Genomic DNA, 56,264 nt, shown 5'->3' on the forward strand with positions numbered 1-56,264 from the left:
GAAGTGAAACAGGCCTGCGCCGATGGTAGTGTGGCATTGCCCATGCGAGAGTAGGTCATCGTCAGACTCCTAATACCAAAACCCCCGACAGCACCGCTGCCGGGGGTTTTTTATTGCCCGCAAAAACGTGTTTCGGGTGATATACTCCTGCGATCATGAGACAGTATTTTTGATGGAGTCGAGGAATGTCCACCAACGATCACCTGGTTGTATTTGATACCACTCTCCGGGATGGAGAGCAGAGTCCCGGCGCCACCATGAACAAGGCGGAGAAGCTCCGGATTGCGAAGGCGCTGGAGAAGCTTCGGGTGGATGTCATTGAGGCGGGCTTCGCCATCGCGAGTCAGGGGGATTTCGAGGCGGTCAAGGCCATTGCGGAGTCCATCAAGGGGTCGACGGTCTGTAGCCTTGCGCGCGCATTGGATAAAGATATCGATCGCGCCGCCGAGGCGATTCGGCCAGCTGCGAAGGGGCGAATTCATACCTTTATTGCGACCTCTCCCATTCATATGAGGCACAAGCTTCAAATGGAGCCGGATGAGGTTGTCGAGCAGGCAGTCCGCGCGGTTAAACGAGCCCGTAACCACGTAGAAGACGTCGAGTTTTCCTGTGAGGATGCCGGTCGTTCCGAGCTGGATTTTCTTTGTAGAGTCATTGAGGCGGCGATTGACGCGGGTGCGCGCACCATCAATATCCCGGATACGGTTGGCTACGCCATTCCGGAGCAGTTTGGGGAGACCATCGGGCAGTTGATGAGCCGGATCCCCAATGCCGACAAAGCTATTTTCTCCGTGCACTGTCACAACGATCTGGGGCTGGCTGTAGCGAACTCCCTTGCGGCTGTATCTCATGGTGCACGCCAGGTTGAATGTACGATAAACGGTCTGGGCGAGCGGGCCGGTAATGCCTCGCTTGAAGAGATTGTCATGGCAGTGCGCACTCGTCAGGATCTGTTCCATATCGATACCGGTATAGATACCTCGCACATCGTCCCAGCCTCCCGTTTGGTTTCCACCATCACTGGCTTCCCGGTACAGCCGAACAAGGCGATAGTGGGAGCGAATGCATTTGCCCATGAATCCGGTATTCACCAGGATGGTGTGTTGAAGCACCGCGAAACCTACGAAATCATGCGTGCGGAAGATGTCGGCTGGCACACCAACAGTCTCGTGTTGGGTAAGCATTCAGGCCGCAATGCGTTCCGCACCCGGTTGCTGGAACTAGGCATTCAGTTCGAGACGGAGACGGAACTGAATGAGGCGTTTACCCGCTTCAAGGCACTGGCTGATCTCAAGCACGAAATCTTTGATGAAGATTTGCAGGCGATTGCCAGTGATACGCGGCAAAAAGAAGACGTCGGACGATATGGATTGGTGTGCATGCGGGTGTGCTCTGAGACCGGTGTTATCCCGAAGGCCGAGCTGACGCTGACGGTCGATGGAAAAGAGCACAAGGTTGAAGCTGAAGGAAGCGGTCCTGTCGATGCCACATTCAAGGCGATCGAATCCCAGGTGGATTCCGGCTGCAATCTGCAGCTGTATTCAGTAAATAACATCACCAGTGGTACTGATGCCCAGGGCGAAGTGACCGTCCGGTTGGAACGTGGAGGCCGGATCGTCAATGGCGTGGGTTCGGATACCGACATTATTATCGCGTCCGCCAAGGCTTATATAGAGGCGCTTAACCTCATTAGCAGTGGCGGTATTCGTCAGCATCCCCAGGTATCGGATGTCTGAACCCAAAACGGTAGTGTCTGAGTAGTCGCTATGATTCGATCGGAAAACGAACGGCAGTTTTATCTTGGCATGGTCGGGGTGAGCCTCTGGTATGCCCGGGAGCCCCTGCCCGGTGCCGCGCCAAGCCCAGAGTTCGTCTTTCATGAGTCGGAGCCAGCTACCGATAGCCGGGCTGATGAGGCGCTTGCCGACCTTCCGATTCCTGCCAGGCCAGCTCAGTTAACGAAGCCAGCCGCGCCCGCTGACAAGGGGGCGGCAAAGGCTCGGGTTTCAAACCTTCAGGCATTGGTTGGTGGTAAGGAGTCCGGAGCGGAGTCCGCGCAACCGGTGCAAAAGTCTGCGTCTCCAGTCAAGGCTCCGGAGCCAGAGGTGTCGGCGCCAAAAAAACAGCCCCTGGTCGAAGACGTCGAGGCGGTGTCAGCTGCGGCGCCCCTGAAGCTGGCGTTGAAATTGTGGAAGGGCAAGCGCTTTGTCCTGATTTCTGATTTGTCGAGCGGGGCGAGTCTCAAGCTGCAGGAGGCACTGGCGGAGAACATCCTGAAAAGCATCGGGGAGCATTCCGTTGAATCGTCTGGGCCCATCAGCTGGCCGCTATTCAATAACCTTCGGGCCCCCGGTAACGCTCTTTCGGACCTTCAATCGGTACTGGAGCATGCCCTGAGTCAGATTGAGGGGCAGAAGGTCATAGTCCTAGGGGCGCTTCTGCCCGAAGCGGAAGGCGATTGGCTTCAGCGTCTCGCCGGATGTAAATCGGACGTCCAGTTTCCGCTGACGCTGGCAGAGCTTGCGTCGGATCCCAATCAGAAGCGAGCATTGTGGGAGCAACTGAAACCCTTCGCCAGTTAATATGTCAGAGCAGAAAGCTTCAGATTTCGACGTCCGCATTAAACCGATGCTGGAAGTCGATGTGCCGGATGTGCTCGAAATCGAGCGTCAGGGCCACAGTTTTCCCTGGACGGAAGCCATTTTTCGGGACAGCTTCCGTGGCAACTATCGACTGTGGACTGCGTGGGCAGAAGAGCGTCTGTTGGGATTTGCCGTTGTCGCCTACCTGTTTGATGAGGCGCACCTGCTCAATCTGTGCGTGTCTCCAAAGGTTCAGGGGCAGGGTATCGGTCGGCGGCTGCTTCGACACCTGGTGGCAGAGGCCTCCCTTGATCATATCTGGCAGATCATCCTCGAGGTCCGGGTCAGCAACGACGCGGCTTACCATCTTTATAAGAGTGAAGGGTTTCGGCAGATCGGCCGCCGGCCCGATTATTATCCGGCCGCCGAGGGACGGGAAGATGCTCGGGTAATGGCCTTTAGCCTGCGGGATTAACCTATTTCCCCGGTTCGCGTCAGTTTCTCTTAGCCCCTATAATACCCGCCTTTAATCTCATCTGATTCAGGTTGCCTTTACGCTATGTCGAAGCTCTCCCAGGAAGTGGCCAATCGCCGCACTTTCGCGATCATCTCGCACCCGGATGCCGGTAAAACGACGATTACGGAAAAGGTTCTGCTGTTCGGGCAGGCGCTCCAGAAAGCCGGGACGGTAAAGGGGAAGAAATCCGGCCAGCACGCAAAGTCTGACTGGATGGAGATGGAGAAGGAGCGTGGTATCTCGGTGACCACGTCCGTGATGCAGTTTCCCTATGGCGGAAAGCTGGTCAACCTGCTCGATACACCGGGGCACGAAGATTTCTCGGAGGATACCTATCGTACCCTCACCGCAGTGGATTCCTGCCTGATGGTCATCGACAGTGCCAAGGGTGTTGAGGAGCGAACCATCAAGCTGATGGAAGTTACCCGTCTGCGGGACACCCCGATCCTTACCTTCATGAACAAGCTGGACCGCGATACCCGCGATCCGGTGGAGTTGATGGACGAGGTTGAGGATGTTCTGAAAATTGCCTGTGCGCCGATTACCTGGCCCATCGGCATGGGGAAGAACTTCAAAGGGGTCTATCACCTGCTTCGGGATGAAGTGATTCTCTATCAGTCGGGGCAGGGGCATACCATCCAGGAGAAACGGATCATTGCTGGTCTGGACAATCCTGAGCTGGATGAAGTGATCGGTGCCTATGCTGCCGATCTGCGGGACGAGATCGAGCTGGTGAAGGGGGCATCCCATGAGTTCGACCTGGAGTCCTTCCTTGCAGGTGAGCTGACACCGGTGTTCTTCGGTACGGCGCTCGGTAACTTCGGCGTGGATCACATGCTGGATGGCCTCGTTGAGTGGGCGCCTACGCCGCAGCCCCGGGAAACGGATCAGCGCCCTGTGGAGCCGACGGAGGATGGCTTCTCTGGCTTTGTCTTCAAGATTCAGGCGAATATGGATCCGCAGCACAGGGACCGGATTGCCTTCGTGCGGATTGTGTCGGGCAAGTACGCGCAGGGCATGAAGGCGCGTCACGTGCGAATTGGTAAGGATGTTCGCTTTTCGGATGCGCTGACCTTTATGGCCGGTGATCGTGAGCATGCTGAAGAGGCCTTTGCCGGCGACATTATCGGGCTTCACAACCACGGTACGATTCAGTTGGGGGATACCTTCACCGCTGGCGAGGACATGAAGTTCACCGGCATTCCGAACTTTGCTCCGGAACTTTTCCGTCGCATTCGCCTCAAGGACCCTTTGAAGGCCAAGCAGCTTCAGAAAGGATTGATTCAGCTGTCTGAGGAGGGGGCGGTGCAGGTATTTCGTCCGCAGCGTAATAACGACCTGATTGTCGGCGCAGTCGGTGTCCTGCAGTTTGATGTGGTGGTTGCCCGCCTCAAGAGCGAATACAAGGTTGAAGCCATCTACGAGCCCATTAACGTGGCGACGGCGCGCTGGGTGACGGCTTCGGACGAGCGCACCCTGGATGAGTTTCAGCGCAAGAATAACGACTACCTGGCACTGGATGGCAGTGATCGGCTCGCCTATATCGCGCCGACCATGGTGAACCTGAATCTGGCGCAGGAGCGTTATCCGGACATCAAGTTCCACAAGACCCGGGAGCACTGACGCGCCCGGTCGGGAGAGACTGTGCAGTTTATCGACGCCCATTGCCACCTGGATTTTCCGCGCTTTGACGGTTGTCGGGAGGCAGAGCTGTCGAAGGCACGGCGCGAGGGTCTTGCCGGTCTGGTGATTCCCGGCGTCCGGCGTGGTCATTGGGGGCGAGTCAGGGATACAGCCCACGCCCAGGACGGGCTGTATTACTGCTTGGGTATTCACCCCTGGTTCGTCGCCGAGCACAGCGATGACGATCTGAGGGCGCTCGATGAGGCCCTTGGTGAGAGGCCCGATCGCTGTGTGGCGTTAGGTGAGTGTGGTCTGGACCGCCTGCACGGTGATCTTGATGCCCAGTTGCCGTGGTTCGAGGCGCAGGTTGCTATCGCTGCCCGGCGGCAGTTTCCGTTAGTGATTCATTCGGTTCGAACCCATGATGAAGTCCATGGAGTGTTGAATCGGGCCCGGTGGCGTGGTCGTGCTCTGGTGCACGGTTTTTCCGGCAGCTACCAGCAGGCCTGCAAGTTAGTTGACCAGGGGTGCTTCATTGGGGTTGGCGGGGTGATTACCCACCCCCGGGCCCGGAAAACCCGGGAGACGATGACCAGGTTGCCCGTGGATAGCCTGGTTCTTGAAACGGATGCGCCGGATATGGCGCCCGAAGGGGTAGAGCGGGGCCGGAATTCACCGGCGTACCTTGGGCGGGTGCTCGAGGCCCTGGCTGAACTTCGAGGCGAGACGGTGGCGTCGCTTGCCCCTCGTTTGCTGGATAATGTGCGCCGACTTTACGGCTGGCAACCGGGCGACGTAGGGGAATAACGAAACAAACGGGGTTAGGGTTGGCTTTCCTGGGGCGTTCGAGTATACTTCGCGCCCTGGCTTTTCAAGGCGATGTCACTGTCTCAGCCCCGAACGGTGTCACTGCCAAAGTAAGTTTAAATATCGAGCCTCCTCCGGATGTTGTGTCAAGTACCGGTGGCGGTGTTTTTAACGTTTCTTTTATAGCGTTCAAGGCGGAATCAATGAAGACTCTGAGTGCGAAACCAGAAACAGTAAAACGTGACTGGTACGTTGTAGACGCAGCCGGCAAGACGCTGGGTCGTCTTTCAACCGAAATCGCCCGTCGTCTGCGGGGCAAGCATAAGCCTGAGTATACCCCTCATGTAGACACTGGCGATTACATCGTTGTTATCAACGCAGGCCAGGTCCGGGTTACTGGGAACAAGACATCTGACAAGATGTACTACAGTCACACCGGCTTTCCGGGTGGAATCAAGTCCATCAACTTCGAGAAGCTGGTCGACAAGGCTCCCGAGCAAATCATTCAGAAGTCTGTCAAAGGCATGCTTCCGAAAGGCCCGCTCGGCCGCGCCATGTTCAAAAAGCTGAAAGTCTATGCCGGCGCTGAGCACCCTCACGCAGCCCAGCAGCCCAAAGAACTCGACATTTAACGGAAGGCGGATATGTCTGTAGCACAAAATTACGGTACTGGTCGCCGCAAGACATCCTCGGCACGGGTGTTTATCAAGCCGGGAAGCGGTAACATCTCCATCAACGGTCGCTCTATCGAAGATTTCTTCGGTCGTGAGACTCTGCGGATGATCGTTCGTCAGCCGCTGGTTCTGACGGAGTCCACAGATCGCTTTGATATCAAGATCACCGTAAAAGGTGGTGGTATCAGTGGCCAGGCTGGCGCTATTCGCCACGGCCTGACCCGCGCCCTGATGGATTATGACGAGACTCTGCGTCCGGCCCTTCGTCAGGCTGGTTACGTTACCCGTGACGCTCGTGAAGTTGAGCGTAAGAAAGTGGGTCTGCGTAAAGCACGTAAGCGTCCGCAGTACTCCAAGCGTTAATTCTGCTGGAGCAGGACCCAGAAAACCCGGTCAGTTTGACCGGGTTTTTTTTTGATCCAGGTCTGTAAATAGGCGTTTTTAGCGCAGATTGGGCGGCCTCCTCCGGAGGTGTCCGACTTGTAAGCACTTGGTAATTTCATTACCATTTGGGCGCTTATATTTTTGGGTTGTGAAGTCCTTTTTGATGCACATTGCCGGCTTTCTTGCAGGCTGTGACATCGCCTGATGGGAGAAGACCATAATGAGTAATGGCGACGTAAGCCAGGGTCGACGTCGGTTTCTGATCGGCGCTACGTCCGTGGTGGGTGGCGTCGGTGCTATTGGTGCAGCGGTTCCGTTTGTGGCGTCCTGGAATCCCAGTGCGAAAGCGGAAGCGGCAGGTGCGCCGGTAACCGTCAATGTCAGTAAGATTGAACCAGGTCAGCAGATTACCGTCGAGTGGCGCGGTAAGCCGGTGTGGATAATCCGTCGCACCGAAGAAATGCTGGCGAACATTGAAAAACTTAACGATGCGGTCAAGGATCCCCAATCCGAGGCACCGCAGCAGCCCGAGTACATTGACGGCATTTACCGGTCTTTGAAGCCGGAATTTGTGGTTCTGGTCGGGCTCTGTACTCATCTCGGTTGTGTTCCGTCCTATCGTCCGGAAGTCGCGCCTGCGGATCTGGGCGATAACTGGTTGGGCGGTCTGTTCTGTCCGTGCCATGGTTCCCGCTACGACCTGGCTGGCCGCGTCTACAGTGCGCAGCCTGCTCCTGATAACCTGGAGGTTCCGCCTTATCGCTTTGACGATGACGCGACTCTTACCATTGGTCTTGATCCGGAGGCGGCGTGATGCAAAAGCTACTTCACTGGGTGGATGAACGTCTGCCCGTCATAGACGCCTGGAACAAGCACGTTGGCAAATACTACGCGCCGAAGAACTTCAACATGTGGTACTTCTTCGGGTCGCTGGCGATGCTGGTGCTGGTGAATCAGTTGATCACGGGTATCTGGCTGACCATGAGCTATAACCCTTCCGCGGAGGGTGCGTTCGCTTCGGTCGAATACATCATGCGCGACGTCGAGTGGGGTTGGTTGCTCCGTTACCTGCATTCCACCGGTGCGTCAGCGTTCTTCGTGGTGGTCTACCTCCACATGTTCCGTGGCCTGATGTACGGCTCCTACCAGAAGCCGCGTGAGCTGATCTGGATCTTCGGTATGCTGATCTACCTGGTGCTCATGGCAGAAGCCTTCATGGGCTACCTGCTGCCTTGGGGGCAGATGTCCTACTGGGGTGCCCAGGTTATCGTTAACCTGTTCGGTGCTATTCCGGTAATCGGTGAAGATCTGTCGCTCTGGATTCGTGGTGACTACCTGGTGTCCGGTATCACCCTGAACCGATTCTTCGCGCTGCACGTGGTTGCCTTGCCAATCGTTCTGCTTGGCTTGGTGGTTCTGCACATTCTGGCGCTGCACGAAGTGGGTTCGAACAACCCGGACGGAATCGATATCAAGAAAAACAAGGATGAAAACGGCATTCCGAAAGATGGTATCCCGTTCCACCCTTACTACACCGTTCACGACCTGCTGGGCGTGGGTGTGTTCTTCTTTATCTTCTTTATCGTGGTGTTCTTCTTCCCGGAAATGGGCGGCCTGTTCCTTGAGAAACCGAACTTCGAGCCGGCTAACCCGCTGAAGACGCCAGAGCACATTGCGCCGGTTTGGTACTTCACGCCATTTTACGCCATGCTGCGTGCGGTTACGGTCGACCTGTTTGGTCTGTCCGCGAAATTTTGGGGCGTGGTTGTGATGGGTGCGGCGATTGCGATCCTGTTCGTCCTGCCTTGGCTCGACCGCAGCCCGGTTCGCTCCATGCGTTACAAGGGCGTGCTGAGCAAGATTGCATTGGCGATCTTTGTGGTCAGCTTCGTGGTGCTGGGTTACCTCGGTCTGGTTCCGGCAACAGAGGGTCGAACCATGGTCGCCCAGATCCTGACCGTGCTCTACTTCCTCTACTTCATTCTGATGCCGTTCTACACGCGCATGGAAAAAACCAAGCCAGTGCCAGAGAGGGTGACAGGATAATGAGAAAGCTGATTTTTGGTCTTTTCATAGCAGCCCTGCCAGCTCTCGGACTGGCGGCGGGCGCATCCGTTCCGCTTGATCACATCGAGACGGATCACACCAACAAGGAATCGTTGCAGCGCGGCGCAGCCCTGTTCACCAACTACTGCATGGGCTGTCATTCCATGGAATACGCTCGCTACAAGCGTGTTTCCGATGACCTTGAGATCCCCGCGGAGTTGTTCGAGGAGAACCTTATCTTCACCGGCGCCAAGATCGGTGAGCTGATGAAGAACTCCATGAACAAGGACATGGCGGCTGACTGGTTTGGCGCGCCGCCCCCCGATCTGACGCTGGAAACCCGCTTGCGTGGCGAGTCCTGGGTCTACTCCTACCTGCGTGGTTTCTACCAGGATGACAGCCGTCCCCTGGGCGTGAACAACGTGGTATATGCCAACGTTGGTATGCCTCACGTTATGGTTGATCTGCAGGGGTTGTGTGCCGTGGAGCCGAGCATTGGTGTTGACGCCAGCGTGGAGCCACTGTCCGGTAACATCAATAACGGTGATGTTTGTCCGGAGTACGCGATCGAAGGGAGCATGTCGGCGGCAGAGTTCGATCAGGCCATGTACGACCTGACCAATTTCATGTCCTACATGGCGGATCCCATCCGTGTTGAGCGTGAGCGCCTTGGGATGTTTGTCCTGATCTTTGTCGCGATCTTCTTTATCTTTGCGTACTTGCTGAACCGCGAGTACTGGAAGGACGTGCACTAAGAAATAGGGTATAATTCCCGGCTTTGTTCTCCAGCAGGCAGTATCTGTCCTGCTGGAGTTTTGCGTTTTTCGGGATGGTTTCCCGGTTTGTTTACTCGTGAGGTAATTCTATGGGCGTTGTGACCAAGAGGTCATCAATGACGTTTTTCTCTGACCCGGCCAGTCATTACAGCCACAGGGTGCGCATTGTGTTGGCCGAAAAGGGTGTAACCGTCGATATTGTCGATGTGGATCCGGACAATCCGCCCGCGGAACTGGCTGATCTGAATCCGTATAACGCCCTGCCAACCCTGGTGGATCGTGATCTGGTGCTTTACGAGCCGAATATCATGATGGAGTATCTGGACGAGCGGTTCCCGCATCCTCCGCTGCTGCCGGTTTACCCTGTTGCCCGCGCGAACAGTCGCCTGATGATTCATCGGGTCCAGAAGGACTGGTGTGGTCTGGTTGACCAGATTCTGGCTGAGCCGGGTGCCAAGGCGTCTGATGCAGCCCGCAAAGAGCTTCGGGAAAGCTTGCTGGCGGCTGCACCGCTGTTTGGCGAAATGCCGTTCTTCCTGTCCGAAGAGTTCACCATTGTTGATTGCTGTATCGCGCCGATTCTCTGGCGCCTGCCCGCGCTTGGCATCGATCTGAATGACAAGCAGGCGAAGCCGCTGCAGAAGTACATGGATACCATCTTCAGTCGTGAGAGCTTCAAGGCAAGCCTGTCCGATGTTGAAGAAGACATGCGTGGCTGATTGAACGGTTCCCGTCGGGGCCAGGAGAGAGTTCGTGGCAGACAGCAACATCACCATGACGGCCAGCAGACCGTATCTTGTTCGTGCGTTCAACGAGTGGATTCTGGATAACGACTGCACGCCTTATATTCTGGTGGATGCCAGCGTTCAGGGAGTTCAGGTACCAACCGAGCATGTGGCGAATGGCCAGATTGTACTGAACATCAGCCCGGGGGCGGTTCGCAGCCTCGTGATTGGTAACGGGGCGCTGGAGTTCAGTGCCCGCTTTGGTGGGGTTCCCATGCAGGTGTTTATCCCATTGCACGCAGTCATTGCCATCTACGCTAAGGAAAATGGCGAGGGTATGGTCTTTGGGAATGAGCCGGGATCGCCTGACCCGGATGGTACCGGTAGCAAGCCGGACTCCCGGCAGGGAGAAGAGGAGCGGCCTTCGGGGCGTCCAACCCTCAAAGTAGTGAAGTAATACCCCTCAGAAAAAGCCAGCTAAATGCTGGCTTTTTCTTTATCCGCCAAACAGTTTGGCATCGATCAGGCTGCACAGTGCGTTGATGATCACCAGCAGCAATGGTGCTGCTTCCGTCGATGGCACATCGTTAAGTGCGATTTCGTGGTCTTCCGGGTGCATCAAGGACGTGATGTCGGATTTCTCCCGGGCGCTCAGGACCACCACATTCATTTCACGATCATGGGCGGCCTGGATGGCCTGAATAAGGTTGGCCTTGTGTCCGTCGTCGGCGATGACAAATAGCAGGTCGCCAGGTTTGCCAACCGCTCGTACCTGCCGTGAAAAGGTTTCGTTAAAGCGGTTATCCCGGCAAATGGCAGAGAAGGTCGTTGCGTCCGCACCTAGGTTAATCGCTGGCAGGGCTGGGCGGTCGTGGTCAAAGCGATTGAGCAGGGCGGTGCAAAAGTACTGGGCCAGAATGTTGGACGTGCCGTTGGCGCAGGTGATGATTTTGCCATCTTGGAGCAGCGCATGGACGAAGGCGTCTGCCACCGTTTCGATCGCCGGGCCTGCACTGCTGGCGGCCATCGCGGTGTGCTCCATATGGCTTGCAAACCACTGGTTGATGAGTTGCTCGGTGTCCGTCATGGTGTTTTGTTAACCTGCCTCAATTGCATTTCTGATCCATTGTACCCGGTATTTTTTGACAGTCCCTGGACGTATGGCGATGACGTCAATGCGGCTCATGGAGTTCCAGAGCTGATGCTTGTGGAGGTAGAAGGAAACGGCCTTGAGCAGCGTTTTCTGTTTGGCGTAATTAACCGAGCTGGCCGGGTCCGTGAGACTTCCATGGCCCCTGAAGCGAACCTCGAAGAATACGAGGGTTTCGTTGTCATAGCCGATCAGGTCAATTTCGCCGCCCCGGTTTGTCACCTTTCTGCCGACTACCCGTACACCCTTCTGGGTCAGATAGCGCTCGGCCACGCCCTCGTAGTGATCCCCCAGTGTTTTGGAGCCTTCCCTGGCCATCATGTGTTAAGTCCTTGGGTGTTACTGGTCTTGTGGCATCTCTGTGCCGGCTTCCTCGTCAACCTCTGGGGTTTCGACCAGTGGTGGCTCAAGGTCTGGCAACAGGCGTGGCGCGCCATTCTGGAACTGGGCCCAGAGCTGTTGGCGCCGGATGCTGCCGTTGTCAGACATGGTGAGCACGCCGGTCTGGCCCTCCAGAGAAGAGTTCTCAACCTGGCGCAGCAGGGGGAGCCGTTTACTCAGTTGCCAGGCATCAGCCCCCATGGCAAACAGGCGACCGAGTTGTCCCCGTGTGTTGTTCAGCTGTTGTGAGGCGGTGGTCTTCAGCTGGCTGTCCTTCAGCGTCCAGGGGATGTCGGTAAACTTGACCCGGTTGAGGTCTCTGTCCCGCGCCGGATCCGGATTGCCTTCATAGATAATGGACGGGGAATACACCGGCAGCTCGCCGCCGAAGTAAAATGCAAACAGTGGTTTGAACTGTCGTGCGATGGTTGGATCCGCCACCATGATGATGGCTTCGGCATCCTGGCGGCGACGGGGTTCGAACTCCACGTCCTGGCCAATGGTTCGTTCTACTGCCACAGCGCGGTCCCGGGATACGGTGATGCCGAGAAGATCGGCTGTCACCGCTCTGAGGTTGTCGTCGCGGGAAAAACGCTGGATGTCGAGTGCAACACCGCCGTTTTCGTCCAGCCGGGTCCGGAGGGCGTTCTCGACACGGTCGCCCCATTCGCCCTGAGGAATCAGGACAAGCGTATTCCGGATGTCTTCTGCACTCAGGCGATCGGCGATCTGTCTCGCTTCATCCTCGGCGGACAGGCCGAACTGGTAGAGACCATCCGGAATGCGCGTGTCCGTGGGCAGGTAGTTAAGGCCTAGGGTTGGGATTGGCAGGGTATTCATGGTGCTCAGGCCGATCAGCGCGTCCTTTTCCAGTGGGCCGACGATCAGGTCCACTTCCTGCTGGGCAAGTTCCTGGTATACCTCGCTAAAGGGGCCGCTGGACGTGTCGACGATGCGGATATCGGTGGTGCTGCGGTCTACGGAGGCGTCCAGGTAGTAGGCCGCCAGGAAGCCGTCTCGGATGGCTTCACCAGCCGTAGCGAGTGGGCCGCTCAAAGGCAGCGCCAGTGCGATGTTTTCGGGGCGGCTTTCAACCAGTGTTGCGATCAGGCCGAGTTCGCTGGGTAATACCTGGGCTGCCGGATGGCCGGGCCAGTCATTTTGCCAGCGACGAATTGCCCGGCCCTGGTCATCCAGTTCCATGCCCGGGGATCGAAGGGCGGAAGCGAGTTCGAACCAGCCCTGTTCTTCATACCCGATCGCCATGTTGGACGCAGCCTGCAATTCCTGGTCTGGAACCTCTTTCAGGTAAAGCCACACTTGATCGTGGATGCGCTGAGGGCTGGTGGAGCTGTCGGTCTGGCCCAGAAGCACCAGGGTCGCTGCGGCCGACAAAGGGTCGCCGGCCAGTGCAAAGGTTTCAGCCTGCAAGGAGGCTGCTTTGGGAATGAGGGCGGTTTCGTAGGAGGTAATGCTCTGGGGCGTCAGATCCTGAGCCAGGGTCTGTGCCCACTGGCTATCCTCAAGAGTGGTTGCGCTTGCCATGGCGAGCAGGCGTTTCTCATTGGCCAGATCCGGGGGGAGCTGGCTGAGCTGGGCGTTCTGGAGTATGGTGCGCGCGGCCTGGTGGTCACCGGTGTCCTGGAAATCGCTTGCCGTGCGCAGCAGATAGCGCTGTGCAGTATCACGGTTCGCTTCCTGCTGGGCTAGCTCGAGGGCCTGTTCCGGGGTTTGTGCAACATGGGACTGCAGGTTCACGCTGGCGCACCCGGCGGACATGAGGGCCATGGCAAAGATGGCGGCAAGGGCTCGGTGGTGGATACGGGTTCTGGTCATGGCAAGCTCTGAATACTCCGGATAATTGGGCTTGTGGCACCGATCTAACGGTGGCAAGTTTAACAGTTCCCGTATCGATTCACATGACGTTAGTGTCATCGTGTGGCTTACAACAACAGTGAGGCGTGTGCTTTGAATTCAAGTGTTGAAGGGGCTGGTCAGCAAAGGTCGGAGGCTGGCGGCACGCTGTACATTGTTGCCACTCCCATCGGCAATCTGGATGACCTGTCGCCGCGGGCGGCGAGGGTGCTGGCATCGGTGGATGTGGTGGCGGCAGAAGATACCCGTCATAGCGGCCGTCTGCTGCAGCATCTGGGGATCCAGAAGCGTTTGATTGCCCTGCACGATCACAATGAAAAGGATCGCGCCGAATCGCTCATCGCTCTGCTTGAGGGTGGTCAGGATGTGGCGTTGATCTCCGATGCAGGAACACCGCTGATCTCTGATCCGGGGTTTGTGCTGGTGCGAATTGCACGGGAGCGAGGGTGTCGCGTGACACCGGTTCCTGGTCCTTGTGCCCTGGTTGCGGCTCTGAGCGCCGCGGGCTTGCCCACCGATCGATTTCTGTTTTCTGGCTTTTTGCCGGCGAAGCGGGCCGGGAGGCGGGCGGCGCTGGAGGGATTGGGGCGTGAATCCGCCACCCTGGTGTTCTATGAATCCCCCCACCGAATTCTGGATGCTGTTGCGGATATGGAAGCCGTATTGGGCGAAACGCGTGAGCTGGTATTGGGGCGAGAGCTGACCAAGACATTTGAAACCTTCTATGCCGGCACCATCGCAGAGGTGCGTGAGGCATTGGAGGCCGATCCTCATGGCAGCCGGGGTGAATTTGTCGTTATGGTACGCGGCTTCGAGTCGACCGGGGGCGCGGATGATTCCTCGCAGCTCGATGTGGACCGACTGCTGCAGCTTTTGTTGCCCGAGCTGCCGGTAAAAAAGGTGGCCAAGGTGGCCGCCGAGTTGGCGGGGCGCCCCAAGAACGAGATGTACCAGCGGGCGCTTGAACTCAAGGATCGTTAGCCGGGAATGAGTTTCGCTTGCAAGGCTGAGGTGGCGAGAGTATTGTCTCGCCCGAGCTCGCCAGACAGTCGCCGCCGGTTTCGCCGGGGGAGGAAAGTCCGGGCTCCGCAGGGCAAGGTGCCAGGTAACGCCTGGGCGGCGTGAGCCGACGGAAAGTGCAGCAGAAAATATACCGCCTAAGCGCCTTCGGGCGCCGGTAAGGGTGAAATGGTGCGGTAAGAGCGCACCGCGTGACTGGCAACAGGGCACGGCAAGGTAAACCCCACCTGGAGCAAGACCAAATAGGAGTCCTATGGCGTGGCCCGCGCTGGACTCGGGTAGGTTGCTTGAGACCTGTGGTGACGCAGGTCCTAGATGAATGACTGTCCACGACAGAACCCGGCTTATCGGCGAGCTCTCACTTCTTCTCTTCAAGGGTTGCTATGTGCATCTTTTGAAGACAGTTCTCATTATAGCCAAAAATTCTTAAACCTCATCCTGTATGTCCGTTTCATTCTGCAGGTGGTTGATTTTTAATATTTTCTTTCCTTAATGTCTCTCTTTTTTCTCAATCCCCCTCTGTAACTTATTGTCTTAAAGGGTTTTTTTTATGGTGTGGCGCTATTGTCGGCGCTTGCATTGTATGAGGTGTGTTCCTATAGTGTGCAAAAGTGGGAAAAAGTGGTTTCTAGTGGATTTTTGTGGGCACGGTAGCCCAAAAGACGGGACAAATGAGCAGATTTCTGGGCAGTCATGCCATCAACATGGATGCGAAGGGGCGCCTGGCGATCCCGGCAAAGGTGCGAGAAGAGCTCGCGCAGCTTTGTAATGGTCGCATTGTGGTGACTGCTAACGCCGATGAAGAGCGGTGCCTGCTTATCTATCCGGAGCCCGAGTGGGAAGAGCTGCGCCCGAAAATTGAAGCACTGCCCAACATGAACCGGGCTGCTCGTCGGCTTCAGCGCCTGCTGCTTGGTAACGCTGCACCCATGGAGTTGGACACGGCGGGGCGAATTTTGGTTCCCCCCACGTTAAGAAGTTACGCCCATCTAGAGAAAAAGCTGATGCTGATTGGTCAGGGAAAGAAGTTGGAGCTCTGGAGTGAGGAACGCTGGTTTGCCTGGCTGGATGAGTCATCCGACGACGATGAAATGCCGCCGGAAATGGAGGCGCTCAGCCTATGACGGACGATCGCACCCAGAAGGACGGGGCGGCTTTTGCTCACCGATCGGTCCTTCTGGACTCGGCGGTCGACTATCTCGTCAATGATTCGGAAGGTCTTTATGTCGATGGCACCTTCGGGCGCGGTGGACATAGCCGGCTGATTCTCGAGCGCCTGAGTGAGCGCGGCCAATTGCTCGGCATCGATAAAGACCCTGAGGCCATTCGCGCGGCGAAGCAGTTGGCGGAAGGTGATTCCCGGTTTGCATGGTTTCACGGCTCCTTTGCTGATCTTGATCAGGCACTGCTGTCCCGCGGCTGGGAGACAGTACACGGTGTGTTGATGGATCTCGGGGTGTCGTCTCCCCAGTTGGATGATGCGTCGCGCGGGTTCAGCTTTTTGCGGGACGGGCCGCTGGATATGCGGATGGACCCGACCCAGTCGCCGAGTGCCGCGCAGTGGCTGGCCGAGGCGGACGAGGCGCAGATTGCTGACGTGCTCTGGCGCTATGGGGAAGAACGGTTTTCCCGCCGGATTGCGCGGGCGGTGCTTGCCCGCCGGCAGGAGGAACCGATCGAGACCACGAGGGCGCTGGCGGAACTGGTGGCGGACGCCGTGCCGAAAAAGGAAAAACACAAACACCCGGCTACCCGCACATTCCAGGCCATTCGCATCTTTATTAATCGCGAACTGGAAGATCTGGAGCGGGGGCTGAAGCTGGCAGCGGAGCGTCTGGCTCCGGGCGGTCGTCTGGTGGTGATCAGTTTTCATTCGCTTGAGGACCGGGTCGTCAAGCGATTTATGCGGGATCTGGCCAAGGGGCCAAGGCTCCCGAAAGGCATTCCGGTGACCGCGGAGCAGGAAGCTTCCGCGTTCCGGTTGGTTGGCAAGGCCATGAAGGCCAGTGCCGGCGAAATTGAAGAAAATATTCGCGCCAGAAGTGCCGTTATGCGGGTGCTTGAGCGCGTTAACAACGATTAAGAGTCCACAGGGGATGGCTTGATGGGTGCTGTAGCCATAGAACAGCCTGTAAAGGCCGCAAGGTCGAGCAAAGTTCGGGTTCGCGACGGTGTAGCGACGGCCGTCCGTATTTCCCGGCAGGTATTCGGTGCGACCAGGGAGCGGAGTGTGCTCGTTTCCCTCGTGCTGGTGGCTGTGCTGGTGGCATCGTCCATTGGCGTGGTGGTCAGCGCCCACAAGAACCGTGAGCTCTTCAATACGTTGTCCCAGTTACAGGATGAGCGCGATCTCTACCAGCGGGAATGGAGCCAGCTGCTGTTGGAGCAAAGTGCACTGAGTGCCCATGGCAGGGTCGAACAACTTGCTGCGGAACGCTTTGGCATGGTGGTTCCGGGGCGTGAGGATATTGTGCTGGTGCCGATGGTTGCGCCGGTAAACCAAAAATAATTAGCGATAACAATAATCGTCGGGGTGATCGATTTGTCCGGTCAGGGAACAACAATGACATGGAGTCAGCGGCTGGCGTCTGGTCTGAAAGCCTGGCGTTACGGCTCCGTGCTGGGTGTTTTCCTGCTGGTGGTGGGGGTGCTCGGCTGGCGCCTGGTTGACTTGCATGTCGTTGATAACGAATTTCTCCGCAAGCAGGGTGACGTTCGAACCATCCGGGTCGAAACGATTGACGCTCATCGTGGCGTGATCACTGATCGGCACGGGGAGCCCCTGGCTGTTAGCACGCCCGTGCAGACCATCTGGGCAAACCCTTCTGAAATCGATCCGGATCAGGACCGTCTGACTCATCTCGCCCGTCTGCTTGGACTGAATGAAGCCACGTTGCGTGAGCGTCTGAAACGCTATGCCGGACGGGAATTCATTTACCTACGTCGGAAAGTACAGCCTGGACTGGCGCGACAGGTGACAGAACTCGATATCGATGGGGTGTACTCACGACAGGAATACCGTCGTTATTATCCGGCCAGCGAAGTGACCGCTCACGTCGTTGGCTTTACCGATATTGATGAACGTGGTCAGGAAGGAATGGAACTGGCCTATAACCAGTGGTTGTCTGGCGAGCCGGGCAAGAAGCGGGTGCTCAAGGATAACCGGGGACGCGTGATCAAGGATCTTACATTGATCCGTGACGCCCGCCCGGGTAACGGCCTCCAGTTAAGTATCGATCTGCGTCTCCAGTATCTGGCATACCGCGAACTCAAGGCGGTCGTGAACGCCCACAACGCGAGAGGCGGCACGCTGGTGATGCTGGATTCGGACACCGGCGAAGTGCTGGCCATGGTGAATCAGGGGGCTTACAACCCGAATGACCGAAATCAGCTGGCGGCGGAAAATCTCAGGAACAAAGCGATCACGGATTTGTTCGAACCCGGGTCGACCATGAAGCCCATTACGATGGCGGCGGCCCTGGAATCGGGCAACTATCAACCGGAAACCACCATTGATACGGCGCCGGGGTTCCGGCGCTTTGGTCGTTTTACGATCCGGGATCATCGTAATTACGGTGTGATGGATCTGACCGATATCATCGCCAAGTCCAGCAACGTGGGTATCAGCAAGATCGCCACGGACATCGGTGGTGATGCCATTCGTGATCTGTACAGCCGGCTTGGTCTCGGTCAGCCAACGGGTATTGGATTCCCCGGTGAGGCGGTGGGCGTGCTGCCGTCTCCGCCCAAATGGCGTCCGGTGGAAGAGGCGACGCTGTCCTACGGCTACGGCATGAGTGTTAATGCCTTACAGCTTGCTCAAGCGTATATGGTCATTGCTAATGGAGGCATCCGTCATCCCCTGAGTCTGATCAAGCTGGACGGCGAGCCGCAGGGCCACCGGGTGATCTCGGAAAAGGTGACTCACCAGGTTCGGAACATGCTGCGCGAAGTGGTTGAAAACGGTACCGGAAAGCGCGCGCAGCCGGGCTTCTACTCCGCTGGCGGCAAGACCGGAACCGTACACCTGGTGGGCGAGCAGGGCTACCAGGATAGCGAATACAAGGCGATTTTTGCCGGCATGGCGCCGATTGAAAATCCCAGGATTGTTGCCGTTGTGGCGGTCGATGCGCCGCAATCAGGAGAGTACTATGGTGGGGAGGTGGCCGCGCCGGTCTTCGCACGGGTTATGAGTGATGCGCTCCGCCTGTTGAACGTGAAGCCTGAGCTGGAGGTTGGGAGTCGTCAGACGGCCGGCCTGCCGGTTGGGGAGCGAGGCTAAACCTATGTGCATCACATCCCTCAGTACGCTGCTACACGATATTGTTCCGGTGCCGTCGGTCTTCGACGTCACCATTCATGGCCTGAAAACGGATAGCCGGGATGTAAAATCCGGTGATGCGTTTGTGGCTCTGGCGGGTACCACTACGCCAGCAGACCATTACGTCGGTGATGCCGTGGCTGCAGGTGCAACGGTGGTTCTTCTGGAGTCAGGACAGGCCGGTGAGTGTCGTGAGTATCACGGTGCTCTGGTCGTGCCCGTGGCTGGCCTGCGCGGATTGCTGGGCAAAATTGCCGACCGGTTCTATGAGCATCCCTCCCAGCGGCTTGCGCTGGTGGGTGTAACCGGGACCAATGGAAAAACATCTGTTACTCAATATATTGCAGGCCTTCTCAACGCTACCGGGATGCCTTGTGGCGTGATGGGGACGGTAGGGTACGGCATGCCGGACGCTCTGACGCCGTCCACCCATACTACGCCTGACGTCGTGCGAGTGAACCGGGAACTGTCGCGCATTGTCAGTGCCGGTGGCCGGGCTGCGGTCATGGAAGTGTCTTCCCATGCATTGGATCAGGGGCGGGTCGCGGATCTGGTCTTCCGGGCCGCGGTGTTCACGAACCTGACCCGGGATCACCTGGATTATCACGGCACCATGGATGCCTATGGCGAAGCCAAGGCGAAGCTGTTTTTCCGTGAAGAACTGAATTTCGCAGTGATCAATTTTGACGACCCCTTCGGACGGCAACTGTTCGAGCAGCTTCAGGGTCGTTGCGATCGGGTTCGTTACAGTTTGCACGAATCCCAGACGGAATTGTGGCTCACTGACTTTGCCCCGACGGATGACGGTTTCAAGGCAACGGTAGACGGTCAGTGGGGGGCTTTTGCTATTTCCGTGCCGCTGATGGGCAGCTTCAACGCAAGTAACCTACTGGCGGCGATGGCAACGGTCCTGAGCCTGGGGACCCCGGTTGAGCGGGTGCAGCAGGCCGTGCGGAGTCTCACTCCGCCCCCGGGGCGGCTGGAATCCTTTTTTGGCACCGATGGTGTCCGGGTCGTGGTGGATTACGCGCACACTCCCGATGCCCTGGCCAATGCACTGTCCGCGTTGCGGCCTCATGTGGCAGGTCGATTGATTTGTGTATTTGGCTGCGGCGGCGACCGGGACTCCGGCAAGCGGCCGGAAATGGCTCGTGAAGCAGAAAAAGGTGCCGACATTGTCATCGTCACGGATGACAATCCCCGAACCGAAGCCCCCTCGGACATTGTTCGGGACATACTTGGCGGCTTCAGCTCACCGGACACAGCAACGGTGATTCATGATCGGGCCGAGGCTATCGGTCATGCCGTGCAGATGGCGGGGCCGGATGATCTGGTGCTGGTCGCCGGCAAGGGCCATGAAACTTACCAGGACATAGCGGGTACCAAGCATCCGTTTAATGATGCGGAACAGGTACAGCTGGCACTGAAAGACCAGGGAGGTGCGTCATGATGCGCGCTTTCTCACTGCAAGAAGCCCGCCAATGGATGGGCGCGACCAGCTCTGCGGAAGGGCTGGAGAACAGCACGTTTACTGGTGTCTCTACGGATACCCGGTCACTGGCGCGCGGCGAGCTGTTCGTGGCGCTGCGGGGTGACAACTTTGACGGGCACCGGTTCCTGCAGAAGGCAAAAGAACTGGGTGCTGTCGCAGCCGTGGTGGACACAGAAGATGCATCCGTTGATCTGCCCCAGCTCATGGTGGCGGATACGGTGGATGCTCTGGCCAGGCTGGCGGCCGGGAATCGCGACGCCAGTGCTGCGCGACTGGTGGCGGTGACTGGCAGCAGTGGCAAGACCACCGTTCGGGAAATGACCGCAGCGATCCTGTCCCGGATGGGGCCGACCCTGGCTACCTCGGGCAACCTGAACAACCACATCGGCGTGCCGTTGACCTTGTTTGGTTTAACCCCTGAACATCGGTACGGTGCTATTGAACTGGGTGCCAGTGGTCTGGGAGAAATCGCCCATACCGTGGCTATTACCCGGCCCCAGGCAGTCATTCTGACCAACGCGGGTCAGGCGCACCTTGAGGGCTTTGGCAGTTACCAGAACATCATTCTCGCCAAGGGCGAGATCATCGATGGCGTCGAGGACGGCGGTCTGGTGGTACTGAATCGTGACGATCCGGCCTTTGACCAGTGGAAGGCCCGCGCCGGTGGGCGCCGGGTGGCCAGTGTCAGCCGCCTTGACCACCCGGAAGCCGATTATCGCAGCGTCGCGGAGGCGTTTGATGGTGAAGGTCAGCGCCTGCGGGTAACTGGCCCCGGAAACTGGCGTTGCACGGTGTACCTTGCGCTCGAGGGAGAGCACAATCTCACCAACGTGGCCCTCGCCATTGCAGCTGCCCGCGAACTGGGTGCCAATGACGATGCCATCGTTGAGGGGCTCGGAGCGCTGCAGCCAGTAAAGGGGCGCCTGCAGAGCATGCAATTGGCGCCGGGGCTGACGGTCATTGATGACAGCTACAACGCGAATCCGTCGTCTATCAAGGCAGCACTGAGTGTGCTGGCCTCAAGAGATGGGCAACGTGTTGCGGTGCTGGGTGCGATGGCAGAACTGGGCGAGGATGCCCTGGCGTTGCATCACGAAGTGGGTGAGTTCGCCCGCAAACAAAATATTGATCGGTTGCTGACCGTCGGGCCTGGCTGCGAGGGCTATGTCCAGGGATTCGGTTCAGCGGCAGAAAGTTTCCAGACCCACGACGAGGCTGTTGAGGCGATTGTTGCCAGCCAGCAGCCTCCCATGACGGTGTTGGTGAAAGGTTCTCGCAGTTCCGCCATGGATCGCGTGGTGGAGGGAATTCGGAAAAAGGTGAATAACTCATGCTGCTCTGGCTAACAGAGGTTTTGTCACAGTATTTCTCGGCCCTGACCGTGTTTCAGTATCTCACCCTGAGGGGGATACTTGGCACGCTCACGGCCCTGCTGATTTCCCTGATCATCGGTCCCTACATGATCCGGAAGCTCAGCCAGTACCAGATTGGTCAGGCGGTCAGGGACGACGGCCCGCAAACCCATTTGAGCAAGGCCGGCACCCCCACCATGGGCGGTGCGCTGATTCTGGTCGCCATTGGCATCAGTACCTTGTTGTGGGGCGACCTTAGCAACCGCTATGTTTGGGTCACCCTGCTGGTCACGCTGCTGTTCGGCGCCGTGGGCTGGGTGGATGACTACCGGAAGGTGGTTGAGCGCAACCCTCGCGGCCTGCCCGCCCGCTGGAAATATTTCTGGCAGTCGGTCATTGGTGCCGGTGCCGCTATTGCCCTGTATATGAGCGCCGCCTTGCCTCAGGAAACGTCCCTGTACGTGCCGTTCGTCAAGCAGGTATCGCTGACTCTCGGGCCGGTGGTGTTCATTTTGCTGACCTATTTCGTCATTGTCGGCAGCAGTAACGCGGTCAACCTGACCGATGGCCTGGATGGTCTGGCGATCATGCCCACGGTAATGGTGGCGGCCGCATTGGCCATCTTTGCTTATCTGTCGGGACACGCCCAGTTTGCCGATTACCTGTTGATCCCTCATTTGCCGGGTACCGGTGAGCTGATTGTATTCTGTGGCGCCATTGTTGGTGCCGGGCTGGGATTCCTGTGGTTCAACACTTATCCCGCGCAGGTGTTCATGGGCGATGTTGGTGCGCTGGCTTTGGGTGCCGCCCTCGGCGTGGTGGCGGTCATTGTCAGGCAGGAAATCGTACTGTTCATCATGGGCGGAGTGTTCGTGATGGAAACCATTTCGGTGATTCTTCAGGTGGGCTCCTACCGGCTTACCGGCCGGCGGATTTTCCGCATGGCGCCATTGCATCATCACTTTGAATTGAAAGGTTGGCCGGAACCCCGGGTGATTGTCCGTTTCTGGGTTATTACCGTTGTTCTGGTGTTGATTGGCCTTGCCAGTCTCAAGATTCGTTAAGGGTACGTAGCGATTATGAGTGTCATTGTTTCGGATCGTCGCACGCTGGTCGTAGGGCTCGGTAAAACCGGGCTTTCCTGCGTGCGCTATCTGTCCGAACAAGGCCGTGAGATTGCGGTGGCTGACAGTCGTAACGCACCACCGGGCCTGGATGAGCTCAAGGCCGGATGGCCGGATGTGGCCATTCACCTGGGGCCGTTCGATCCGGAACTTTTCCGCGGTTTCAATGAGCTTGTGGTCAGCCCCGGTATCAGTATTGCCGAGCCGGCCATCGCCGGAGCGGCTCAGGCCGGTGCCCGAATCCGTGGGGATATTGATCTGTTTGCCGAGGCGGCAGACGCGCCGATTGTGGCGATTACCGGTTCCAACGGAAAAACCACGGTGACTTCCCTGGTCGGTGACATGGCCCGGGCAGCGGGCCGAAAGGTCGAAGTTGGCGGCAACATCGGAACCCCAGCGCTGGACCTGTTGGGCAGGGGCGCGGATCTGTATGTGCTGGAGCTATCGAGCTTCCAGCTGGAAACCACCGAAGAGTTGAACGCCCTGGCCGCGACAGTACTGAATATCAGCGACGACCACATGGACCGTTATCCGGACAAAATGGCCTATTACCAGGCCAAGCAGCGGATTTTCCGGGGCTGTCGCAATGCGGTGGTCAACCTGGACGACGCGCTGAGCACGCCGATGGCGCGAGACACCCTGACGTTCATTTGCTTTGGCTTCAATCGGGTAAACCCGGAGACCTTCAGTACCCGGGATGATGATCAGGGTACCTGGATTACCTATGGTCTGGACAACTTGCTGCTCGCCAGCGAGCTGAAACTGATGGGCCGGCACAACCTGAGCAATGTGATGGCGGCGCTGGGGCTGGGCATGGCGGCGGGCCTGCCCATGGACGTCATGCTCGATGTGGCACGCAAGTTCCGTGGCCTGCCTCATCGGTGCGAGTTTGTGCGTGAGCTGGATGGTGTGGATTACATCAACGATTCCAAGGGCACCAATGTGGGGGCCTCGGTGGCGGCTATTGAAAGCCTCGTGCCCGATCAGGGCAAGATCGTGCTGATTGCCGGCGGCGATGGCAAGGGCGCTGAATTTGCACCGATGCAGGTGCCGGTTCGCCAGCATTGTCGGGCCCTGGTGCTGATTGGTCGGGATGCGGGCCTGATTGCAGAAGCGGTGGGCGACGGTGTCGATATTCAGTTCGCAGACTCGCTGGCGGACGCTGTGGTAGCGGCCAGGGAGCTTGCCAACGCGGGCGACCGGGTGGTGTTTTCCCCGGCGTGCGCCAGTTTCGACATGTTTCGTGACTATGCCGACCGCGGAGACCAGTTCCGCGCTCGGGTGGAGGCTTTGTGATGCAGGCAGGGGTAGCAATGCCAGATCACAATCAATGGTTGGGTGACATTCGTCCGCTGCCGATGCTGGTGATCAGCTCCATCGCGTTGCTGGTGCTGGGTATGGTGATGATTTCCTCTGCGTCCATGGACATGGCCACCGAGACCGTTAACAACAGCTACCACTATGTGGTCCGGCAGATACTGTTCGCTGCCATGGGCTGCGTGATGGCGCTGGTAGCGGTGAATGTTCCGATGGCCTGGTGGGAGCGCAGCGGATGGTTGCTTCTTGGTATTGGCCTGCTGGTGCTGGTACTGGTTCTGACGCCTCTGGGCCGGACGGTTAATGGCTCCACCCGCTGGATTCCTTTTGGCCTGTTCAATATCCAGGTGTCGGAAGTTGCCAAGCTGTGCCTGATTGCCTACCTCGCCGGCTATGTCGTGCGTCGTCGGGATGAGCTGCTCAATACCTGGATGGGATTCTTCAAGCCGCTCATTGTGCTGGGTGTGGCCTCCATGCTGCTGGTGATCCAGCCGGACTTCGGGGCCACCGTGGTACTGGTGACCGCGGCTGCCGGCATGATTTTCCTGAGTGGTGTCCGCCTGACCCGATTTGTGCCCCTGATCGTGGTGCTGGGTGCTCTGGGCACCCTTCTGGTGGTCACGCAGCCGTACCGTCTCAAGCGAGTGGTCAGTTACCTGGATCCGTGGAAAGACCAGTTTGACAGTGGCTACCAGCTGACCCAGTCCCTGATTGCGTTTGGTCGCGGTGACTGGGGCGGTGTTGGTTTGGGCAATTCCATTCAGAAGCTGTTTTATCTGCCGGAGGCCCACACCGACTTTATCTTCGCCATCATTGCCGAGGAGTTTGGTCTGATTGGATCATTGGCCGTCCTGGCGCTGTTCACCGTTCTGGTGGTGAGCGGATTCGTGATTGCCCGTCGGGCGGAAAAAGCCGGCATGCCGTTCGGTGCCTGTTTCGGTTATGGCCTGACGTTGCTGATCGGCCTCCAGGCCACCATCAATATTGCCGTCAGCACAGGCCTGTTGCCGACCAAGGGGCTGACACTTCCGCTCGTCAGCTACGGTGGTTCAAGCCTGATGATCGTGTGCGTGTGCATCGGTGTCCTGGCGCGGATTGAAATGGAACGGCTGGATCAAGAGCGGCAGGCCGCTGCGAAGACGGAGCCCAGAGTTCGGGGAGGTGCTGTGTATGACTGAACCTCGTCGTTTCCTGATGATGGCGGGTGGCACCGGGGGGCATGTGTTCCCGGCACTGGCAACTGCCCGGGCGCTGGAGAAAAAGGGGCACGAAGTCCACTGGCTGGGTGCCCAGGGTGGCATGGAAGAGCGGTTGATTGGTGATACCGACATCCCCCTGTCTCTCATCCACATTTCTGGCCTGCGGGGCAAGGGCAAGCTGGCCCTCTTGTTGGCACCATTCCGTCTGATGCGGGCGTTGGGTGAGGCTTTCACCATTGTTCGCCAGATCAAGCCCGACTGTGTGGTGGGCATGGGCGGTTTTGTCACTGGTCCGGGTGGGGTGGCCGCCTGGCTGACCAAGACACCGCTGGTGATCCACGAGCAGAACGCCATTGCCGGTATGACCAACCGTTTGCTGGTTCGCTTCTCGGAAACCGTGTTGGAAGCCTTTCCGGGCAGCTTTGAGGCCGGCGTGGTAACTCGCTGCACTGGTAACCCGATTCGCGAGGGGCTGTCAGCGCTGCCTGACCCGGACACGCGCCTGGCCAAGCGCGATGGGGCCCTGCGGGTGCTCGTGGTGGGGGGCAGCTTGGGTGCCCAGGTGTTTAACGAGACACTACCGGAGGCGCTTGCGCTGATGTCCGAGGCAGAACGGCCTCAGGTTCGCCATCAGTGCGGCGAGAAGAAAGTTGAACAGGCCCGTTCGGCCTATGAACGTCACGGGGTTGAGGCTAGTGTCGAGCCGTTCATCAAGGACATGGCGGAGGCTTACGAGTGGGCGGACATCGTGGTCTGCCGCTCCGGTGCACTGACCGTGTCCGAACTGTGTGCGGCAGGCGCCGGCGCCATCCTGGTGCCGTTCCCTCATGCGGTGGATGACCACCAGACCAAGAACGGGCAGCAAATGGTAAACGCCGGTGCGGCGATTCTGATCCCCCAGAGCAAACTGACAGCAGAAGGTCTTGCGGAAACGCTGGCGGGGTTGGCCAGGGATCGCAACCGGGTAATGAATATGGCGAAGGCCGCACGGACTCTGGCCCGCCCTGACGCAACGGAGAGAGTTGTGAATTACTGTCTGGAGGCCGCCAATGACTGATGCCAGCAATCAGCCACTGGTTTATCAGGTGCCCGAGATGCGCCGGATCCGCCACATCCATTTTGTGGGTATCGGGGGCGCCGGCATGAGCGGTATTGCCGAGGTGCTCAAGAACCAGGGCTACGATGTGTCGGGTTCTGACCTGAAAGAAAGCGCAGTGACGGCACGTCTGAAAGCCATGGGTGTGGAAATTCACATTGGCCACACCGAAGCGAACAGCTCCAAGGCTGACGTCGTGGTCGTGTCGACGGCCGTAGCGGCAGACAACCCGGAAGTGGTTTCTGCCCGCAGTCGCCGTGTGCCGATCGTGCCCCGTGCAGAGATGCTGGCGGAGATTATGCGTTACCGTCACGGCATTGCGGTGGCGGGAACCCACGGGAAAACCACCACTACCAGCCTGATCGCGTCGGTGCTGGGCGAGGCGGGTATGGACCCCACGTTTGTGATTGGCGGCAAGCTGAACAGTGCCGGTACCAACGCCCAGCTGGGCGGTTCCCGCTATCTGGTGGCTGAGGCCGACGAGAGCGATGCGTCGTTCCTGCACCTGACGCCCGTGATTTCCGTGGTGACCAACATCGAAGCCGATCACATGGACACCTACGGCGGCGATGTGGAAAAACTCAAGCAAACGTTCGTGGATTTCCTGCACAACCTGCCGTTTTACGGCGTTGCGGTGATGTGCGTGGATGATGCCTACGTGCGCGAGATCATCCCCCGGATTTCCCGGGCAATCATCACCTATGGCATCGACAACCCGGAGGCGGACTACCGGGCCGAGCAGATTGAATCTGATGGACTGAGTACCCGGTTCATCGTTAAACGCCCCGGTGGCCGCAGTGATCTGAGCGTGAGCCTGAAAATGCCGGGCCGCCATAACGTACTGAACGCACTGGCGGCCATCGCCGTCGCCACCGATGAAGGTGTGGCCGATGATGCCATTTGCCAGGGGCTGTCCGGTTTTGCCGGCGTAGGGCGTCGTTTCCAGGTGTATGGCGATTATCAAACGCCGAACGGCTCGGTCACGCTGGTGGACGATTACGGCCACCATCCCACCGAGGTGGAGGCGGTGATTCGAGCTGCCCGCGATGCCTGGCCCGGGCGTCGGCTGGTCATGCTCTATCAGCCGCATCGGTTCAGCCGGACCCGGGATCTCTACGAGGATTTCGTCCGGGTGCTGTCGGAAGTGGACGGCCTCCTCCTGATGGAAGTCTATTCCGCCGGCGAGCCGGCGATAACCGGTGCCGACGGCCGCGCCCTGTGCCGGAGTATTCGGCAGCGGGGGCAGGTGGAGCCGGTTTTCGTGGAAGAGAACAGCGAAATTGAGAGTCTGTTGAAAAACGTACTCCAGGACGGCGACCTGCTGATCACGCAGGGTGCCGGCGATATTGGCGGTGTAGCTGCAAGACTGGCTGCAGCGGGAGTGATTTCTGGTGAGTGATATGCAACGTACTGAGCCGCAAGCGTATCAGGCCGATCCGGAGCTTGTCCGGAAACTGGGCCGGGTGGCGGTCTTTATGGGTGGTGACTCCGCCGAGCGGGACGTTTCCCTGAACAGTGGCAAGGCCGTGCTGTCTGCGCTGCTGTCCGCTGGCGTTGATGCCTTCTCCGTAGATGTGCGCGGCTGCTTGTTGAAGACCGTCGAGAATCCGGACTTTGATCGGGTCTTTATCGCGCTGCATGGCCGTGGCGGCGAGGACGGAACCCTGCAGGCGATTCTGTCCCAGGCGGGCATTCCATTTACCGGCAGTGAGACTCTGGCCTCGGCGCTGGCCATGGACAAGTTGCGCACCAAGTACGTGTTTGAAGGTTGCGGACTGCCAACGCCGAAGTTCCGGACCATGGCCTCCGAAGGCGAAGCCGAACAGATTGTCGCGGAACTCCGGACACCCTTGAGCGTCAAGCCTTCCCGGGAAGGCTCCAGTATCGGTATTCGCAAGGTGCGCTCTGCCGACGAACTGGTCAGTGCCTATCGTGCCGCCGCCGAACGGGATTCGCTGGTGCTTGTCGAAGAATGGATCGAGGGGCCGGAGTTTACCGTGAGTGTGCTGCAGGGCCAGGCCCTGCCGGCGATTGGCCTGAGCACAGACCACGAGTTCTACGACTACGACGCCAAATATCTGGCTGATGACACCCGTTACCAGATTCCCTGTGGCCTGTCGCCGGACGACGAGGTTCGACTGCAATATTTGGCTGTTGATGCGTTTCAGGTTGTCGGCTGCCGGACCTGGGGACGGGTAGACATCATGCAGGACGCCGATGGGCAGTTCTGGTTGCTGGAGTTGAACACCGTGCCGGGTATGACCGATCACAGCCTGGTGCCGATGGCCGCCAAGGCCGCGGGCATCAGCTTTGAGGAACTGGTGGTGCGTATCCTCGAGGACACCCTGGAGGAGGCCAATGCTTGAACATTTGCTGATCCGGAGTCGGGCGGTTCCGCCCGATCCCCCGCGGCGAAGGGGGGCGACCTCCCTTGAGCCTGAGCGGGACCGGTTCGGTGTGTTCAGAGCAGTGCTGGGCGCCGTGCCCTGGCTTCAGGTGGGTATGGGAGCGGTGATCGTTTTGCTGGCGGCGATGGTGCCCTGGGGTACCGGCAAGATACTCGGCGCCATGGATCAGCAGATTCTGGCCGTGGATGTGAAAGGCGAGTTGATCGGCGACAGCCGGGTGGCCATCGAGCGGGCGGCGGGCAACTGGATTGGCAAGAGTTACTTCGCCACGGACCTGTCGGAGATCAAAGCGCATCTGGAGCAGCGCCCCTGGGTGGAATCGGCAGCGGTCAGACGGGTTTGGCCCGATCGCCTGGAAATCGATATTCGCGAGAAGAAGCCGCTCGCGTACTGGGGTGACGGCCGGCTGGTAAGCCGGACTGGCGAGGTGTTCGCGCCCTCCAATTTGCAGGTTGCGGGCAGGCTCCCTTACCTCGCAGGGCCGGACGAGCGGGTGCGTGATGTCATCCGAATGGCCCAGACGCTCAGTGAGCGCCTGCTTGAACACGGTCTGGGCCTGGCAGGGCTCGCATTGGAGGAGCGTGGTGCCTGGACTCTGAAACTCGGTAACGGTATTGAGGTCGTCCTCGGCCGGGACCAGGTGGAAGAACGATTTGAGCGGTTTATCAACGTTTATGAAAGCCGGCTGGTTGCCCGGTCGGAAGAAGTCAGTCGGGTGGACGCACGATACACCAACGGTGTGGCAGTGCAGTGGAAGGCGGCGGAGCCTGCCTCCAGTCCGAGATCATAAGAAAGGTTAATTCAGACCACGGTTTGGTGAGATACATGTCATCGGTTGAAACGGAAAATATGATTGTCGGCCTTGATATCGGCACGTCGAAAGTAGTTGCGATTGTCGGTAAGCGCAAAATGGACGGCACCATCGAGGTCGTGGGTATTGGCTCCCACCCCTCACGGGGGCTGAAGCGCGGGGTGGTCGTGAACATCGAGACCACCGTTCAGGCCATCCAGCGTGCGGTGGAAGAAGCCGAACTGATGGCCGGTTGCCGGATCCACTCTGTTTATGCCGGGATCGCGGGGAGCCATATCAAGAGCCTGAACTCCCATGGCATCGTCGCCATTCGGGACCGGGAAGTGACCCAGGCGGACATCGACCGGGTGATCGATGCTGCCCAGGCGGTAGCCATTCCCGCCGACCAGAAAATACTGCACATCCTGCCGCAGGAGTTCGTCATTGACAGCCAGGAAGGCATCAAGGAACCCCTGGGTATGTCCGGTGTGCGTCTTGAAGCCAAGGTGCACCTGGTGACCTGCGCGGTGAACGCGGCGCAGAACATCGAAAAGTGCGTCAAGCGCTGCGGCCTCGAGGTCGATGACATCATCCTTGAGCAGCTGGCTTCCAGCCACGCCATCCTCACCGAGGACGAAAAAGAGCTGGGCGTATGCGTGGTGGATATCGGTGGCGGTACCACCGACATTGCCGTGTTCACCGGCGGCGCGATCCGCCACACCGCTGTGATCCCCATTGCCGGGGACCAGGTGACCAACGATATCGCCATGGCGCTTCGCACGCCGACCCAGAACGCGGAAGAGATCAAGATCAAGTACGCCTGTGCACTGACTCAGCTGGCCGGTGCCGATGAAACCATCAAGGTTCCGAGCGTGGGTGACAGGGCCCCACGGGATCTGTCTCGTCAGGCGCTGGCAGAAGTGGTCGAGCCCCGTTACGAAGAGCTCTTTACCCTGGTGCAGTCTGAACTGCGCCGGTCAGGGTTTGAGGACCTGATTCCAGCGGGGATCGTGATTACCGGTGGTTCCTCCACCATGGAAGGTGTGGTGGAGCTGGCCGAGGAAATTTTCCACATGCCGGTCCGGCTTGCGTCTCCGCAGGCGGTGTCGGGCATGACCGAAGTTGTCAATAACCCGATTTACGCCACTGGCGTCGGGTTGTTGATTCACGGCTTCCGCCAGATGGATCTGGGGCGGACGCCGGTGCTCAAGAGCGAGGAAACACCATCGCTGGTTGAGCGAATGAAGGCCTGGTTTACCGGTCAGTTTTGACGGTATCCATCTGGCAGTAAGTGAAGTAAACGAAGGTATCTCGAAAATATAATCGTGAACAACAGCCTGAAAGGCTTGAGAACTCACACGAAGGAGTTGGGGAAATGTTTGAACTTGTAGATAACGTCCAGCAAAGCGCTGTGATAAAAGTCGTGGGTGTAGGCGGCGGCGGTGGAAACGCCGTTCGTCACATGCTCAATAGCGACGTGGAAGGCGTTGAGTTTATCTGCGCCAATACCGATGCCCAGGCCCTGACCGACCTGGACGCCCGCCAGATTATTCAGTTGGGCGGCAACATCACCAAGGGCCTGGGCGCGGGTGCGAACCCGGAAGTCGGCCGTCAGTCAGCGCTGGAAGACCGGGACCGTATCGCCGAATCCCTGAACGGTGCGGATATGGTGTTCATCACCGCCGGCATGGGCGGTGGTACTGGTACCGGTGCTGCGCCGATCGTGGCGGATGTCGCCCGGGAACTGGGCATCCTGACGGTCGCCGTGGTCACCAAGCCGTTCATGTTTGAAGGCGGCAAGCGTATGAGCGTGGCCGAGTCCGGGTTGAAGGAGTTGGAAGAAAATGTCGATTCCCTGATCACCATCCCGAACGAAAAACTGCTGGCGGTCATGGGCAAGAAAACCAGTCTGCTGGACGCGTTCGCCGCCGCCAACGACGTGCTGCTGGGCGCTGTTCAGGGCATTGCCGATCTGATTACCCGAAACGGTATGATCAACGTCGACTTTGCCGACGTGAAAACCGTGATGTCCGAGATGGGCATGGCCATGATGGGTACCGGTCGGGCGACTGGCGAAAACCGCGCTCGTGAGGCTGCTGAAGCCGCTGTTCGAAGCCCGCTGCTGGAAGACATCAACCTGCAGGGTGCCAAGGGTATTCTGGTCAACATCACTGCCGGTATGGATCTTAACCTGGGCGAGTTCTCCGAGGTTGGTGACATTGTTCGCGAGTTTGCTTCTGACGCAGCGACGGTGGTTGTCGGTACCGTGATCGATCCGGAAATGACCGAGGAGCTGAAGGTGACCGTGGTTGCCACCGGTCTGGGTGGCGAGCGCGAGAAGCCGACCAAGGTGGTGGACAATACTCGCAGCCTGGATGGCAAGACCGACTACAACCAACTGGATCGTCCGGCTGTTCTCCGTCGTCGTGCGGCTTCTCAGGGAAATGTGGCCATTGACCAGAGCAAGGAAAGCGAAGAGCAGGGAGTCGACTATCTCGATATTCCCGCATTCCTCCGTCGGCAGGCAGACTGATAGCTTGTGAGGAAGAATCCCTGAGAGGGCCCAGATAAGGGAGTAGGGCCTTCAGGCAGGGTAACGCACTGATTACCAAGCGTTGGCTTATTGTAAAGTTGACGCAAAGCCAAATTGGTCAAATGGTGTTCAGTTTCGCTTTCTGGTATTCTTCGAGCGGAATAATTGCTTTGAATACCGAATTTTTGTGACGGAATGATGAATCGATGATCAAACAACGGACACTTAAAAACACGATCCGTGCCACCGGTGTAGGACTGCATTCCGGGGAAAAGGTATACCTGACCCTGAAGCCTGCACCCGTTGACACGGGTATCATCTTCCGCAGGACCGACCTCGAGCCAGCGGCCGAGATCCGTGCCTGTGCGGAAAATGTGGGTGAGACCACGCTGTCCACGACGCTGGTAAAAGACGGTGTCCGGGTGGCGACGGTAGAGCATCTGTTGTCCGCTATGGCTGGTCTCGGCATCGATAACTGCTTTGTGGAACTCAGCGCCGCTGAAGTGCCGATTATGGATGGCTCCGCCGGACCGTTCGTATTCCTGCTTCAGTCTGCCGGCATTGCCGAGCAGGACGCTGCCAAGCGGTTTATTCGCATCAAGCGTGAAGTGACCATCGAAGAAGGTGACAAGAAGGCGACTTTCCTTCCGTTCGACGGATTTAAAGTCAGCTTCGGCATCGATTTCGATCACCCCGTTTTCAAGGGGCGGGCACAGACCGCTACCGTCGATTTCTCAAGTACTTCGTTTGTGAAGGAAGTGAGTCGCGCTCGGACCTTTGGTTTTATGCGGGACATCGAGAAGTTGCGGGCAATGAACCTGGCTCTGGGTGGAAGTGTTGACAATGCCATTGTGGTTGACGACTACAAGATCCTTAACGAAGACGGTCTTCGTTACGACGACGAGTTCGTCAAGCACAAAGTGTTGGATGCAATCGGCGACCTGTACCTGTTGGGCAACAGCCTGATCGGTGAGTTCCGTGGCATCAAGTCCGGTCACGACCTGAACAACAAGCTGCTGCGTAAGCTGCGGGCAGAAGAAGATGCATGGGAAGTGGTGACCTTCGATGACGAAGCGACCGCGCCTATCTCTTACATGAAGCCCGTGTTGGCCGCTCCGGCTTGAGATAAAGTGTTTCAGTCACGAACGTGACTAGCGAGTTTTTCGAGAACCTCGCGTAGTTTTTTATCCTTCGTGTGCCCGGCCTCCTCTTTGAGGAGCCGGGCATTTTCTTTGCTCAAAGGCTCCTTTTTGTGCGCTGGACGTTCGCTAAAACGTGGGGGTGCCACCTTCACCTTGAGCTTCCAGACGTACTGGAACAATTCGTTCGCGCGTACCTTTTCCATTATTTCATGCTGGCGGAACCGGATTCGGGATGCTTTACTGGCATTCTCTGCCGATAAAATCAGTTCGCCTTCATGGCAACTGACGAATCGTGTGCCTTGGGCCAGTTCTGGCGGAATGGCTTCCAGAACCTGGGATTCAGCCTGGCGATGAAGTTCTGCTTTCTTTAAAAGTTCGTTGAGGCCGGGCGCTCCGCTGAGGCTGTCGATGCCCGTTTTTTGAGCGTTTTTTCGCGACATGTAGGCGTTTCTCTCGCGGATCCATTAACGTTTGGTTACACTTTAGGCACGGTTTGTGCGTAGTCCCTAGTTTAGACTTCTTTTACTTTCAGGGTAACTTAACAGCTGTACCCGGGTGCGTGCCTTTTGGCGCAACGCTTTGTCATGGATGGCAAGCCCCGTGGATAGTTCCCGAGCGCAACAGCATGGACAGGAGGTTGCAGCTCAATGACAGATTCAAATGATGATATGAACATTATTCTTGTTGGCAAGCACCACGGGAGGTCCCGTGTGTTGACACTGAACGGCATGCTGATTGTCGGCATGGTAGTGCTGGTGTCGGCGTTGATTGGTGCTGCCGGCTGGGCCGGGTACCAGTTTGCTCTGAACCAGGCGAGTGCGTTGGCAGCGAATCCGTCCGGGTTGGTTGCGCACTGGGAAGCGCGGTTGGACGAGCAGCAGGTCGAACTGGCTGAAGTTGAGCAGGCGGCCCAGCAGCAGATTGATGCGCTGACCCTTCGCCTCGGCGAGATGCAGGGGCGCCTGTTGCGTCTGGATGCACTCGGTCAACGATTTGTGGAATCCGGACTGGTCGCCAGTGAGGAGTTCAGTTTCGGTGAGCCCGCTGCCGTAGGTGGTCCGGAAGATTCGGGCGATAAGGAGTCGTTTTCTGCGCCTGATCTGATGTCCATGATTGGACGACTGGAAAACCTGATCGAAGACCGGGAAAAGCAGTTGCGCTTGCTGGACAAGCTGGCCTCACGGCAAAAACTCGATGAAGAGATGTACGTCGAGGGTCGGCCGATCACCTGGGGTTGGTTGTCGTCCAAATATGGCTACCGATCGGATCCCTTTACCGGAAAGCGGACCTGGCACGATGGCGTGGATTTAGCCGGCAAAGATGGCAGTGACATCATCTCTGTCGCCGGCGGTGTCGTGACCTGGGCGGGCGAACGTTATGGTTATGGGAACCTCGTTGAGATAGATCATGGCGATGGCCTGGTGACCCGTTACGGCCACTGCAAGGAAGTCGTCGTTAACAAGGGAGATGTGGTTCAGAAAGGTCAGGTTGTTGCCCTGATGGGTAGTACAGGCCGATCAACCGGTCCCCATGTTCATTTCGAAGTTCTGCACAACGGTCGCTCCAAAGATCCGGTCAAATATATCGCCCGCTCCAGCAAGTGATGCGGGCGTTATCGCATCTGTTCGTTTCCTTGTTTTGAACTTCACTCCGTCGGTCGGACTTGCGTCCGCACCGTCGGATTCTGCGCATTCGTCGTCTGGCACTCGCCTCGTTAAACAGGGTCGTCTTTTTTCCTGTTACGAAATAAGGTTAGAATGCCGGCTCCCCCGTTAAACCAAAGAAGCAGTGGTATATGTTCACAAAGCTTGCAACAAAGATGTTCGGCAGTAAAAACTCACGAGAGATCAAGCGGATGCGTAAAGATGTCTTGCGCATCAATGAGCTTGAAGAACAGCTGGGTAATTTGTCCGACACCGAGTTGCAAGGAAAGACCGCTGAGTTCCGTCGTCGACTGGACGAAGGCGAGACACTGGACGCCCTTCTGCCAGAGGCGTTTGCGACTGCTCGAGAGGCCAGCCGCCGGGTTATGGGGATGCGCCATTACGATGTCCAGCTGATCGGTGGTATGACCCTGCACGAAGGCCGGATTGCGGAAATGAAGACCGGTGAAGGTAAAACACTGGTGGCGACCGCGGCGGTGTACCTGAACGCGTTGTCCGGTAAGGGCGTGCATGTTGTTACCGTGAACGATTACCTGGCCCGCCGGGATGCCGAGTGGATGGGCAAACTCTACCGCTTCCTGGGTATGCAGGTGGGCGTTGTGGTTTCGGGCCAATCTTCCGAAGAAAAGCGCGCGGCCTACCAGGCTGACATCACCTACGGTACCAACAACGAATTCGGCTTCGACTACCTGCGCGACAACATGGCGTTCAGTAGCGAAGATAAGGTCCAGCGAGGCCTGAACTTTGCCATCGTCGATGAGGTGGACTCCATCCTCATCGACGAGGCTCGGACCCCATTGATTATTTCCGGTGCGGCCGAAGACAGCTCCAAGCTGTACAAGTCCATTAACACCTTGATTCCGCTTCTTGATAAAGGCGAAATTTCCGAAGAAGGCGAGGCCAGCGGTGATTTCACCCTCGATGAGAAAGCCCGCCAGGTGGAGCTGACCGAGTCCGGTCACGAAAAAGTAGAGCAGCTGCTGCTCGAAAAGGAACTGCTTGCTGAAGGAGAAAGCCTTTACTCCGCTTCGAACCTGAGCCTGCTCCATCACGTGCACTCGGCACTGCGGGCCCATCACCTGTTCCAGAAAGATGTGGATTACATCGTTCAGGGCGGACAGGTTGTTATCGTCGATGAGCACACCGGCCGGACCATGCCGGGCCGTCGCTGGAGTGAAGGGCTGCACCAGGCGATCGAAGCCAAAGAGGGGGTCAACATCCAGGCCGAGAGCCAGACCCTGGCTTCAACAACCTTCCAGAATTACTTCCGTCTGTACAACAAGCTTGCCGGCATGACCGGTACAGCCGATACCGAAGCGTTCGAATTCCGCCAGATTTACGGCCTGGATGTGGTGGTGATTCCGCCCAACAAGCCGATCCAGCGGATTGATTACAATGACCTTATCTACCTGACCCAGGAAGAGAAGTTCCACGCGATCATTGATGAGATCAAGGACGTAACGGCCGAAGGTCGTCCCATCCTGGTAGGTACGGCCTCCATCGAAGCGTCCGAATTGTTGTCCATGCTCCTGAAAAAGGCCCGCATTGACCACAAGATCCTGAACGCCAAACAGCACGAGTCTGAGGCGCTCATTATTGCCCAGGCGGGCCGTCCCGGTGCCGTGACCATTGCCACCAATATGGCGGGCCGGGGTACTGATATTGTGTTGGGCGGTAACTGGGAATACGAAGTGGCGGCCCTGGACGATCCGTCCGAAGAGCAGGTCGCGCGCATGAAAGCCGAGTGGACCGAGCGTCACAATCAGGTGCTGGAAGCCGGTGGTCTGCACATCATCGGTACCGAGCGTCACGAATCTCGCCGGATCGATAACCAGTTGCGCGGTCGTGCCGGTCGTCAGGGCGATCCCGGTTCTTCCCGTTTCTTCCTGTCACTGGAGGATAACCTGATGCGGATCTTTGCGCCTGAGCGGGTCAAGAACCTGATGCAGGCCATGGGTATGAAGAAGGGCGAGGCCATCGAGCATCGCATGGTCACCAATGCCATTGAAAAATCCCAGCGCAAGGTTGAAGGACGCAACTTCGACATGCGTAAGACCCTGCTTGAATACGATGACGTAGCCAACGACCAGCGGACCGTTATCTACGAGCAGCGCAACGAAGTCATGTCCTCGGAAGACGTCTCCGATATGGTCGACGTTGTTCGCGCAGACGTGGTCGATTCACTGATCAGCGAATACATTCCGCCCCAGAGCATGGCAGAACAGTGGGATGTTGCGGGTCTGGAGGCGCAGTTGCAGTCCGAGCTGGCAATCGAGCTGCCGGTTCAGAAGTGGCTGGACGAAGACAGCAAGCTCCACGAAGAGACCCTGCGCCAGAAAATCCTCGACGAAATCGTCGCGGCCTATAAGGCGAAGGAAGAGATTGCCGGCGCTGAAGCCATGCGCAAGTTTGAGAAGCAGGTTTTCCTGCAGGTGCTGGATACGCTCTGGAAAGAGCACCTGTCCAACATGGACCATCTGCGCCGCGGTATTCACCTGCGTGGCTACGCCCAGAAGAATCCGAAACAGGAATACAAACGCGAGGCGTTCAACCTGTTTCAGGAAATGCTTGAGGCAATGAAGCGCGATGTGGCCCGGATCCTGTGTCACGTGCGTGTTCAGAGCCAGGAAGAAATGGAAGCGGTAGAGCGTCGCCGTAAAGAGGCTCTTGAGAAAGAGTTGGCGAAAGCAAAATTGCGCCACGACGAAACCAGTGCGGCACAAAGCCAGGCCCAGGGTGACGACTCTGGTGAAGGTTCGGCACAACCGGCTACGCCGGAAACGTTCGTGCGTGAGGGGCGTAAAGTGGGCCGGAACGAACCGTGCCCTTGCGGCTCCGGTAAGAAATACAAGCAGTGCCATGGTAAGGTCAGCTGATCGCCGGCACTGACTCGGAGGTTCAAGCCCGCACCCTGATGTTATCAGGCTGCGGGTTTTTCCGTTTTACATCGTCTGGTTTGGGATTGTCAGAGGAGAGAGACAATGGCAGTAGGCCCCGGAGAGTTGCCTGAATTTTTACCGGTAAAAGGCGTGCGTCTGGGTGTTGCCAGCGCGGGTATCAAGACCCCCGGCCGTAAGGATCTGGTGGTGTTTGAACTGGCGCCTGGTAGCAGGACGGCCGGTATTTTCACTCAGAACGCATTTTGCGCAGCGCCGGTTACCCTGAGCCGGGAGAATCTGGCCGCGAAACCGCCACGTTACCTGCTGATCAACACTGGTAATGCCAACGCGGGAACGGGGGCTCAGGGTATGGCCGACGCCAGAACCTGTTGTGAAGCCCTGGCAAAGTCAGCCGGGGTTAGTCCTGAAGAGGTTTTGCCGTTTTCAACGGGCGTGATTGGCGAGCCTCTGCCGGTCGAACGGATTACAGGTGCCATCCCTCAGGCGCTCGCCGACGTGGATGAGAATCACTGGCGAGAGGCAGCCGCCGGGATTATGACCACCGATACCCGGCCCAAGGGGGCTACCCGTAAAATCGATCTGGATGGCCACACAGTCACTATCTCGGGCATCAGCAAAGGGGCAGGGATGATCCGTCCCAACATGGCGACCATGCTTGGTTTTATCACCACCGATGCGAAGATTGAGCCCGGCTTGCTACGCACGCTGGCGTTGGAGTTGGGGGAGAGCTCCTTTAACCGGATCACCATTGACGGTGACACTTCGACCAACGATTGCTGCATGCTGGTCGCCAGCGGGCACTACTCCGGCCCAGAGATTACGGCGGACAGTCCAGCTTTGCACAATCTTCGTGACGCGCTCTGGGCGGTCTATCTGGAACTGGCCCATGCCATCGTTCGAGATGGCGAGGGCGCCAGCAAGTTTGTCACCATCGACGTACAGGGGGCGAAAGCTTCCCAGGAAGCCCTGGATGTGGCGTACACCGTTGCTCATTCCCCGCTGGTCAAAACCGCGCTGTTTGCTTCGGATCCGAACTGGGGGCGGGTTCTCGCCGCGGTCGGTCGTGCTGGAGTGCCTGATCTCGACCTGAACGCCCTGGAGATATTCCTCGGAGACGTCTGCCTGGTTCGAAATGGCGGTCGTGCAGCGGATTATTCGGAAGCGCGTGGTCAGGCGGTCATGGATCAGGAAGAAATCACCATCACCATCGATCTCAAGCGCGGACAGGTCAATGAGACTGTCTGGACCTGCGACCTGTCCCACGATTACGTCACCATTAATGCGGAGTACCGAACCTGACCATGACCGACGTCACCAAAGCCAGGAAGGAAGTCCACGTCGCGGTTGCTGTGATCGAGCGGCAAGGTCGGGTGCTGATTGCCCGGCGTCCAAATCACACCCATCAGGGTGGTTTGCTGGAGTTTCCCGGGGGCAAGGTTGAGGCGGGCGAGACCGGTCAGCAGGCATTGGTGAGGGAGATTGCCGAGGAAACCGGTTTGTCGGTGCCTGAGGCTTCGCTGGAGCCGGTCATCGGTATTCGCCACGACTATGGCGATAAACAGGTTTTTCTGGATGTCTGGCGTACGAGCGAGGCTGAGGGCGAGCCAGAGGGGCGGGAAGGGCAGCCCATCGAGTGGCTCCGGCCTGAAGACTTTCGTGATGAAGAGTTTCCCGCAGCGAACCGACCGATTATCCGGGCTGTTCGTCTGCCTCGCCAGTTGGCGATCAGTGGTTCCATTGAGGCTAATGGTGACAGCGCCGGAAAGCTTTGCCGTGCCTTAGAGCGCAAACGACCGGACCTACTGGTCCTGAGAGCGCCGGAGCTTGATGTACAGCGGTATCGGAAACTGGTGGGTGGCGTGTTGTTGTCATGCCAGTCTGCCGGTGCCGGCCTGATCGTCCATGGTGCCCCGGACCGTTTTGAGGGTCTGCCTGGCATCGCCGGCCTGCATCTTCCCTGGCGCCAGGCCAGGGTGTTGGATGCGCGGCCGGTGCCATCCGGCGTGTGGCTTGGGGTGTCCTGCCACACCGCTGAGGAGGTTGCGCACGCGGAAACCCTGGGGGCGGACTATGTCACCCTTGGCCCGGTTCTGCCCACACCCAGTCATCCCGAAGCCCCGGGGATCGGGTGGTTGGCATTTGAGGAGATGGCTCAGCGCGCCAGGGTGCCGGTTTATGCACTGGGCGGCCTGAGCGCTTCTGATGTGCCCAAGGCGACAGAGAGAGGTGGTCAGGGAATAGCGGGAATCCGTTTCTGGTGTTCGGAAGATTGACCAGGTAGGGGCCTGACAATCGGGTGCCTGCCATACTGTGAGTAAGCGTTTTCAACAGAAATGAGGGATCGATGTGAGCAAGTTGACTCATCTGGATGACAAGGGCGAGGCCAGAATGGTGGACGTCACAGACAAGGCTGTGACCGAGCGTGAGGCGAGGGCCGAGGCGACCATTCGCATGGCTCCGGAGACGCTGACCATGATTGTCGAGGGCGAGCACCCCAAGGGCGATGTGCTCGCGGTCGCCCGGATCGCCGGCATCATGGCGGCCAAGAAAACACACGAGTTGATTCCGCTGTGCCACTCGCTGAACCTGACCTCCGTGAAGGTTGAATTAACCCCCGGCGACGATGGCGCGTCCGTTCATGTGCTCACCCGTTGCAAGCTGGCCGGGCAAACCGGGGTTGAGATGGAAGCGCTGACTGCCGCGAGTGTCGCCGCGCTGACGCTGTATGATATGTGTAAGGCGGTGGATCGGGGCATGGAAATCGGTCAGGTCCGGTTACTGGAGAAAAAAGGCGGCCGCAGTGGCCATTGGATTGCACAGGGATAATCTGTTCACCGCCAGTTAACGTAAGCTCCGGACATTTCTGGGCGTCTGGTCTGTCCATTCTGGTAGGGCTACGCCATGGGAGGGGTGCGTGTTAGAATGCGCGCCCGATTGACTGAACCACGAGGAATGACTGTGGCTGTTCGTTACATCCAGACTTGCCGGTTGCCAACCCCGTTCGGGGTGTTCGACATGCACGGTTTCGAGGAGCCGGGCACGGGCAAAGAGCACGTGGCCCTGACCCTGGGAGAGCTGGATGGCGATGAACCGATGCTGGCGCGAACCCACTCGGAGTGCCTGACTGGTGATGCGCTTTACAGCATGCGGTGCGACTGTGGTTATCAGCTGGAAGAAGCGTTGCGCAGTATTGCGCGGGAAGGTCGTGGCATTCTCCTGTACCTTCGCCAGGAAGGCCGCGGTATCGGCCTGCTGAACAAGATTCGTGCTTACCACCTTCAGGATCAGGGAGCTGATACGGTTGAGGCCAACGAGCAACTGGGCTTTTCTGCGGATCTTCGGGACTACAGCATGTGCAAGGATATGCTGGAGCATCTGGGTATCAAAAGCCTGCGGCTGATGACCAACAATCCGCGCAAAGTGAAGGCCCTGAGCTCATACGGGATTACCATCGCGGAGCGGGTGCCCCTGCATGTCGGCCAGAATCCCCATAACGAAAGTTATCTGGCGACCAAGCAAAACAAGCTTGGGCACTGGCTCGATACCCATCAGGACGACGACCCTGAAGACTGACGGAGCTTGCCCGGCGGATACGAAAAAAGCCCACCAAACTGTGGGCTTTTGATTGTCAGTTCGTCGGGCTCTGAACCCTCTACTTCACCACTTTCAGGCTCTGGTGCTGTAGCCGTTCCATCCGCTCGGCAATAGCCTTTAGGATGCCCTTGGCATCCAGTCCGCAGTCTCTCAGCAGTTCACCGTGCTTACCGTGGTCGATGAATACGTCAGGCAGGCCCAGTTGCAAAACCGGCATCACCACTTCCTGGCTGTTGAGGAATTCGGTGACCGCACTGCCCGCGCCGCCGGCAATGGTGTTCTCTTCCAGTGTCACCAGCAGCTCATGCTGTTCTGCCAGCTCAAGCACCAGCGCTTCATCCAGGGGTTTCACGAAGCGCATATCCGCCACGGTGGCGTCTAATGCTTCGGCCGCTTCCAGTGCGGATGACAGCAGGGTGCCGAAATTCAGGATTGCAATGCCTGAGCCTTCCCGTACGGTGCGCCCTTTTCCTATCGGAAACCCGGAGAGCGCCTGCTCGATCGTTGCGCCGGGGCCAGTGCCTCGCGGGTAACGCACGGCGGCGGGGCCGTTGTAGACCAGCCCGGTGTGCAGCAGCTGCCGGGTCTCATTCTCATCCGACGGTGTCATGATCACCATGTTCGGAATGCAACGCAGATAACTGATGTCGAAGGCGCCAGCATGGGTGGGGCCGTCTTCACCGACCAGGCCAGCCCGGTCAATGGCAAACAGAACATCCAGGTCCTGGATGGCGACATCGTGCACGAGCTGATCGTAGCCCCGTTGCAGGAAGGTGGAGTAAATCGCCACGACTGGTTTTGCACCATCACAGGCCAGGCCAGCAGCCAGGGTCACTGAATGCTGTTCAGCGATGGCGACATCGAAATAGCGATCCGGGAAACGCTTCGAGAATTCGAGCAGATCCGAACCCTCACACATGGCCGGGGTAATGCCGGCTACCCGATCATCCTGCTCCGCCGCGTCACACAGCCACTGGCCAAACACGTTGGCGTATTTGGGGCGTGCAGGCTGGGCGGGAACCGGTTCCGGTTTGCTGGGGGGAACCGGTTCAATCTTGTTGATCGCGTGGTAACCAATGGGGTCGGCTTCCGCCGGGGCAAAGCCCTTGCCTTTGGTGGTGACCACGTGCAGGAATTGCGGGCCGTCCAGTTCCCGGATGTTCTCCAGGGTTTCCACCAACAGGGGCAGATCGTGGCCATCGACGGGGCCAATGTAATTGAACCCAAGTTCCTCAAACAGAGTGCTGGGAGCAATCATGCCCTTGAAGTGTTCTTCGGTCTTCCTGGCCAGGGCCATCAGGTGCGGTGTGCTCTGCAGCACCTTCTTGCTGCTGTCACGCATCTGGTTGTAGGTCCGGCTGGCAAGCAGCTTGGCGAAGTAGTTGGACAGGCCGCCTACATTGTGGGAGATCGACATGTCGTTGTCGTTCAGTACCACCAGCATGTCGGCGTGCAGGTGACCGGCGTGATTGAGGGCTTCAAAGGCCATGCCGGCGGTCATTGCGCCATCACCAATTACTGCGATGCTCTTGCGCCCGGTGTTCTGCATGCGGGCCGCAATGGCCATGCCCAGGGCTGCGCTGATGGAGGTGCTGGAGTGTCCCACACCGAAGGTATCGTATTCGCTCTCGCCCCGTTTGGGGAAACCGGCCAGTCCGCCCTTTCGACGGATGGTATCCATCTGTTCGCGGCGACCGGTGAGGATTTTGTGGGGGTAGGCCTGATGACCCACGTCCCAGACCAACCGGTCTTCGGGGGTGTTGAAGACGTAGTGCAGTGCAACGGTCAGTTCCAGTACACCGAGGCCAGCGCCAAAATGGCCACCGGTCTGTCCGACTGACCACAGTAGGAAGGCCCGAAGCTCCCTGGCGAGCTGGGTGAGCTGCTCAGCCGGCAAGTCGCGAAGCTGGGCCGGTGAATCGATCCGGTTCAGCAACGGGGTATTGGGCCGCTGAGAGGGGATTTCCTTGAAGGTGTAGGTTTCCTGCATCTGCTCGGGTCTATTCCAGAGTATTCGGCAACAGGATGGCATTATAAGGGAACAGGTCGGGCTGTTTCACACTTATCGGGCCAGTCACTGCTACTTTGTCATCGTTGAGTGTGCGCTTTTTGGGCGCCCCTGATCAATGGGTCCTTGCCACTATGTAATTGGCCATGGCCCTCAGCGGATCAGCTTCGGGGCCGAAATCCCGCAGGCTGTTCAGTGCGTGGTTCAGTAACGCGTCGAGATGCTCACGGGCACCTTCAATGCCAAGCAGCGCGGGGTAGGTGGGTTTGTCTCGCGCCATATCGGAGCCCTGAGGCTTGCCGATGATTTCAGTGTCGCCTTCGATATCCAGCAAATCGTCCTGAACCTGGAACGCCAGGCCAAGTGCCTTGGCGTACTCTGTCAGTGAGGCCTGCGCTGCGTCCGAAACCGAGCCGCTCGACAGCGCTCCAAGGATAACACTTGCTTCGATCAGTGCGCCGGTCTTGTGCCGGTGCATGGTTTCCAGCTGGCTGAGTGTCAGCTTTTGTCCGACCGATTCCAGGTCAATGGCCTGTCCTCCGACCATGCCTTTGTGCCCGCTTGCCCGGGCCAGTTCGCGAACCATCGCGAGCCTGGTCTCGGCATCAAAGCTTCCGGTCTCTGTCAGCCAGCTGAAAGCCAGGGTTTGCAGGGCATCGCCCGCCAGAATGGCGGTGGCCTCATCGAAGGCAATATGGGTGGTTGGCCGGCCCCGGCGCAGGTCATCATCGTCCATGGCGGGTAGATCGTCATGGATCAGTGAGTACGCGTGGATGAGTTCCAGGGCGCAGGCCGGCACCAGGGCGTTATCGCCCGTGTGTCCAACGGCGCTGGCGGCGCCCAGGCACAGGGCTGGGCGAACACGTTTGCCGCCGCCAAGTACGCTGTATCGCATGGCTTCCTGGAGCCGGTTGGAGGCGCTGCTGCGCTCGATGCAGCGATCCAGTTCTTCGTCGACACGGGCTTGGCAGGCATCGAGGAAATCCAGCCCCGAGTGTTTCCCTTTGCTCATTGGCTGTTGTCGTCCGGGCTGAAGGGACGGGTCTCAAGCGACCCGTCGCTGTTTTGCACCAGCTGTTCCACCCGCTGTTCGGCGGACTTGAGGGCTTGCTGGCATTGCCGCGTCAGCTTCACGCCGCGTTCGAACGCCGCCAGTGACTGCTCCAGCGACAGCTCGCCCTGCTCCAGATCCCGGACCAGCTTTTCCAGCTCATCGAGGGATTTTTCGAAATCGGCGATGGTGGTGGCGTTTTGTTCTTCAGCCATCGGGGTCTCCGGGAGGATGTCAGAAAGTGGATATGAGAATTGGGCGGATTATATCAGAGCGCTACGGTTATCGCTGCCAGTGGAAGTGACGGCATTCCAGGGGCTTTGCCTGCGGGCCCCAGGATTGTTCGCTGACGGTCATGTGCCCGGCGGACGACAGGGTGATAATCGTGGTACAGCGGGTGCCATAGGTGTCGCCCTCAATGAACGGTGAGGACAGAAAACGTTCGGTGTCCAGCCCGACACCCGTGTCGGGTAGGAGGTGATCGGGCGCCGGGGTGGTGTCCTGCAGTAGTCGGCGCAGTTGGCTGTGCAGTTCGTCGGCGTCCGGGAACGCCGAAGTGACGAGAGTGCCGACGGCTTCCCGCAGGCGCAGGAGTTTCGGCCAGGGCGTTTGAAGCAGGTGATTACTCAGGCCATAGACACCCCGGTGGACGGAGCGGCCCGGGTGCGCATCCCGATTGCTGTAGTACCAGCCGGACTGGTCGGTCAGCCGAATCAGGTTGAAGCCGGCGTATTGGTCAGTGGCGCTTGAGAGTTCTGAGTGGAATTCGGCTGGTGGCTCCGCCAGTGCCCGGATCGGCAGCTCGCCCCGACTTCTTGGCCCGCGCTCGGGCGAACCATCCCGCACGTTAGTGACTGCGCTGACCGTACCATCCCTGGTGATCGCCAGCCAGGTGCCGCCGGCCTCCAGGTCGCGGCCCGAGAGCACGGCGATGTCGTTGTCCGTCGTCCACCAATCCATCGGGGCGGTCGGGCGGCGGAAAAACTCGTCCCGGTTGGCGGCGACCACCAGTGGAAAGTGGGGGTTCTGGTGAAGGGCAAACGCGATCAGACACATGCTGCTGGTCGGTACTCCCGGAAGTAATGAAGTTGGCGGTTGCGGTGTGTATCATACCAGCCTTGTTTTCCTGGGGTAGGGATACGCCGATGAGTCTGTTGTACGTAGTAGTTTCCTATCTGGCGCTTGGGGCTTTGGCGGGCACTCTGGCGGGGTTGTTTGGTATTGGCGGTGGCCTGATCATCGTACCGGTGCTGATTTTCAGCTTCGGAATTCAGGGGGTGAGTCCGGAGGTGGCGGCGCATCTCGCCGTGGGTACGTCGCTGGCCACCATTGTGTTTACCTCGATCAGTTCGGTGCGTTCACACCACAGCCGTGGCGCTGTCCGGTGGGATGTATTTCGCCCGATGGCGGTCGGCATTGTCATTGGCGCTATCCTGGGTGCCTGGACAGCGTCCCTGCTCAGTGGCCCAGTGCTGGAAATGGTCATTGGGGTGTTTGTCATCCTCGTGGCCATCAAGATGCTGCTGGGGGCCGAGCCGAAACCAGGGCGAGATGTGCCCGGTAACGCCGGGCTGGCCACGGCTGGCGGTGGAATCGGCTGGGCGTCCGCCATCTTTGGCATCGGTGGCGGCACCTTGACCGTTCCTTTCCTGAACTGGTGCAACGTGCGGATGCAGAGCGCGGTTGGCACCTCGGCCGCGTGTGGTTTGCCTATCGCCGTAGCCGGTGCGCTGAGTAATATCGGGACGGGCTGGAACAATGCCGCGCTGCCGGAATACAGTCTGGGCTTTATTTACCTGCCGGCGATGCTGGGCATTATCGCGACGAGTGTGCTGTTCGCCAAAGTAGGTGCGTCGCTGGCTCACCGGCTGGACGCGATGTTGCTCAAGCGCATCTTTGCGGTATTTCTTTTACTGGTCGGGCTTCGTTTTCTTCTGAGTTGAGAGGTTGTTGATGCTGCAGCATCCGCAGATTGACCCGGTGGCCATTGCCATTGGTCCGTTCAAAATACACTGGTATGGCCTGACCTATCTGGTCGGTTTTGTCGTGGGCTGGTGGCTTGGCCGTCTGCGTACCCGCAAGCCCTGGTCGCCCATCAATGAAGAGCAGATGGGCGACCTGCTGTTCTACATTGCCCTTGGCGTCATTCTGGGCGGTCGCTTTGGCTATGTGATTTTCTATAACTTCGACGCCTTCCTGGCGGACCCGCTCTGGTTGTTCCGCGTATGGGAAGGGGGCATGTCGTTCCATGGCGGCCTGCTGGGCGTGATGCTGGCCATGTGGTGGTACGGTCGCAAGGTGGGTGCCGGTTTCTGGCGTATTGCTGATTTCGTTGCACCGCTGGTGCCAGTGGGCCTTGGCGCTGGCCGCATTGGTAACTTCATCAACGGTGAGCTGTGGGGCAAGCCGACCGATGTCTCATGGGGAATGGTTTTCCGTACTGCGCCAGACAGCTTGGCCCGCCATCCGTCCCAGCTCTACCAGTTTGCCCTGGAAGGCGTAGCCCTGTTCGTCATCCTCTGGTGGTTCTCTGCCAAACCAAGGCCGCGAATGGCCGTGTCCGGTGCATTCCTGATTGCGTATGGGGCGTTTCGGTTTATGGTGGAGTTCTTTCGTCAGCCGGACCCACAACTGGGGTACCTTGCGTTTGACTGGCTGACCATGGGGCAGGTGCTGTCCACCCCCATGATTATTGCGGGTATTGCCCTGATGTTGATTGCTTACCGGAGACATGCTGAATGAAGGCCTATCTCGATTTGATGCAGGACGTTGTTGATAATGGGTTTGATAAGGGCGACCGGACCGGGGTCGGTACCCGCTCGGTGTTCGGACGCCAGATCCGTTTTAACCTGCAGGAAGGTTTTCCACTGGTGACCACCAAGAAAGTGCACCTGCGCAGCATCATTTACGAATTGCTTTGGTTCCTGAAAGGCTCCACCGACAACAACTGGCTCAAAGAGCGGAAGGTGTCCATCTGGAACGAGTGGGCACTGGAAGATGGCGACCTGGGCCCGATCTACGGGAAGCAGTGGCGCAGCTGGCAATGCCCGGATGGCCGAGTAGTGGATCAGATCAGCGAAGTCATTGAGCAAATCAGGACCAAGCCCAATTCCCGCCGACTGATCGTGTCCGCCTGGAATCCGGCCGAATTGCCGGATGAAGCCATCAGCCCGCAGGACAACGTCCGAAAAGGCCGTATGGCGTTGGCTCCCTGCCATTGCCTGTTCCAGTTCTACGTGACCGACGGTAAGCTGTCCTGCCAGCTCTATCAGCGCAGCGCCGACCTGTTCCTGGGCGTGCCGTTCAACATTGCCTCTTATGCCTTGCTGACCCACATGATTGCCCAGCAGTGCGATCTGGATGTGGGCGAGTTTGTCCACACCTTCGGCGATTGTCACCTGTACCAGAACCACCTGACCGACGACATCGTGTTCGAGCAGCTCAAGCGTGAGCCGCGGGCTCTGCCGAAACTGGTGATCAAGCGCAAGCCGGAGTCCATCTTCGATTACGAACTGGAAGACTTCGAGTTCGAGGGATATGACCCTTATCCGGTCATCAAGGCGCCGATTGCCATCTGATTTAAGCGGACCGACTTCAGGTCTTGATCGCAAGGGTGAGAGGGTGATTTTACAAAAATGTGCGGAGCCCAAGCCGCGCAGGGATGCCTTGAGGCGTTTTTTGGAAAATCCCCCTCGCTCCCTTGCAGCCTCCGCCTCATAGGAATTTAGACATGCGTAAAGCCCTCATCGTGGCCATGTCCCAGAACCGGGTCATCGGCCGCAACAACAAGCTGCCCTGGTATCTCCCGGGTGATCTTCGTTACTTCAAACAGGCTACCATGGGTAAGCCGATCATCATGGGGCGCAAGACCTGGGATTCCATTGGTCGACCCTTGCCCGGCCGTATGAACCTGATCATTACGCGCCAGGATGACTGGCCGGTACCGGCAGGAACTGTGCGTGTGGCGTCGCTGGAAGAGGCGCTGTTGAAAGCCGGTGCTCAGGCCCAGCTGGATGGCGTGGACGAAGTGATGATTATTGGAGGAGGGCAGATTTATGCCGAAGCTCTGCCTCAGGTGGACCGGATGTACATCACCCAGGTGCACGCGGATGTTGAAGGGGATGCGTTCTTCCCGGAAGTGAACTGGGATGGCTGGGAGGAAATCGGACGGGAGGATTTCTCCGCGTCCGACAACAATCCCTACGACTACAGCTTCGTCGTTTACCAGCGTCGGTCTTAGGCCTTACGAGGCGGGCGCTTGCCCGCCGGCTTGCCGCTTCGACTGCCTCCCTTCCCGGGCGGCTTTCCACGCCCGCCATCACGTCCCTGGCCTCTGGGGCCGCCCTTTTTGAAACCACCCTTGCGGCGATCACCACCCGGACGTCCGCCTTTACCGTCCCGACGGGGCGGCTTGCTGGATACCACCGGCAGTGCTTCGGGTTGCTCCAGTGGCAGGGAGCCTGGCTGAGCTGTTTCCATCCAGCAGGCCAGTGCGCCAGCCACCATGGCCATGTCCATGTTGTTACGCTCGGCAATGTCGTCCATCAGAGCAATGGCCTTGGCCAGCTTGGCGTCTTCGGCAAAACCCATCAGCTGGGTTTCGAACTGCTGCTCGCGCATTTCCAGAAGTTCTTTGGGCGATGGCAGTTCATAGCTCTGCATGGGCGAGTTGGTGGCTCGCTCCAGGGTCCGCAGCCAGCTGCGCTCCCGCGGGGTGACCAGCAGAATGGCTTTGCCGGTTCGACCGGCACGGCCGGTACGTCCAACGCGGTGGATGTAGGCCTCGGTATCGTAAGGCACGTCGTAGTTGATAACGTGGGTGATCCGGGGTACATCGAGGCCACGGGCTGCCACATCGGTGGCGATAATGATGTCTTTTTTGCCCCGCTTGAGATCTTCGACGGTCTGTTCACGCTGGCGTTGGTTCAGATCGCCATTGAGCGGTGCGACGCCGTGACCCCGTGCCGACAGCTTTTCAGCCAGCAACGTGGTTTCCGCCTTGGTGCGGACAAAGATGATGGACGCGTCGAACGGCTCCACTTCCAGAATCCGGGTAAGGGCGTCCAGCTTCCGCTCGGCGTAGACCGGCAGCACGTACTGCGCAATGCGCTCGACGGTGCGGGTTTCGCTTTCAATTTTTACTTCAGTGGCATCCCGCAGGTAGGTCTGGGCCACTTTCTTGATCGGCGGCGGCATGGTTGCGGAGAACAGCGCCCGCTGACAGTTATCCGGTGTTTTCGCGAGGATGGCCTCAACGTCATCAATGAAGCCCATTCGAAGCATCTCGTCAGCTTCGTCCAGCACCAGCGCCTTGAGCTTGTCCAGCTTGAGAGTGCCCTTGCGCAGGTGATCCAGCATCCGGCCCGGCGTGCCCACGATAACCTGGGCGCCACGCTTCAGGCCGCGGATCTGGGGCTGGAAGTCCTGGCCACCGTAAATGGGCAGAACGTGGAACTGGCTGAACTTGCTGGCATAGGTGGTGAAGGCTTCTGCTACCTGAATGGCCAGTTCCCGTGTGGGGGCCAGAACCAGCAACTGGGGATCACGGCTCGTGGCGTCAATGCGGCTGAGCAGTGGCAGGGCGAACGCGGCGGTTTTTCCGGTGCCGGTCTGGGCGACGCCCAGGAGATGGTTGCCGGCCAGCAACGCTGGAATGGATTGAGCCTGAATGGGTGAAGGCTTTTCGTAGCCCACTTCAGTTACGGCTTCAAGCACTGCCGGGTCAAGACCCAGCTCGGCGAAGGAAATATCTGACATTGATTCACTCGGAATTCGGAAGGGTAACGCATTGACAGGCAATGCATGGCGTGAACGGAGTATAGTCGCTTTAGCGCTGGTTTGATATGTGAGGAAGCCGGTGCATTGTAGGTAGTTGCCGGTGCCCGAACGTTGATTTTAGGCGCCGGGTGGGGCAGTCTCTCGGTTTTGATAGCTTGCTAATGGGGTTTCCGATGACGTTTGATCAATTGCTTGCGGCGGTGCGCTCAGACAACGAGCTGGTTATTCCCGGAAGCTGGGGGCAAGGGCGGGCAAGCTTTGGTGGCCTCCTTGCGGCGCTGGTCTTTGAGCGCATGGCCGCGCTGGTCGGCGAGGGCCGTGCCATGCGTTCTTTGCAGACGTCTTTTGTGGGTCCTGTGGCGCCAGGTGTGCCAGCCCGCTGCGAGGCAGAGGTATTGCGAGAGGGGCGGGCTGTGACCCAGGTTCAGGGGCGAATTGTCCAGAACGGTGAGCCGCGGCTGGTATGTCTGGCTAGCTTTGGCGGAGATCGTGAATCCGCGGTGCAGGTGGATGCCCTGCCTGCGCCCAAGGCAACCCCTGTTGAACAGTGTCAGGCCTTGCCCTATATCGAGGGCGTGACACCGGCGTTCACCCAGCACATTGAGATGCGCTGGGCGTTCGGGCACATGCCGCTCAGCGGCAAGGGCGGACGAGAAATGGGCGGCTGGATGCAATTCCGGGATGAACCCCTATCACTCGAGGATGCTCATATCGTGGCACTGGTGGATGCCTGGCCGCCGGCACTGTTGCCGCATCTGAAAGGGCCTGCGCCGGCAAGCTCCCTGAGTTGGGCACTGGATATCCTGCATCCCCGGCCCGAAATAAAGTCCGGTGACTGGCTGTTGTACAAAGCCGGCATTGACCAGGCGGGAGCAGGGTATGGCCACACCCATGCCGGCATCTGGACCGCCAGTGGTGAACTGGTGGCGCTCAGCCGCCAGACGGTAACTGTGTTCGGCTGATGCCCAGCAAGGGCGGCTGTTCAGGCCGCCCTCTGGGATTTCAGTGCATCGGTGATGATGCTGGCGAATTCCCTTGGTGAATCTTCTTGCAGGAAGTGGCCGCCGCGAAGTGTGGTGTGCGGTTGGCCATAGGCACCTGGAATGCGACGTTGCATGTAGCGATCACTGCCCCGGGTAATCGGGTCGCCGCTGCTGAAGCAGGTGATGAAGGGCTTGCGCCATTTCTCCAGGGCCCGCCAGGCTTCGCGGTTCGCCGCACTGGATGGGTCGTCACTGGAAACCGGTACCAGCCTGGGGAAAGCCCGGGCGCCGGCCTTGTATTCCGCCGACGGGAACGGCGCTTCGTACGCCGCCAGTTCGCCTTTCGACAGCATCCGGTCGGTCCCCAGTTGAACCACCCGCCCGATGGGCAGCCAGGGGCTGTGGGTGGCAAAGGTCTTCCAGAGCGTAAAGGTGGTGGTCACGCGGTTTTCACCGGTAGGCAGCATGCCGTTGCCAACGATGATCCGGTCGAACCGGCGCGGGTTTTCCGCCGCCAGTCTCAATCCGAGCAGTGAGCCCCAGTTCTGGCATACCAGCGTAATGTTGCTCAGTTCCAGCTGATCCAGCCAGTTCACCAGCCAGGTCATGTGCCGGTCGTAGCTGTAATCATCCACCGAGGCGGGCTTGTCGGATTTGCCGAAACCAATCAGATCGGGCGCAAGTACCCGGTGGCCGGCATTGGCAACCAGCGGAATCATATGCCGGTACAGGTAAGACCAGGACGGCTCACCGTGCAGCATCAAAACCGGAGACGCATCGGCCGGACCCTCGTCGACATAATGCATCCTGAGGTTCGGAGCCACATCCAGATAATTTGGCGCAAACGGGTAGTCCGGGAGGTCCGCAAAGCGGCCTTCATCGGTTCTCAGAATACGCATGCCATCGACTGTCCTGACTGATTGGTTGCGAGATTGCCGGAGGCCGGTTAACGGTTAAAAGCCTCCGGGGCAATCGTAGAAAGGAAGGATAATTCAGATAGGGGGTTTATGTGTTTGACTTGCGTAACAGTGCGTTGCCGCTTTGATTCAGCTGGCAAGGCCGAGTAGTTGGTCACAATTTTCGAAGGCACTCATGGCCTCGTCACAGCAGTTAACGGCACCGCAATCGTCTGCTGAGCAGTAGCCAATTGTCTGGCAATCAATGCCGGGCGCGGCGGTATCGCGTTCGGTTCGGAAAATTTTTGCCCTTGATAGCGTGGAGTGGCAATGTCCACACAAAAGCGTCGGGACGGCGCTGTTTTCAGCGGCGACCGCGGTAAAGATTTGTTGTTCGTTCATAGTCATAAAATCCTCCTGTTTATTTCACAGTATGGACAGGATGTGAAAGTTTAAAGTCTGCGGGATGAAAGACGCGTTAGTTGCTGGGGTCGACAACCGGCCGGCGATTGGAGCGCTTGTCGTCCCAATCCAGTTCCTTCGGGTCGTACCAGCCTATGCCGCCCAGTACTTTTTCTCGGGTGGATGGCGACAGGGTTGGCCACAACTCCTGGAATTCGCTCAGACCCAGTTCCCGCTGTTTTTGTTGTTTGCTTTGTAAACGGTTGATGGTGCGTGGCAGCTGCAGGGCTTCGCCCAGCTGGCCAGGAACAACGACTTCTTGCCCCATCACCTTGCGGCGGTGAGTGCGGGCAGCCAGAACCCGGCGAAGTTCAGTCGCGGCCTCCAGGGCCGTCTCTTCGGTAAATTGCTCCAATTCCACCAGAACAGCCTGTTTAAATATCAATCAACAGCCGACCACTATAACCCGAAGTGGTCTGTCATGGCCATGCCACCATGATACGCTAGGCCCGACGGCAGGTATCACTCACCTTTGCCGTCCTCTGTTTTCGATCGTTTCGTTGGTAAGGGAATCGCGACCGTATGTACGCAAAACTGGAAACACGGACTTTTCTGGCCCTGCTAGTTGGGGTGTCGCTGGCTTTTGTCCTGTTGATGAAGCCGTTCTTTGGTCCCATTTTCTGGGCTGTTGCGATCGCACTCATTTTTCATCCGGTGCAGCAATTACTGATCCGTAAGCTTGGCGACCGACCGAACCTCAATGCCTTGATTACCCTGGTTTGCTGCATGGTGATCGTGGTGATTCCGGTGTTGGTGCTGGTGACCTCCCTGATTGCCGAGGGAGTGGGGCTGTATCAGCGGATCCAGAGTGGGGAAATTCGGCCCGGTGAGTACATCGATCAGGTCAACGATTCTTTCCCTGCGATCGAGGCCTTCCTGGCGCCTTTCGGCGTTGATTTCGCTGAACTTCGTGATCGTGCCGTCAGCCTGTTTGTCGGCGGTAGCCAGTTCCTGGCCAAGCAGGCCATTGGCGTGGGACAGAACACCTTCCAGTTTTTCCTGGGACTTGCCTTGATGGTGTATCTCGCGTTTTTCCTTCTGCGGGATGGCGACAAGCTGGTGGAGCTGATTATCCGGGCCTTGCCGCTGGGGGATGAGCGTGAACGCCTGCTGTTTGCCAAGTTTGCCGAGGTAACCCGGGCGACGGTGAAAGGCAACCTGCTGATAGCCATCATTCAGGGCGCACTTGGTGGTCTCATTTTCTGGATTCTTGGGATCAGTGGCGCACTGCTCTGGGGCGTCGTGATGGCCGTCGTGTCGCTGCTGCCGGCGGTCGGGGCGGCGCTGGTCTGGGTGCCGGCGGCAGTGTATCTGGCGGCCGTTGGTGATGTTGTGCAGGCGGTGGTACTGACGGTATTCGGTGTTGTCGTCATCGGTCTGGCAGACAATTTGTTACGCCCTGTGCTGGTCGGACGAGATACGAAACTTCCCGATTACATTGTCTTGTTGTCGACCCTGGGAGGAATCGTAATGTTCGGGGTGAACGGGTTTGTTATGGGGCCGCTGGTCGCTGCCCTTTTCATGGCCTTCTGGGGAATATTCATTCGTGAGTTTGGCCAGGACTCAGAGGCTGAGGAACCGTCAGCCGGTGAGCCGGGTGATGCTGAATCCGGTCCAAGATGAACTTCTTGTAAAGTGTGATACGATGTTCACACTTTGCCCCAGCCTGTGGAGATCGGCACCACACAACAATAAAGAATGGGTATCGGTGAGATATCAGGAGTATGCAGGTGAGTAGCATGAAAAAAACAATCAATCCTATGAGCCGTATGGCGGTTGCGGTGGGCGCGGCTGCAATGCTCGGGTTGGCGCCCGCAGCATTTGCCGCAGATGAAACCGTTGCACTGAAAAACGCTCTTTACGGCGCAGGATACAGCATCGCAAACGTAAGCCCGACAATGGACGACGCCACCAAGGCGGCGCTCAAGAAATTCCAGATGGACAGCGGTATTGCCGTCACCGGTGCGATTGATGACGCCACCAAGAAAGCGCTGGGTATCGTATCTGTTCAGATTGCTGCTGCGGCCAGCACAAGCAGCGCGCCGGCCAAGACCGAACAGGCCTCCGCATCGGCTGAAACAACCAAAACCGCCGACACAAAAGCGGCCAAAGACGCTGCCAAAGAAGACGAGGACGACGGCTGGTCACTGTGGTAAACCGCCCCGCCTAACGCAAAAAGCCCGCCGGTTTGGCGGGCTTTTTTGTGCCTGGATGGTTAGTCCAGTTTGCTCAGGTCCCGAACCGCGCCTTTGTCTGCGCTGGTGGCAAGCAAGGCATAGGCTTTGAGCGCTGCAGATACCTTGCGGTCCCGAGCCAGTTCTGGTTTCCAGCCTCTGGTGTCCCGCGCCTCGCGGCGACGATCCAGTTCGCTTTGATCCAGAAGCACATTGATGGAGCGGTTGGGGATGTCAATGCGAATGCGGTCGCCGTTTTCAATCAGGCCAATGGCGCCGCCGGCCGCGGCTTCCGGCGAGGCGTGCCCGATGGACAAGCCCGAGGTACCTCCCGAAAAACGACCGTCGGTCAGCAGCGCACATTGTTTACCCAGGCCCTTGGATTTCAGGTAACTGGTCGGGTACAGCATTTCCTGCATGCCAGGACCACCTTTGGGGCCTTCGTAACGGATGATAACCACCTCGCCGGGCTTGACTTCATCGCTGAGAATGCCGGCCACTGCAGAGTCCTGGCTCTCGAACACGCGGGCGGAACCTTCAAAGACAAAGATGCTTTCGTCCACGCCGGCGGTTTTGACCACGCAGCCGTCCAAGGCAATGTTTCCGTAGAGCACGGCCAGGCCGCCTTCGGAGGAGTACGCATGTTCCACGGAGCGGATGCAGCCGTTCTCCCTGTCACCATCGAGGCTGGGCCAGCGGGTGCTTTGGCTGAAGGCGGTCTGGGTCGGGATGCCGGCCGGGCCTGCCTTGTAGAATTCCACCACCTCGGCAGACGGGGAGCGCATGATGTCCCAGGTATCCAGTGCCTCTTTCAGTGTCTTGCTGTGGACGGTGGGCAGGTCCGTGTTGATCAGTCCGCCCCGCTCCAGTTCGCCGAGGATACCCATGATGCCGCCGGCACGATGCACGTCTTCCATGTGGTATTTCGGTGAGTTGGGGGCCACCTTGCTCAGTTGGGGCACGCGTCGGGAAAGCTGGTCGATTTCGTTCAGGGTAAACGGCACCAGGCCTTCCTGGGCGGCTGCCAGCAGGTGCAGGATGGTGTTGGTGGAGCCGCCCATGGCGATGTCGAGGGTCATGGCGTTTTCAAACGCGGCCATGGAGGCAATGCTGCGTGGCAGCACGCTGGCATCGTCCTCCTCGTAATAGCGGCGGGTATTCTCCACAATCTGACGTCCGGCTTTCAGGAAAAGTTGTTCCCGGTCGGCGTGGGTAGCCAGCATGGAGCCGTTACCCGGCAGGGCCAGGCCAATGGCCTCGGTCAGGCAGTTCATTGAGTTGGCAGTAAACATGCCGGAACAGGAGCCGCAGGTTGGGCACGCGCTGCGCTCGTATTCGGCCACGGTTTCGTCGTCGGCACTGGGGTCGGCGGCAATCACCATGGCGTCTACCAGATCCAGCTTGTGTTCAGAGAGCTTGG

55 protein-coding genes and 1 other RNA gene (1 of these 56 running past the window's edge) are annotated in these 56,264 nt (G+C 58.4%); 43 read left to right on the forward strand and 13 right to left on the reverse strand.

Features of this window, described 5'->3' with window-relative positions; genetic code table 11:
- The first annotated feature begins 185 nt into the window (after positions 1-185).
- The 12 genes from K8I84_RS00005 to K8I84_RS00060 all read left to right on the forward strand — a co-directional run bounded on the left by K8I84_RS00005 (position 186) and on the right by K8I84_RS00060 (position 10,591).
- On the forward strand, positions 186-1,736 hold the full coding sequence (locus tag K8I84_RS00005) for a 2-isopropylmalate synthase (RefSeq protein WP_223792671.1): 1,551 nt from the start codon (positions 186-188) through the stop codon (positions 1,734-1,736).
- A gap of 30 nt (positions 1,737-1,766) precedes the next feature.
- Positions 1,767-2,582, forward strand: a complete 816-nt coding sequence (locus tag K8I84_RS00010) for a 2-isopropylmalate synthase (RefSeq protein WP_223792672.1) — start codon at positions 1,767-1,769, stop codon at positions 2,580-2,582.
- A 1-nt stretch (position 2,583) separates the two neighbouring features.
- Positions 2,584-3,057 (forward strand): ribosomal protein S18-alanine N-acetyltransferase, encoded by a 474-nt coding sequence (gene rimI / locus K8I84_RS00015; protein WP_223792673.1) that lies wholly within the window; start codon positions 2,584-2,586, stop codon positions 3,055-3,057.
- A gap of 84 nt (positions 3,058-3,141) precedes the next feature.
- Positions 3,142-4,722, forward strand: coding sequence for a peptide chain release factor 3 (prfC, locus tag K8I84_RS00020; RefSeq protein ID WP_223792674.1), 1,581 nt, complete (start codon positions 3,142-3,144; stop codon positions 4,720-4,722).
- A 21-nt stretch (positions 4,723-4,743) separates the two neighbouring features.
- Positions 4,744-5,529: a TatD family hydrolase gene (locus K8I84_RS00025; protein ID WP_223792675.1), complete on the forward strand. Its 786-nt coding sequence runs from the start codon at positions 4,744-4,746 to the stop codon at positions 5,527-5,529.
- 203 nt (positions 5,530-5,732) lie between these two features.
- Complete coding sequence (gene rplM / locus K8I84_RS00030; protein WP_206645375.1) at positions 5,733-6,161, forward strand: 50S ribosomal protein L13; 429 nt, start codon at positions 5,733-5,735, stop codon at positions 6,159-6,161.
- A gap of 12 nt (positions 6,162-6,173) precedes the next feature.
- On the forward strand, positions 6,174-6,566 hold the full coding sequence (rpsI, locus tag K8I84_RS00035) for a 30S ribosomal protein S9 (RefSeq protein WP_223792676.1): 393 nt from the start codon (positions 6,174-6,176) through the stop codon (positions 6,564-6,566).
- 241 nt (positions 6,567-6,807) lie between these two features.
- A complete protein-coding gene (petA, locus tag K8I84_RS00040; protein ID WP_223792677.1) occupies positions 6,808-7,401 on the forward strand; it encodes a ubiquinol-cytochrome c reductase iron-sulfur subunit in 594 nt (197 codons plus the stop codon).
- Positions 7,401-8,633 (forward strand): cytochrome b, encoded by a 1,233-nt coding sequence (locus tag K8I84_RS00045; protein WP_263282909.1) that lies wholly within the window; start codon positions 7,401-7,403, stop codon positions 8,631-8,633. Before petA ends, K8I84_RS00045 begins: the two co-directional genes overlap by 1 nt.
- Positions 8,633-9,388, forward strand: a complete 756-nt coding sequence (locus tag K8I84_RS00050) for a cytochrome c1 (RefSeq protein ID WP_223792679.1) — start codon at positions 8,633-8,635, stop codon at positions 9,386-9,388. The genes K8I84_RS00045 and K8I84_RS00050 overlap by 1 nt, the downstream gene beginning before the upstream one ends.
- 110 nt (positions 9,389-9,498) lie before the next feature.
- Entirely contained in the window at positions 9,499-10,128 is a 630-nt protein-coding gene (locus K8I84_RS00055) for a glutathione S-transferase N-terminal domain-containing protein (protein WP_223792680.1), read from the forward strand.
- Positions 10,129-10,183: 55 nt separating this feature from the next.
- Entirely contained in the window at positions 10,184-10,591 is a 408-nt protein-coding gene (locus tag K8I84_RS00060) for a ClpXP protease specificity-enhancing factor (protein WP_263282911.1), read from the forward strand.
- Positions 10,592-10,630: 39 nt separating this feature from the next.
- Here the strand turns inward: K8I84_RS00060 and K8I84_RS00065 are convergent, their stop codons facing one another.
- From K8I84_RS00065 to K8I84_RS00075, 3 genes are read right to left on the reverse strand one after another with little or no spacing between them, the layout of a single operon-like run.
- Positions 10,631-11,221: an SIS domain-containing protein gene (locus K8I84_RS00065; protein ID WP_223792682.1), complete on the reverse strand. Its 591-nt coding sequence runs from the start codon at positions 11,219-11,221 to the stop codon at positions 10,631-10,633.
- A 9-nt stretch (positions 11,222-11,230) separates the two neighbouring features.
- A complete protein-coding gene (locus K8I84_RS00070; RefSeq protein WP_223792766.1) occupies positions 11,231-11,602 on the reverse strand; it encodes a YraN family protein in 372 nt (123 codons plus the stop codon).
- Positions 11,603-11,623: 21 nt separating this feature from the next.
- Positions 11,624-13,501: a penicillin-binding protein activator gene (locus tag K8I84_RS00075; RefSeq protein WP_223792683.1), complete on the reverse strand. Its 1,878-nt coding sequence runs from the start codon at positions 13,499-13,501 to the stop codon at positions 11,624-11,626.
- A 132-nt stretch (positions 13,502-13,633) separates the two neighbouring features.
- On the opposite strand from K8I84_RS00075, the gene rsmI reads away from it, so the two are divergent.
- From rsmI to lpxC, 18 genes are all read left to right on the forward strand, one after another.
- Positions 13,634-14,521: a 16S rRNA (cytidine(1402)-2'-O)-methyltransferase gene (gene rsmI, locus K8I84_RS00080; protein WP_223792684.1), complete on the forward strand. Its 888-nt coding sequence runs from the start codon at positions 13,634-13,636 to the stop codon at positions 14,519-14,521.
- Between the two features lie 52 nt (positions 14,522-14,573).
- An RNA gene (rnpB, locus tag K8I84_RS00085) (RNase P RNA component class A) lies at positions 14,574-14,923 on the forward strand.
- Between the two features lie 308 nt (positions 14,924-15,231).
- Positions 15,232-15,684, forward strand: a complete 453-nt coding sequence (gene mraZ, locus K8I84_RS00090; protein ID WP_223792685.1) for a division/cell wall cluster transcriptional repressor MraZ — start codon at positions 15,232-15,234, stop codon at positions 15,682-15,684.
- The gene (rsmH, locus tag K8I84_RS00095) at positions 15,681-16,643 is read left to right on the forward strand and encodes a 16S rRNA (cytosine(1402)-N(4))-methyltransferase RsmH (RefSeq protein WP_223792686.1); all 963 of its coding nucleotides are present in this window, start codon (positions 15,681-15,683) and stop codon (positions 16,641-16,643) included. Before mraZ ends, rsmH begins: the two co-directional genes overlap by 4 nt.
- Before the next feature lie 21 nt (positions 16,644-16,664).
- Positions 16,665-17,069: a cell division protein FtsL gene (gene ftsL / locus K8I84_RS00100; protein WP_223792687.1), complete on the forward strand. Its 405-nt coding sequence runs from the start codon at positions 16,665-16,667 to the stop codon at positions 17,067-17,069.
- Between the two features lie 33 nt (positions 17,070-17,102).
- Positions 17,103-18,842 carry a peptidoglycan D,D-transpeptidase FtsI family protein gene (locus tag K8I84_RS00105; RefSeq protein ID WP_411722628.1) on the forward strand — a complete coding sequence of 580 codons (1,740 nt, stop codon included), beginning with the start codon at positions 17,103-17,105 and terminating at the stop codon, positions 18,840-18,842.
- 4 nt (positions 18,843-18,846) lie between these two features.
- Positions 18,847-20,331 (forward strand): UDP-N-acetylmuramoyl-L-alanyl-D-glutamate--2,6-diaminopimelate ligase, encoded by a 1,485-nt coding sequence (locus K8I84_RS00110; protein WP_223792689.1) that lies wholly within the window; start codon positions 18,847-18,849, stop codon positions 20,329-20,331.
- Positions 20,328-21,719: a UDP-N-acetylmuramoyl-tripeptide--D-alanyl-D-alanine ligase gene (locus K8I84_RS00115; RefSeq protein ID WP_223792690.1), complete on the forward strand. Its 1,392-nt coding sequence runs from the start codon at positions 20,328-20,330 to the stop codon at positions 21,717-21,719. Before K8I84_RS00110 ends, K8I84_RS00115 begins: the two co-directional genes overlap by 4 nt.
- Positions 21,704-22,789, forward strand: a complete 1,086-nt coding sequence (mraY, locus tag K8I84_RS00120; RefSeq protein WP_223792691.1) for a phospho-N-acetylmuramoyl-pentapeptide-transferase — start codon at positions 21,704-21,706, stop codon at positions 22,787-22,789. Before K8I84_RS00115 ends, mraY begins: the two co-directional genes overlap by 16 nt.
- A 15-nt stretch (positions 22,790-22,804) precedes the next feature.
- Positions 22,805-24,145, forward strand: a complete 1,341-nt coding sequence (gene murD / locus K8I84_RS00125) for a UDP-N-acetylmuramoyl-L-alanine--D-glutamate ligase (RefSeq protein ID WP_223792692.1) — start codon at positions 22,805-22,807, stop codon at positions 24,143-24,145.
- Positions 24,145-25,344, forward strand: coding sequence for a putative lipid II flippase FtsW (gene ftsW / locus K8I84_RS00130; RefSeq protein ID WP_223792693.1), 1,200 nt, complete (start codon positions 24,145-24,147; stop codon positions 25,342-25,344). The genes murD and ftsW overlap by 1 nt, the downstream gene beginning before the upstream one ends.
- Positions 25,337-26,422 (forward strand): undecaprenyldiphospho-muramoylpentapeptide beta-N-acetylglucosaminyltransferase, encoded by a 1,086-nt coding sequence (gene murG / locus K8I84_RS00135; protein ID WP_223792694.1) that lies wholly within the window; start codon positions 25,337-25,339, stop codon positions 26,420-26,422. The genes ftsW and murG overlap by 8 nt, the downstream gene beginning before the upstream one ends.
- Positions 26,415-27,860, forward strand: coding sequence for a UDP-N-acetylmuramate--L-alanine ligase (gene murC / locus K8I84_RS00140; protein WP_223792695.1), 1,446 nt, complete (start codon positions 26,415-26,417; stop codon positions 27,858-27,860). The genes murG and murC overlap by 8 nt, the downstream gene beginning before the upstream one ends.
- A gap of 1 nt (position 27,861) precedes the next feature.
- Entirely contained in the window at positions 27,862-28,827 is a 966-nt protein-coding gene (locus tag K8I84_RS00145) for a D-alanine--D-alanine ligase (protein WP_223792767.1), read from the forward strand.
- Entirely contained in the window at positions 28,820-29,659 is an 840-nt protein-coding gene (locus K8I84_RS00150) for a cell division protein FtsQ/DivIB (RefSeq protein WP_223792696.1), read from the forward strand. The genes K8I84_RS00145 and K8I84_RS00150 overlap by 8 nt, the downstream gene beginning before the upstream one ends.
- A gap of 59 nt (positions 29,660-29,718) precedes the next feature.
- A complete protein-coding gene (gene ftsA / locus K8I84_RS00155) occupies positions 29,719-30,930 on the forward strand; it encodes a cell division protein FtsA (protein WP_411722631.1) in 1,212 nt (403 codons plus the stop codon).
- Between the two features lie 104 nt (positions 30,931-31,034).
- A complete protein-coding gene (gene ftsZ / locus K8I84_RS00160) occupies positions 31,035-32,192 on the forward strand; it encodes a cell division protein FtsZ (RefSeq protein WP_223792698.1) in 1,158 nt (385 codons plus the stop codon).
- A gap of 206 nt (positions 32,193-32,398) precedes the next feature.
- On the forward strand, positions 32,399-33,316 hold the full coding sequence (gene lpxC, locus K8I84_RS00165) for a UDP-3-O-acyl-N-acetylglucosamine deacetylase (RefSeq protein ID WP_223792699.1): 918 nt from the start codon (positions 32,399-32,401) through the stop codon (positions 33,314-33,316).
- Between the two features lie 11 nt (positions 33,317-33,327).
- On the opposite strand, the gene K8I84_RS00170 is transcribed toward lpxC, so the two are convergent.
- Positions 33,328-33,774 carry a DUF721 domain-containing protein gene (locus K8I84_RS00170; protein WP_223792700.1) on the reverse strand — a complete coding sequence of 149 codons (447 nt, stop codon included), beginning with the start codon at positions 33,772-33,774 and terminating at the stop codon, positions 33,328-33,330.
- 228 nt (positions 33,775-34,002) lie between these two features.
- On the opposite strand from K8I84_RS00170, the gene K8I84_RS00175 reads away from it, so the two are divergent.
- The 6 genes from K8I84_RS00175 to ribA all read left to right on the forward strand — a co-directional run bounded on the left by K8I84_RS00175 (position 34,003) and on the right by ribA (position 41,471).
- Positions 34,003-34,938 carry a M23 family metallopeptidase gene (locus K8I84_RS00175; protein ID WP_302910673.1) on the forward strand — a complete coding sequence of 312 codons (936 nt, stop codon included), beginning with the start codon at positions 34,003-34,005 and terminating at the stop codon, positions 34,936-34,938.
- 191 nt (positions 34,939-35,129) lie between these two features.
- Positions 35,130-37,874, forward strand: coding sequence for a preprotein translocase subunit SecA (gene secA / locus K8I84_RS00180; protein ID WP_223792702.1), 2,745 nt, complete (start codon positions 35,130-35,132; stop codon positions 37,872-37,874).
- Positions 37,875-37,979: 105 nt separating this feature from the next.
- Positions 37,980-39,197: a bifunctional glutamate N-acetyltransferase/amino-acid acetyltransferase ArgJ gene (gene argJ / locus K8I84_RS00185; RefSeq protein WP_223792703.1), complete on the forward strand. Its 1,218-nt coding sequence runs from the start codon at positions 37,980-37,982 to the stop codon at positions 39,195-39,197.
- A gap of 2 nt (positions 39,198-39,199) precedes the next feature.
- Entirely contained in the window at positions 39,200-40,171 is a 972-nt protein-coding gene (locus K8I84_RS00190) for a Nudix family hydrolase (RefSeq protein WP_223792704.1), read from the forward strand.
- Between the two features lie 73 nt (positions 40,172-40,244).
- Positions 40,245-40,724, forward strand: coding sequence for a cyclic pyranopterin monophosphate synthase MoaC (gene moaC / locus K8I84_RS00195; protein ID WP_223792705.1), 480 nt, complete (start codon positions 40,245-40,247; stop codon positions 40,722-40,724).
- 132 nt (positions 40,725-40,856) lie between these two features.
- Complete coding sequence (gene ribA / locus K8I84_RS00200; RefSeq protein ID WP_223792706.1) at positions 40,857-41,471, forward strand: GTP cyclohydrolase II; 615 nt, start codon at positions 40,857-40,859, stop codon at positions 41,469-41,471.
- A 79-nt stretch (positions 41,472-41,550) separates the two neighbouring features.
- Here the strand turns inward: ribA and dxs are convergent, their stop codons facing one another.
- The 4 genes from dxs to K8I84_RS00220 form a co-directional block, all read right to left on the reverse strand.
- Entirely contained in the window at positions 41,551-43,482 is a 1,932-nt protein-coding gene (gene dxs, locus K8I84_RS00205) for a 1-deoxy-D-xylulose-5-phosphate synthase (RefSeq protein WP_223792707.1), read from the reverse strand.
- Between the two features lie 133 nt (positions 43,483-43,615).
- Positions 43,616-44,512 (reverse strand): (2E,6E)-farnesyl diphosphate synthase, encoded by an 897-nt coding sequence (gene ispA / locus K8I84_RS00210; RefSeq protein ID WP_223792708.1) that lies wholly within the window; start codon positions 44,510-44,512, stop codon positions 43,616-43,618.
- Positions 44,509-44,766, reverse strand: a complete 258-nt coding sequence (locus K8I84_RS00215) for an exodeoxyribonuclease VII small subunit (RefSeq protein ID WP_223792709.1) — start codon at positions 44,764-44,766, stop codon at positions 44,509-44,511. The genes ispA and K8I84_RS00215 overlap by 4 nt, the downstream gene beginning before the upstream one ends.
- 67 nt (positions 44,767-44,833) lie before the next feature.
- Positions 44,834-45,607 carry an NRDE family protein gene (locus tag K8I84_RS00220; RefSeq protein WP_223792710.1) on the reverse strand — a complete coding sequence of 258 codons (774 nt, stop codon included), beginning with the start codon at positions 45,605-45,607 and terminating at the stop codon, positions 44,834-44,836.
- Between the two features lie 89 nt (positions 45,608-45,696).
- On the opposite strand from K8I84_RS00220, the gene K8I84_RS00225 reads away from it, so the two are divergent.
- The 4 genes from K8I84_RS00225 to K8I84_RS00240 all read left to right on the forward strand — a co-directional run bounded on the left by K8I84_RS00225 (position 45,697) and on the right by K8I84_RS00240 (position 48,791).
- Positions 45,697-46,494 (forward strand): sulfite exporter TauE/SafE family protein, encoded by a 798-nt coding sequence (locus K8I84_RS00225; RefSeq protein WP_223792711.1) that lies wholly within the window; start codon positions 45,697-45,699, stop codon positions 46,492-46,494.
- A 10-nt stretch (positions 46,495-46,504) separates the two neighbouring features.
- Positions 46,505-47,293 carry a prolipoprotein diacylglyceryl transferase gene (lgt, locus tag K8I84_RS00230; protein WP_223792712.1) on the forward strand — a complete coding sequence of 263 codons (789 nt, stop codon included), beginning with the start codon at positions 46,505-46,507 and terminating at the stop codon, positions 47,291-47,293.
- Positions 47,290-48,129, forward strand: coding sequence for a thymidylate synthase (locus K8I84_RS00235; protein WP_223792713.1), 840 nt, complete (start codon positions 47,290-47,292; stop codon positions 48,127-48,129). The genes lgt and K8I84_RS00235 overlap by 4 nt, the downstream gene beginning before the upstream one ends.
- A gap of 152 nt (positions 48,130-48,281) precedes the next feature.
- On the forward strand, positions 48,282-48,791 hold the full coding sequence (locus K8I84_RS00240) for a dihydrofolate reductase (RefSeq protein ID WP_223792714.1): 510 nt from the start codon (positions 48,282-48,284) through the stop codon (positions 48,789-48,791).
- Here K8I84_RS00240 and K8I84_RS00245 read toward each other — a convergent pair.
- On the reverse strand, positions 48,788-50,308 hold the full coding sequence (locus K8I84_RS00245; RefSeq protein WP_223792715.1) for a DEAD/DEAH box helicase: 1,521 nt from the start codon (positions 50,306-50,308) through the stop codon (positions 48,788-48,790). The two genes, K8I84_RS00240 and K8I84_RS00245, sit on opposite strands and share 4 nt — an antisense overlap.
- Positions 50,309-50,502: 194 nt before the next feature.
- Between K8I84_RS00245 and K8I84_RS00250 the strand changes: the two genes are divergently transcribed.
- Positions 50,503-51,291: an acyl-CoA thioesterase gene (locus K8I84_RS00250; RefSeq protein WP_223792716.1), complete on the forward strand. Its 789-nt coding sequence runs from the start codon at positions 50,503-50,505 to the stop codon at positions 51,289-51,291.
- A gap of 20 nt (positions 51,292-51,311) precedes the next feature.
- On the opposite strand, the gene K8I84_RS00255 is transcribed toward K8I84_RS00250, so the two are convergent.
- From K8I84_RS00255 to K8I84_RS00265, 3 genes are all read right to left on the reverse strand, one after another.
- A complete protein-coding gene (locus tag K8I84_RS00255; protein ID WP_223792717.1) occupies positions 51,312-52,211 on the reverse strand; it encodes a haloalkane dehalogenase in 900 nt (299 codons plus the stop codon).
- A gap of 147 nt (positions 52,212-52,358) precedes the next feature.
- Positions 52,359-52,610, reverse strand: a complete 252-nt coding sequence (locus K8I84_RS00260) for a hypothetical protein (RefSeq protein WP_223792718.1) — start codon at positions 52,608-52,610, stop codon at positions 52,359-52,361.
- Positions 52,611-52,686: 76 nt separating this feature from the next.
- Entirely contained in the window at positions 52,687-53,031 is a 345-nt protein-coding gene (locus tag K8I84_RS00265; RefSeq protein ID WP_223792719.1) for a hypothetical protein, read from the reverse strand.
- Positions 53,032-53,192: 161 nt separating this feature from the next.
- On the opposite strand from K8I84_RS00265, the gene K8I84_RS00270 reads away from it, so the two are divergent.
- Together K8I84_RS00270 and K8I84_RS00275 are read left to right on the forward strand one after the other, a co-directional pair.
- On the forward strand, positions 53,193-54,293 hold the full coding sequence (locus K8I84_RS00270; RefSeq protein WP_223792720.1) for an AI-2E family transporter: 1,101 nt from the start codon (positions 53,193-53,195) through the stop codon (positions 54,291-54,293).
- A gap of 116 nt (positions 54,294-54,409) precedes the next feature.
- On the forward strand, positions 54,410-54,826 hold the full coding sequence (locus tag K8I84_RS00275) for a peptidoglycan-binding domain-containing protein (RefSeq protein WP_223792721.1): 417 nt from the start codon (positions 54,410-54,412) through the stop codon (positions 54,824-54,826).
- A 59-nt stretch (positions 54,827-54,885) separates the two neighbouring features.
- On the opposite strand, the gene ilvD is transcribed toward K8I84_RS00275, so the two are convergent.
- On the reverse strand, positions 54,886-56,264 hold the 3' portion of the coding sequence (gene ilvD, locus K8I84_RS00280; protein WP_223792722.1) for a dihydroxy-acid dehydratase. 457 nt of this gene lie beyond the right edge of the window; only the last 1,379 of its 1,836 coding nucleotides appear in the window; its start codon lies beyond the right edge, outside the window — the gene reads right to left on this strand; its stop codon occupies positions 54,886-54,888.

The sequence above is a fragment of the Marinobacter sp. F4216 genome (assembly GCF_019931195.1).
Lineage (GTDB): Bacteria > Pseudomonadota > Gammaproteobacteria > Pseudomonadales > Oleiphilaceae > Marinobacter > Marinobacter suaedae.

Excerpts from the sequence above, each read along its gene's own strand:
- murD (WP_223792692.1), top strand. The coding sequence starts at position 22,805 with ATGAGTGTCATTGTTTCGGATCGTCGCACGCTGGTCGTAGGGCTCGGT.
- K8I84_RS00070 (WP_223792766.1), bottom strand. The coding sequence starts at position 11,602 with ATGGCCAGGGAAGGCTCCAAAACACTGGGGGATCACTACGAGGGCGTG.
- ftsA (WP_411722631.1), top strand. The coding sequence starts at position 29,719 with ATGATTGTCGGCCTTGATATCGGCACGTCGAAAGTAGTTGCGATTGTC.
- rsmH (WP_223792686.1), top strand. The coding sequence starts at position 15,681 with ATGACGGACGATCGCACCCAGAAGGACGGGGCGGCTTTTGCTCACCGA.
- K8I84_RS00250 (WP_223792716.1), top strand. The coding sequence starts at position 50,503 with ATGACGTTTGATCAATTGCTTGCGGCGGTGCGCTCAGACAACGAGCTG.
- K8I84_RS00215 (WP_223792709.1), bottom strand. The coding sequence starts at position 44,766 with ATGGCTGAAGAACAAAACGCCACCACCATCGCCGATTTCGAAAAATCC.
- K8I84_RS00005 (WP_223792671.1), top strand. The coding sequence starts at position 186 with ATGTCCACCAACGATCACCTGGTTGTATTTGATACCACTCTCCGGGAT.
- mraZ (WP_223792685.1), top strand. The coding sequence starts at position 15,232 with ATGAGCAGATTTCTGGGCAGTCATGCCATCAACATGGATGCGAAGGGG.
- K8I84_RS00255 (WP_223792717.1), bottom strand. The coding sequence starts at position 52,211 with ATGCGTATTCTGAGAACCGATGAAGGCCGCTTTGCGGACCTCCCGGAC.
- secA (WP_223792702.1), top strand. The coding sequence starts at position 35,130 with ATGTTCACAAAGCTTGCAACAAAGATGTTCGGCAGTAAAAACTCACGA.
- ftsZ (WP_223792698.1), top strand. The coding sequence starts at position 31,035 with ATGTTTGAACTTGTAGATAACGTCCAGCAAAGCGCTGTGATAAAAGTC.
- ftsW (WP_223792693.1), top strand. The coding sequence starts at position 24,145 with ATGCAGGCAGGGGTAGCAATGCCAGATCACAATCAATGGTTGGGTGAC.
- K8I84_RS00245 (WP_223792715.1), bottom strand. The coding sequence starts at position 50,308 with ATGTCAGATATTTCCTTCGCCGAGCTGGGTCTTGACCCGGCAGTGCTT.
- K8I84_RS00055 (WP_223792680.1), top strand. The coding sequence starts at position 9,499 with ATGGGCGTTGTGACCAAGAGGTCATCAATGACGTTTTTCTCTGACCCG.
- murC (WP_223792695.1), top strand. The coding sequence starts at position 26,415 with ATGACTGATGCCAGCAATCAGCCACTGGTTTATCAGGTGCCCGAGATG.
- K8I84_RS00110 (WP_223792689.1), top strand. The coding sequence starts at position 18,847 with ATGTGCATCACATCCCTCAGTACGCTGCTACACGATATTGTTCCGGTG.
- K8I84_RS00045 (WP_263282909.1), top strand. The coding sequence starts at position 7,401 with ATGCAAAAGCTACTTCACTGGGTGGATGAACGTCTGCCCGTCATAGAC.
- K8I84_RS00235 (WP_223792713.1), top strand. The coding sequence starts at position 47,290 with ATGAAGGCCTATCTCGATTTGATGCAGGACGTTGTTGATAATGGGTTT.
- K8I84_RS00275 (WP_223792721.1), top strand. The coding sequence starts at position 54,410 with ATGAAAAAAACAATCAATCCTATGAGCCGTATGGCGGTTGCGGTGGGC.
- K8I84_RS00190 (WP_223792704.1), top strand. The coding sequence starts at position 39,200 with ATGACCGACGTCACCAAAGCCAGGAAGGAAGTCCACGTCGCGGTTGCT.
- K8I84_RS00010 (WP_223792672.1), top strand. The coding sequence starts at position 1,767 with ATGATTCGATCGGAAAACGAACGGCAGTTTTATCTTGGCATGGTCGGG.
- rplM (WP_206645375.1), top strand. The coding sequence starts at position 5,733 with ATGAAGACTCTGAGTGCGAAACCAGAAACAGTAAAACGTGACTGGTAC.
- K8I84_RS00050 (WP_223792679.1), top strand. The coding sequence starts at position 8,633 with ATGAGAAAGCTGATTTTTGGTCTTTTCATAGCAGCCCTGCCAGCTCTC.
- K8I84_RS00145 (WP_223792767.1), top strand. The coding sequence starts at position 27,862 with ATGCAACGTACTGAGCCGCAAGCGTATCAGGCCGATCCGGAGCTTGTC.
- murG (WP_223792694.1), top strand. The coding sequence starts at position 25,337 with ATGACTGAACCTCGTCGTTTCCTGATGATGGCGGGTGGCACCGGGGGG.
- lgt (WP_223792712.1), top strand. The coding sequence starts at position 46,505 with ATGCTGCAGCATCCGCAGATTGACCCGGTGGCCATTGCCATTGGTCCG.
- K8I84_RS00220 (WP_223792710.1), bottom strand. The coding sequence starts at position 45,607 with ATGTGTCTGATCGCGTTTGCCCTTCACCAGAACCCCCACTTTCCACTG.
- prfC (WP_223792674.1), top strand. The coding sequence starts at position 3,142 with ATGTCGAAGCTCTCCCAGGAAGTGGCCAATCGCCGCACTTTCGCGATC.
- K8I84_RS00060 (WP_263282911.1), top strand. The coding sequence starts at position 10,184 with ATGACGGCCAGCAGACCGTATCTTGTTCGTGCGTTCAACGAGTGGATT.
- petA (WP_223792677.1), top strand. The coding sequence starts at position 6,808 with ATGAGTAATGGCGACGTAAGCCAGGGTCGACGTCGGTTTCTGATCGGC.
- K8I84_RS00260 (WP_223792718.1), bottom strand. The coding sequence starts at position 52,610 with ATGAACGAACAACAAATCTTTACCGCGGTCGCCGCTGAAAACAGCGCC.
- lpxC (WP_223792699.1), top strand. The coding sequence starts at position 32,399 with ATGATCAAACAACGGACACTTAAAAACACGATCCGTGCCACCGGTGTA.
- argJ (WP_223792703.1), top strand. The coding sequence starts at position 37,980 with ATGGCAGTAGGCCCCGGAGAGTTGCCTGAATTTTTACCGGTAAAAGGC.
- K8I84_RS00075 (WP_223792683.1), bottom strand. The coding sequence starts at position 13,501 with ATGACCAGAACCCGTATCCACCACCGAGCCCTTGCCGCCATCTTTGCC.
- dxs (WP_223792707.1), bottom strand. The coding sequence starts at position 43,482 with ATGCAGGAAACCTACACCTTCAAGGAAATCCCCTCTCAGCGGCCCAAT.
- K8I84_RS00175 (WP_302910673.1), top strand. The coding sequence starts at position 34,003 with ATGAACATTATTCTTGTTGGCAAGCACCACGGGAGGTCCCGTGTGTTG.
- mraY (WP_223792691.1), top strand. The coding sequence starts at position 21,704 with ATGCTGCTCTGGCTAACAGAGGTTTTGTCACAGTATTTCTCGGCCCTG.
- ispA (WP_223792708.1), bottom strand. The coding sequence starts at position 44,512 with ATGAGCAAAGGGAAACACTCGGGGCTGGATTTCCTCGATGCCTGCCAA.
- K8I84_RS00225 (WP_223792711.1), top strand. The coding sequence starts at position 45,697 with ATGAGTCTGTTGTACGTAGTAGTTTCCTATCTGGCGCTTGGGGCTTTG.
- K8I84_RS00240 (WP_223792714.1), top strand. The coding sequence starts at position 48,282 with ATGCGTAAAGCCCTCATCGTGGCCATGTCCCAGAACCGGGTCATCGGC.
- rimI (WP_223792673.1), top strand. The coding sequence starts at position 2,584 with ATGTCAGAGCAGAAAGCTTCAGATTTCGACGTCCGCATTAAACCGATG.
- ftsL (WP_223792687.1), top strand. The coding sequence starts at position 16,665 with ATGGGTGCTGTAGCCATAGAACAGCCTGTAAAGGCCGCAAGGTCGAGC.
- rpsI (WP_223792676.1), top strand. The coding sequence starts at position 6,174 with ATGTCTGTAGCACAAAATTACGGTACTGGTCGCCGCAAGACATCCTCG.
- K8I84_RS00115 (WP_223792690.1), top strand. The coding sequence starts at position 20,328 with ATGATGCGCGCTTTCTCACTGCAAGAAGCCCGCCAATGGATGGGCGCG.
- K8I84_RS00150 (WP_223792696.1), top strand. The coding sequence starts at position 28,820 with ATGCTTGAACATTTGCTGATCCGGAGTCGGGCGGTTCCGCCCGATCCC.
- K8I84_RS00170 (WP_223792700.1), bottom strand. The coding sequence starts at position 33,774 with ATGTCGCGAAAAAACGCTCAAAAAACGGGCATCGACAGCCTCAGCGGA.
- K8I84_RS00270 (WP_223792720.1), top strand. The coding sequence starts at position 53,193 with ATGTACGCAAAACTGGAAACACGGACTTTTCTGGCCCTGCTAGTTGGG.
- K8I84_RS00065 (WP_223792682.1), bottom strand. The coding sequence starts at position 11,221 with ATGACGGACACCGAGCAACTCATCAACCAGTGGTTTGCAAGCCATATG.